Origin of the sequence: Peribacillus sp. R9-11 (assembly GCF_031345095.1) — a bacterium.
GTDB lineage: Bacteria > Bacillota > Bacilli > Bacillales > DSM-1321 > Peribacillus > Peribacillus butanolivorans.
The window spans coordinates 3607620-3665290 of sequence record NZ_CP133763.1 but is presented as its reverse complement, the minus strand read 5'-3'; the positions used below and the strand labels follow the sequence as shown (position 1 = coordinate 3665290).

Below are 57671 nucleotides of genomic sequence, written 5' to 3'. Positions count from 1 at the left end.
ATGGGAGGGGTCAGCATGGTCAATAATAGTGTCGCAACAGAGGAAATACTAAGGATGATAGCTGAGATCAGTACCAGTCTGGACTGTTTGGAAAATTCATATGGAGAAACTGTTAATACAGTAAGGTGTAAACTATGGGCAGAGCAGTATACATTAGTAAATGAAGCCCAGGAGGCCATTGAGAAAGCAGAAGATTATTGGATTAATACTGAAAAAGAAAACCATTCCTATTCCATTACACTAGATAAATCCAAAAGGACGCACAAGATTTTAGCTGAAGTGCAGTTTTAAGCCAACAGGATTTCATTTTATAAAGAACTAGATTATACTATTGGAAACAAATGTGCGGAGGAATTTATTGTGCAAAAAGAAAATCTTCAAAGATTAACTGAACAATTATTGAATTATGCGGTTAAAGCAGATGATATATATGAAAATGTACGTAGGGAAGGAAAAGAAAAGGATTTCTTTTCTGAGGTTAAGCCGTTTGCAGATCAAGTCAGAACCATTTGTATGGAATGGGAAAGCGGAATGAAGGAGTGGATGAAAGAAACGGAGTTTAAACATCTTTTCCCCGAGCAAATTGAACAAACAGCACATAACCTTTCCGATGTAGCCGTTCAGGCATTTTTTCCAAAAACCAGTTACAAGCGATTTAAAAGTCATGTCCAATCGGTTGTGTTTATTCTTAATAATGTAAAATCAGAAATCGATCGGATATTATCATAAAAACACCTACACTATATTTCCTCTTTTTTCATATATTATTGGAACCATGCCATGAATAATGAGGAGGGCTCATTGGAAATGATGAGATCCGGTTATAACCAAGTCTCCCCTAGTCAAGAACATTATCCTCAATCAATATCAGAATACTGGGGAGGATACCAGCAGCCAATGCCGTATCCTCAGCCCAGTAATCAAGAACCATATATGTATCCTTATCCTCCCCAGGAAAAAGGGGGCTATATGCCGACAAATCATGACCCATATCAACAGGCGGCCTATCATCCGTTTCAACAAATGCAACAACAGGTGATGCCTGTGGGAGCGTTTCCAGGCAACAGTGTAATGCAGCCAATGCAGTCGATGCATCCAATGCAGCAGCCAATGCAGTCGATGCAGCCAATGCAGCCAATGCAACTGCAGCCCTATCAGCAGCAACATCAGCAGCAACATCAGCCTCAAGCTTTTAGTCCGTTTGATAACCCGCTCCAGCCGGCTAAACGTCCCCCACATAATCAGCAGCAGGCTCACAATCCATATCCAAAGCAGCAATTCATGCAAAAACAGCAGCCATCGGGTATCAAGTCGGTTATGAATCAATTCAAAACACAAGATGGATCCATGGATATAACGAAAATGATGAACACAGCTGGACAAATGATGAATACAGTCTCTCAAGTTTCTTCAATGGTCAAAGGAGTAGGGGGCTTCTTCAAAGTTTAGATGTTGAATAAAGTAAAAGCAGACTTACAAGTGACCCAGCCACTTAATTAAGTCTGCTTTTTAATTGCTTAAAAAGATTAATCATTGATTTCAATTCGATTTCCCTTAACCTTGGGTAAATGTAGAGTGAGAATGCCATCGCGATGTCTTGCTGTTACTTTTCTTTCATTAATTGGTTTTGGAAAGGAAATGGTTCTAGATAATCGGCTTGCTGACAGATCTTTCTGAAACATTCCTTGAGTTTTATGTTGCGTAGCAAGGCTATCTACATGATTTGCCGAGATGGTTACCGCCTGGGTCAACAAATCAATGGAAATTTGGCTGCGTGCAATTCCGGGCAAGCTAGCAGTGAGGATATATTCGGAATTCGTCTCATGAAGGTCGACCGGAAAGCTTCGTTCTTTTGCTGAACTAAAGAAATCATCAAGTGATTGCAGCATGCCTTTGGGTCTCTCGGAAAACAATCGATCCATCTTGTGAATAAAATGGGTAAAAGGCTCATTTCTGCCCTTGTGGTTATTATTTTTTTCAGAAGAGGTCATCACAGTGCTCCTTTCTAAAAATTCCTTTGCATATAGGCTATGTAGAGACTTAATATGTGTGAATCAAAGAAGGGTTTAGATATAGGGAGGAAGGGAATAACGTTACTAAATGATTATTTTTAGAAAAGAGGGATAGAGATGAATAAAAGGAACAAGCTTTCTTACATAGATAGCGGGGAAGGTAAAAAAACGTTGCTATTTATCCATGGATTTTGCGGAAGTCATGGGTATTGGCAGGACATCATTAGTGGTTTAAAAGATAAATATCGAGTTATTGCCATTGATTTACCAGGTCATGGTGCAAGTGAGCCACTAGGGACATCTTTCACGATTGAAGAGATGGCAGTGAATATTGCTGCATTCTTAGATGAACAGCAAATCAATCAGGTTTACATGTTCGGTCATTCGCTCGGAGGTTATATCACATTGTCATTTGCTGAGCAGTTTGCTGAAAAATTGAGTGGTTTCTCCCTCATTCATTCCACCGCATTGCCTGACGATGAGGCTGGGAAGGAAGGGCGGTTAAAATCTGTTGAAAAAATTGAAATTGACGGGATCCCTGCCTTTATTGACGGACTTGTACCGAAGCTTTTTGCTAAATCTGATGATCCTAACATTGAAAATGCAAAAGAAATAGGTTATAAAACAAGTGAAAGTGGAGCAATCGGTTCTTTGCATGCTATGAGGAAAAGAAGAGACCGAAATCATGTACTGAAAGATACAAAGCTACCTGTCCTTTTGGTTGCAGGTGAACAAGATAAGGTTATTCCTGCTAAAAAAACCTTTACTGTAAAAGGGGATCATATTAAAGAAGTTATACTCAAAGGAAGCGGGCATATGGGGATGTTGGAAGCCCCAGGCAAACTTGCCGAAGAAATTATACGTTTTGTCGAAGGAAAATAAGTGAAGAAATAACAAGTAGGAACACGGAATTTTACCGTTTCCTGCTTTTTTTTTGTAAAAGGAAATAGTTTCCCTTTTGTACAGAACGTTCATTCGGTAGAATAGGAGTATGAGGTGGGTTATATGAAACTGCGAAAAAATTTACAAGAAGTTATCACTGGTTTAAAAACAAATGAGGAATTTAAAAATAATATTGTTCACTGGCAAGTTATTGACGCGAAAGAGGCAAAAATCGTCTCTTTCCCAGATCAAATAGATGATAAAATCAAGCAGGCTCTTAATAAACGAGGGATAAATGGGTTGTATACCCATCAGGCGACTGCTTTTGAGACTGCTGTGAGTGGTAAAAGCCTTGTGGCTGTCACACCGACAGCTTCTGGTAAAACGTTATGCTATAATTTGCCAGTTCTTCAAAAAGTACTTGAAGATGAAAAAACAAGAGCACTTTATATTTTTCCGACAAAAGCATTAAGTTATGATCAAAAAAGTGAATTGAACGAAATGATTAATGAGATGGAAGCTGATATAAATAGTTATACGTACGATGGAGACACACCATCCAATATAAGGCAAAAAATACGTCAGGCAGGGCATATTGTGATTACCAACCCTGATATGCTCCATTCGGGAATCCTGCCGCATCACACGAAATGGGTTTCTTTATTTGAGAATTTAAAGTATGTGATCATCGATGAACTTCATATATACCGAGGCGTTTTTGGAAGTCATACGGCAAACGTCATTAGAAGACTAAAACGAATCTGCCAGTTTTATGGAAGTGATCCTGTATTCATCTGTACATCTGCGACAATCAATAATCCAAAAGAGTTGGCTGAGGAACTTACGGAAAAAGAGATGGTTCTGGTCAATAACAATGGAGCACCGAGCGGAAAAAAACATTTTGTGTTTTATAATCCGCCAGTAATTAATAAACCGCTTAATATTCGAAGAAGTGCGGTGTTGGAAGTCAGGAAACTCGCAAATGAGTTTTTGAAAAATAAGATTCAAACAATTGTTTTCGCTCGAAGCAGGGTCCGTGTGGAGATTTTACTAACCTATTTACAGGAACTAGTGTCCAAACAGTTGGGTCCAAAATCGATCCGAGGTTATCGTGGAGGTTATTTGCCAACACAGCGTAGAGAAATTGAAAAGGGGCTGCGGGATGGTTCAATTTATGGTGTGATCTCTACGAATGCTCTTGAGTTAGGGGTTGATATCGGTCAGCTTCAGGTTTGCATCATGACTGGCTACCCTGGATCAATATCGAGCGCCTGGCAGCAGGCAGGACGTGCAGGTAGAAGGCATGGAGAAGCTTTAATCATCATGGTCGGCAGCTCTAGTGCTCTTGATCAGTATATCGTGAAGCATCCTGACTATTTCTTTACGAGAAATCCGGAAACCGCAAGAATTAATCCAGATAATCTCGTAATCTTGGTTGATCATATCAAATGTGCAGCATATGAGCTTCCTTTTAAAAAAGGAGATGCCTTTGGCAAAGCGGAGATTATTGACGTTCTTGAATTTCTGACAGAAGAAAGAGTTTTACACCAAAATGGCGATAAATGGCATTGGATGAATGACGCATTTCCGGCGAGCAATATCAGTCTTCGTTCTGCAGCACAGGAAAATGTCGTCATCGTCGATCAAACGAATGCCCCAGACAATAGGGTTATCGGAGAAATGGATACGTTCAGTGCGATGACCCTTCTTCACGATGAAGCAATTTATTTGCATCAAGGAATACAATTCCAAGTGGAAGAATTAGATTGGGAAGAAAAGAAAGCGTATGTACGTGAAGTCAATGTGGACTATTACACCGATGCTAACCTTGCTGTTCAGTTATCTGTATTGGAAGTGGATAAACAGCAAACATTCTCTTCAACTACAGCAGCTTTTGGAGATGTCTCTATCCGGGCGATGCCTACGATATTCAAAAAAATTAAATTTGAGACTCATGAAAATATTGGATCAGGGCCAATCAGCCTCCCGGAAGTGGAACTTCATACGAGCTCTGCCATGCTTTCCATGGAACCTGATATTTTTGAATGGGATGAAAATCGAATCGAGCAAGGAATGATAGGTGCCTCACACGCGCTGAATTACATGATTCCGCTTTATGTAATGTGTGATCCCCATGATATACATGTGTATCCACAAGTTAAAGCAGCACATAATGAAAAACCTACCATTTTTATTTATGACAGTTATCCAGGTGGAATAGGACTAAGTGATAAAGTGTTTGAAAATGCTGCGGTCATTTTGTTGGAAACAAAATCAATGATTGAAAATTGTTCTTGTGAAAACGGCTGTCCTTCCTGTATCGGAACGGAATCTGCTTCGAAGACAGCCAAAAGTGATGCTAAGCGGTTATTGGATCTGTTTTGTAAGGAAAACCATGCATCAAATGCAGGGGTATGTGAATAGAGGTGCAGTATTTTGTCATTAAAAAATAAATTGAATCGTATGAAAACACATATGAACTTAGAACCAATGAACAATCCTTCTCCTATAGAGGAAGATAGCACGTCAGTAAATACAGATATTCCTTTTCATGATAAGTGGCTGGAGAACGATACCGTTTCCTTTCATTTCGATGATGACTATTGTTTCATCCGTGAAGTCCGCTATCCCCTTAATCATAAGCATGGGTTGTATTCATTTTCTGAGTTGAAAAAGATTGTGAAAGAATGGAATCAAACTTCATTAGTGCATCCCCTTTCCGCTAAAGGTGTAAAAAGCGAAGAACTCTTTTTCTTCGATACCGAAACAACAGGGCTTGGCGGTGGTGCCGGAAATACAATTTTTTTACTAGGTTATGCCTATTTAGAAGATGAAGAAGTGGTCGTTAAACAGCATATCTTGCCACAGCCTGGTAGTGAAATACCGCTTTACCAAAGCTTTCTGGAAAACATCAATTATGAAACCCTTGTCACATATAATGGTAAGTCATTTGATTGGCCGCAGTTAAAAACCAGACATACCTTGATAAAGGAACATGTTCCAAAACTGCCTGAATTCGGACATTTTGATTTGTATCATGCTTCAAGACGCCTTTGGAAAAACAAATTAGAACGTGTAAAATTATCCGTTGTCGAAACAGAAATTTTAGGTGTACATAGAGAGGATGATATTCCTGGATATTTGGCGCCGATGATTTACTTTGATTTCGTTGAAAGAAAGAACCCGGAAATTTTGTTTGGAATCATGAAGCATAATGAAGTGGATATTTTATCACTAATCACTCTGTATATTCACTTGTCCCGGAAAATTCTCCAAATAGATGGATATACGGAAGAGTCGATGGAAATTGCACGCTGGCTCGATTATCTAGGAAAAAAAGAGGAATCGGTTGAGACCTATCAAAGAATATTGGAAGTAGGAAGTGAGGAAGATCGGATTATAGCTGGTAATGCTTTAGCCTTTCAGAAAAAGAAGCAAAAGCAATTCAATGAAGCGTTGGAGATTTGGAAGGAAGTTGCTTTAAAAGGGGATGTTCACTTAAGGATACAGGCTCAGATTGAATGTGCAAAATTATTTGAACATCAATTTAAGGACATCGCTTCAGCAATAAATTGTGCTAGAAATGCGCATCAAGAGATGATGAGGACAGAGAATGGCAACCATCTACCAAAAAAAATCTTGGATCTGAAAAAAAGGATTCAAAGACTCGAAAGGAAAAAAGGTTCTAAGGGTAGACTTGTATAATATAGATAGTCTTAAATAGGAATCTACATAGTCAATAAATACGTGATTATGAAATTTAAAAAAATGGTTACAAATATTGTAGCATTCAGTCATTATGTGTAAAATGGTAATGGTTGAGGGTGAAATTCTGAAACATTCATTTCATGCCTTACATCATTTAAATTCAAGGTGAAAGCGGAGCGGAGAAATGTATAAAACGACTTTATTTCTATTTTTTGTTGTCCTTTGTTTAACGATTGTTTTATTTACATCATTAAAAGACAGTTTCTACTCCTTTTTATAAGAAATTCACTCTGCAAGCACTTTTGTAGGGCTATCACATATAACGATGTGTACTTTTAGGTTGTCGCATAGAGTTTTATACTTATTACGTATAAATAGGTCTTTTCATCAGTACACGTAGCCCCTTTTTTTCATAGTCTATAATGGTAAGACCAAAATTATTATGACGAAAGGGGACGTAATATAAATGAATTTTCGTAATTGTGGAGGACATAAATCCAATGTTATGGGAACATCCAATGTAATGGGTGCATCGAATGTAATGGGAGCATCAAATGTAATGGGTGCTTCAACTGGAAAAAAACCTTCCCATGTAATGGGAGCTTATACTAGTCCGATGGCTGGCGGTTATCCGATGGCTGGCGGTTATCCGACTGCGGTATCTCCAGCGCAATATGGTCCAACACAAGCACTTCCATCTCAAGTAGCCCCAGCACAAGTATCTCCAACGCAGCAATATGTTAATACAAACGTTTCGAACACAGTGATACCTGTCGTTCACCCATCACATACTACAACCGTTAATAAACATGTAAACACGTATAAACATTACTTTCCGCATACTCAATCTGTAGTGAATGAGTGTTACACTCAAAACTTTATTTGTGGAAGGCCGCATCACCACCATCATTGCTGCCCACCTGGGCATTTCGGATATTAAAATTTAAGGGCTTATTTTAAGCCCTTATCTTCTTACATAATCATGTGAAAAGGGAGATTGGCCAAGTAATGAAGGTTTTGTACATAACTGGCTACAAAGCTTTTGAAATGGGAATATTTAAAAATGATCATGAAGCAGTAAAATATATAAAAAAAGCAATTAAGCAACGTCTTTTACCATTGGTGGAAGAGGGGTTAGAATGGGTAATTATTTCAGGCCAGTTAGGCACAGAACTATGGAGTGCAGAAGTAGTATTCGAGATACAGGAAGAATATACCCAGCTTAAATTAGGGGTACTTACTCCCTTCCTGAAACAGGAAGAGTCATGGAACGAGACGAATCAAGACTATTACCGTTCCATTTTAGCACGTGCTGATTTTATAGAATCCATCTTCAAAAAACCGTATGAAGGACCACAACAGCTGAAAACTAAAAATCGTTATATGGTCCATAAAAGTGATGCCATGCTAATCATTTTTGATCCCGAAAAAGAAGGATCCGCCCAATATCCTTATTACGAAGCAATGAAAAAAGCGGAAACTCAACTATACCCTATTTTACAGATAAGCTTTGATGATCTGCAACTGGCTGCAGAAGAAGACAGTTGGGCCGAAGATTAGCACAGTAAAAATAATTATGGACTAAAAGTTGTTTCAAAAGCATATTCATATTATGATGAAAATTAGATACAGATTTATGGGAGTACATATCGGGCACTAAAAAAGTATGACGTATAAAAAAAGTGTTTCGTTGACAAACCCAAGTAGATTTGAAAAAATAATAAAAAGTCGATTGTATTGGCGAAAGTATTGAGGTGAAGTCTTATGCTATCCGATAAGATAAAATTAACGGCTAAAGATATTCTTGAAAAAGATTTTAAAACAGCCATAAAGGGTTATAAACCTGAGGATGTGGATCAATTTCTGGATCTAATCATTAAAGATTATGAAGTGTTTCATCAGGAAATTGATGATCTTAAACAAGAAAATCTTAAATTAAAAAAACAGGCCGAAGAGAGTACAAAACGTCCGAGCCAACCTGCACCTGGTGCCACTCCTGGGACCACTAACTTTGATATCCTTAAACGGTTATCCAACTTGGAAAAGCACGTATTTGGAAACAAGCTTTTTGATTAATGTTTTTAAAAGGTAAAATAATTTGTATTGTGTTTTCTTGAATAATGTATTATAATCAATAATGTTATGTTAACGTTTGGGTAATTGCTGCTGCATTTTTTTGCAGTAGAGGAAAGTCCATGCTCGCACGGACTGAGATGTCCGTAGTGTTCGTGCCTGGCGAAAAAATAAGCTTGGGCAGCAGTCTTGGATTGCTGACGGCTGGGAAAATGCCTAAGTCCTTTTGGATATGGCATGAATACCTATAAAAGTGCCACAGTGACGGAGCCTTTACAGAAATGTAAAGGGTGGAACGAGGTAAACCCCACGAGCGAGAAACCCAAATTAATGGTAGGGGCGCTTTCTTCCTTGGAATTGAACGAGGAGAAGGACAGAAGCTATGCTTCTGTAGATAGATGATTACCGCCGAAGTACGAGACGTGAGTCGCTTGCAGTACTGAGGAACAAAACATGGCTTACAGAACGTTACCATATAACACTTAAAGCACAACTCTCCTTTTTAAAAGGAGAGTTTTTGTTTGTGAAAAAATTGTCCATTTTAAAATTTCCCTCAATATCTTAACACTAGAGGTGCAAAATACCTTATCATAGAAGTGAAAATGACTTTGTAAAAGTATTCGAAGATTATGTGAGTGACATAAATGAACAGGTCAGTATTCTAGAGTTTTTTTAATTTACTAATACTTTTATACAGCAATATGATATGTATAGTGATTCACCAGTGATTATCCATAAAGGGGGAGTTCTTTACCTTATAGTTAAGATTCCCCCATTTCCGAAGAGTCGAATCGGGATGTATTACGTTGCTCTATTTTTGGACATTACCAATCGAGAAAAAAGATCAGTTTCAAAAGTGGGTCAGTAAGACGTATTGTTGGGTACGGCAATGTTAACTCTAAATCATGAGTATAATAATAATAACTTTCATAAGGGTATAATCAATACCTTTCTGTGTTAAACTTGGATTTTGACTGCAATTGAAAGAAATGAGTTGCAGGTACATTATCTTCCGCAAGTTCACTTGGAAACAGGAGATGTGATTGGACCGGAATACATATCACCTTGGAGAGTTCATTTCTTTTCCAAAAGAGACAGACCTTGTTAACCTAAATCAGCCAGTTGGTTATAAAATGAACATGTGAGTATGTTAAGTAATTCCATATTTCTGGGTATCCTAATTGCAAGGTTAGCATTAACATTTCTAGTTTGTATTTTAACAGGAATAATGTTAGAAAAAGGTATTGTCCTTATTGAAAATAAGAACATTTCCCCTATTGCGCAAGGATTGAAACTGTTGGATAGCAGAATTATGGCAAATGCAGAGGGTTCTGTTGAATAATTGGTTATTCTTAAAAAACAGGGGGTCATTTTGTCTATCAATGATCTTGGTACTGGTTATTCTTCCTTAAGTTATATTAAATGGTTTCCGATTGATACAATGAAAATTTATCAAAGTTTTAATGAAAAGTTGGTCAATTATAAAGGTGACTTGCTCATTGTAAAAGCTACCATCACGATGTCGAAGACACTTAATCTGGAAATCATTGCTGAAGTCGTTGAACATAAAAAGCATGTAGACTTTTTGAAAAAGCAAAAGTGTGATATCATTCAAGAGTTTTACTTGTCAAAACCGCTACCTGTTTCTGAATTAAAAAAAATTTGGAAATGCGGGAACCGATTTTGATTAATGGAAAGTAGGTGCATGAAGAAATGAAACAATTCGATATTATTGCAACATCAGCAATGGGATTGGAATCAATTGTTGCCAAGGAAGTTCGGGATCTTGGCTACGATTGTCAAGTGGAAAACGGGAAAATTATGTACAAAGGGGACCAATCAGCCATTGCTCGCTCTAATTTGTGGCTGCGCAGTGCAGACCGTGTGAAAATTAAAGTCGCTGAATTTAAAGCTTATTCTTTTGATGAGCTGTTTGAAAAAACAAAAGCCTTGAACTGGGAAGATTACTTATCTGCAGACGTTGAGTTCCCTGTAAGTGGTAAATCAGTTAAATCGCAGCTTTACAGTGTCCCTGATTGTCAGGCTATCGTTAAAAAGGCGATTGTTGATAGATTGAAAAGTAAATATAAACAAGTATCTTGGTTTGAAGAAACAGGTCCTTTGTTTAAAATTGAAGTTTCTATCTTAAAAGATGTAGTGACACTTACTATGGACACATCAGGTGCAGGACTTCATAAGCGCGGATATCGCACAGGGCAAGGGGAAGCGCCCCTTAAAGAAACTTTGGCGGCTGCATTGATCATGCTGACTAATTGGAAACCGGATAAACCTTTCATTGACCCATTTTGTGGATCTGGAACTATTCCTATTGAAGCTGCATTGATTGGGCAGAACATCGCTCCTGGTTTTAACCGGGAATTTGTTTCTGAAAGCTGGGCTTGGATGGACAGTAAGGTTTGGGATGAAGCGAGAATTGAAGCTGAAGATTTAGCGAATTATGATCAGTATTTAGACATAACAGGTTGTGATATTGATCATCGCATGGTTGAAATTTCAAAAGCCAATAGTTTTGAAGCAGGACTTGGTGATCTTGTTGAATTCAAACAAATGCAAGTGAGAGATATCTCGACCAGGAAAGAATATGGTGTTATTGTGGGGAACCCACCCTATGGTGAACGTCTAGGGGAGAAAAAAGCTGTTGAACAGATGTATAAAGAAATGGGGCAGGCCTTCAAGAAGCTTGATACTTGGTCAGTGTACATGATTACCTCGAACCCTGACTTTGAACAGTTTTATGGTAAGCCTGCAACTAAAAAAAGGAAGTTGTTCAATGGATTCATCCGAGCGGACCTTTATCAGTATTGGGGAAAACGGCCGCCAAAACAACCGAGAAATGAATAAATAGGTATAATATAATGGAAAATTTAGAATAGTCAGGACATTTTATTCATAATAGGTTCCAGTCTTGCTTATCATTTCCTTTTCTGTTATTCTAATAATGAATTATTTTTGTTCAGATTTAAGGAATACCTTAATATTCAATGAGCAAGGATAGTAATATAATGTGTGGCGAACACACTAGGAGGCAACAAAAATGGAACAAGGTAAAGTAAAATGGTTTAACGCAGAAAAAGGTTTTGGATTCATCGAACGTGAAGGTGGAGACGATGTATTCGTACATTTCTCAGCTATCCAAGGCGAAGGTTTCAAAACACTTGAAGAAGGCCAAGATGTTACATTTGATGTAGAACAAGGTCAACGTGGACCACAAGCATCAAACGTAAACAAAGCTTAATTCAACTAAATAGTACTTACAGACAGGCTCTCATGAAGAGCCTGTCTTTTATTTTACGAGTAGGGAGCCGCTTTGCTTACATACATAGAAGATGCAGTTTATACGGGAAAATTCATTTCTTGTAGAAAGGTAAATAACTTGACTATCAATGTAGAATAAAGGATAATATACTTTTGCCTAGATAAGTTATTTTACGAAATTTTATATACTGATGATAGATAAAAGGGGAGACCATGATGCTTAAAACACTGCCTTTTTCGGTTACAAAGGAAGATTCTTTTTACGATAAGCTTTCAGAATGGATCGGTGATGTTTTTTACGATATTCTTCCCGAAAAAGGATTTGAGCTGCGTGACGAACAAATCTTCATGGCTTTTCAATTAGAAAAAGCCTTTAAAGAAAAGAATGTAAGTTTTGCGGAGGCTGGTGTAGGGACTGGTAAGACATTGGTCTATTTACTATATGCCATTTGTTATGCCCGATATACTAATAAACCGGCAATTATTTCGTGTGCAGACGAAACATTGATTGAACAGCTTGTCAAAGAAGAAGGCGACATTCAAAAAATTAAGAACGCATTAGGTATTGAAGTGGATGTACGTCTTGCCAAATATCATGATCAATATGTATGCCTTAAGAAATTGGAGTATGCAGTGAATCATGAAGATTCAGAGGGAATAGATCAGCTATATGATGAACTTCCCAAGTTTGTCCATGATAACTCATCCATGAATGCTTATACTGCTTACGGGGACCGTAAACAATATCCATATTTGAATGATGAAGACTGGTCAAAAGTAGGCTGGGATCAGCTTCAAAACTGTTTTACGTGTGATAAACGCCATCGTTGTGGACAAACCCTTTCACGAGACCACTACCGAAAATCAAGTGATTTGATCATTTGTTCACATGACTTCTTTATGGAGCATGTTTGGACAAAAGAAAAACGTAAGCGTGAAGGACAGTTACCGTTATTGCCAGAACATAGCTGTGTAGTCTTTGATGAAGGCCATTTATTGGAGTTTTCTGCTCAAAAGGCACTAACGTATAAAGTTGGTGAACAAACTCTTGCTTCGGTTTTAGAATTGCTAACAGCCAACCAGGTGCGTGAAGAAACGCTTTACATCATTGAAGACTTAATTGACATTAATGAAGAGTTCTTCGATTTGCTTGATGAAAAGGCCATTCATGTTAGTGGTTCTAATCGGTATGAAATTCCGATGTCCAAAGAAATTACAAACTTTGCACAAAAGCTTCATAAAAAGGTTGAAGAGTTAGAAGAAAACCTTGTTTTTGAAGCGGAAATGTACACCATTAATGACTATGATTTAAAAGTGACAGAAGAATACTTAGAACAGCTAGGATACTCACTTTCTCTATTTGTGAAGGATGAACAGGCGGTATCATGGTTTGAAGAAAATGAAATGACAAAAACATTGGTCATTATGCCAAGGCTTGTACAAGATATTTTGTCTGAACAAGTTTTTTCTAAAAAAATCCCTTACATTTTTTCTTCGGCAACATTATCTGATAATAAATCGTTCCAATACATTGCAGATAGCTTAGGGATAGATAAGTATGATAGCTTCTCTGTTGAATCGCCTTTTGATTATGATGAAGTCATGAAAATGAATATGCCGGTCTTTGAAAATGGAGACAAATTGGCTAAACTTAATTATACAATGAAGACGATTGAGGAAAATGAAGGTAGAACGCTAGTATTATTCCAATCAAAAGAAGAATTGCAATGGTTCAAGGAAAACAGCCAGAAAACAGCATATCCCTTTTATTTTGAAGGTGAAGCGGAGATTAGCGATCTTGTTAAAAGGTTTCAAGAAGAAGAGCAATCTGTTCTGTTCTCATATCATTTATGGGAAGGGCTCGATGTTCCGGGGGCTTCATTACAAAATGTAGTGATTCACTCACTTCCATTCCCGCCACATGATCCAGTATTCGAGGCAAAACGAAACTCGGTTACTAATGCATTTGAAGAAGTGGATCTTCCATATATGCTTCTTCGCTTGCGTCAGGGAATTGGACGTTTGATCCGTACCAGCAATGACTCGGGGACCGTACAGATTTTGATTGAGAAGGATCTTTCGGAACAGGTGAAAGAGAAAATTATTTCTGTTCTTCCTGTATCGCTTTAATTAAACTATTTTGAGAGTCAAGGGGCAAAGCCAGCCCTTGGCTCTTATTTTATTTTTAAGCTGCTGGTAGTTCTGATATGAAAACTTTTTGTATAATATGGTAAAGTGTAGATGGAAGGGGCAGTGAATATGAAAAAGGGTACTAATGTGATAGAAAAAGAATTTCAAGAATATGTGAAGAAAATTTCAGCCTATAATGAAGCCCTCGCATTAATTAATTGGGATTTACGTACAGGTGCACCCAAAAAGGGAGTAGAGCAGCGTTCTGAAGTTATTGGGGTACTTTCCTCTGAAGTTTTCAATATGATCACAAGTAAAGAGATGGAGTGCTTCATCGACGACCTTACAACAGAGGAAGCTTCTCTTAGTGAAACGACGAATAAAATGGTACAAGAATGTAAAAAAGAGTTTGAAAGGAATAAGAAAATCCCAGCAGACGAATTTAAAGAATTCGTTATTTTACAATCCCGATCTGAAAGCGCTTGGGAAGAGGCAAGGGAAAAGGCGGATTTTTCGTTATTTCAACCTTATCTGGAACAAATTGTTGCCTATACTCGTAAATTCGTTGAATATTGGGGTTATGAGGGTCAGAAATATAATACCCTATTAGATATGTATGAACCAGGTATGACCGTTGACATTCTTGATAAGGTATTTAGTCAACTGCGAGCAAGTATAGTTCCTCTAGTAAAACAAATAGCGGAGAGTAAGCATCAACCTGAAACTGCTTTCCTTTATAAAGAATTCCCGAAAGAACAACAGCATCAACTCAATCTTCGAGTTTTAAAACAGCTTGGATACGATTTCAAGGCTGGAAGGTTGGATGAAACAGTCCACCCTTTTGCGACTGGAATCAACAGAGGTGATGTAAGGGTGACGACCCGCTATGATGAATATGATTTTAGAGGGGCGATTTTTGGTACGATTCATGAATGTGGACATGCTATTTATGAGCAGAATATCGCTGAAGAGTTAACGGGGACACTGCTAGATGATGGGACGTCAATGGGAATCCACGAATCACAATCATTGTTTTTTGAAAATTTTATTGGACGAAACTATAGTTTCTGGAAAAATAAATACCCTCTTTTAAAAGAGTATGCACCAGAACAATTTGCTGATGTGAAACTTGATGACTTTTACCGTGGCATTAACGAATCAAAACCGTCCTTCATCCGTATTGAAGCTGATGAACTGACATATCCTTTACATATTATGATTCGTTATGAACTGGAGAAAGCACTTTTTAATGGAGAGCTTGAAGTGAAGGATTTACCGGAGGTTTGGAATAAAAAATACAAGGAATACTTAGGGATTGTACCTGAAGATGATGCCATGGGCGTTCTACAAGATGTACACTGGTCAGACGGCAGCTTTGGTTACTTCCCATCCTATGCATTAGGGTATATGTATGCGGCCCAAATCAAGCAGGCTATGCTTAAAGATTTGCCTGATTTTGATGATTTGTTGGCATCCGGTGATATTGCTCCAATTAGAACATGGCTTAATGAAAAGATACATAAATACGGAAAAACAAAAAAGCCGCTTGAGATTTTGAAAGAAACAACAGGTGAAGGCTTAAACGTGCAGTATTTAATAGATTATCTTGAAAGTAAGTATAAGGAAGTTTATAAAATTAAATAAAATCTTCAAATAAAAAAACCTTGGCAAATCTGCCAAGGTTTTTTTATGGTGTAGGATCACCATAATTTAAATCCTTTTGATCCCGGTGGTGCATTTTGGAGAATATCAATAAACGGAATTGTATACGCAAAGAGAATGAGTGCTGCAGTTATTCCAAGCCATAATTTCCAATTTTCAAAAACGAGAGGCGTTTTTTCGGCTTTATCAGTAACTTCACCAACAGGGAACTCTTCGTTGCCTTTTGGAGCAATGAAGGATAACTGTATAAAAATAATGATATATAAAATAATCCCGATAAAGAGTATGGTTCCACCTACAGCTTGGGCGATTTGATAAGGAATCCAATCAAGTGCCTGTGTGGAATCTCCATAAGTGGAGTACGAAGAGCGGCGAGGTGCTCCCAGCAATCCAGCGATATGCATGGCCCCAGACATAAAGGACATCCCAATTGCCCAAAAGACCCCTTGAATAATCGCTAATTTATTTAATTTTTTTGTTAAGGTGCGTCCAGTTAAATGGGGAACGAGCCAATATGAAATCCCAAAGAAAGTTAGGATTACGGAAGTCGCCAACGTTAAATGAAAATGTCCTGTAACCCAAATAGTATTATGGACAACCTGGTTTAATTGGTTTGAGGCATTGACTAAGCCTCCGGCACCTGCTGGTATGAAAGCCGCCATTCCGATAAAAGGAACGGTAAAACGCGCATCTCCCCAAGGTAGCATCTTAAACCAACCGAATATCCCTTGGGCACCCTGAGAACGTCCGTATTGTTCAAAAGATCCGAATAAAGAAAAGGCCCGTCATTAAAGATGGAACAACGACCAAGAAGGTTAAAATCACTTGTAAAAACTTCCAGGCAGGATCGATACCGGGTTCTAGCAATTGGTGATGAAGTCCAACAGGGATAGAGAAAAGCAGGAAAAGAATAAAAGACATTCGAGCCAATGAATCTGAAAAAATTTTCCCGCCAATGACTTTAGGAATCACTACATACCAGCACATATAAGCTGGTAGCAACCAAAAATATACGAGCGGATGCCCGAAATACCAAAATAAAGTTCGGCTTGCTAAAACGTTAATAGAATCCACCCAGCCTAATGACCATGGGAGAATTTGAAATAACACGGTAGCTGCCACTCCGATAGTAGCAACAATCCAAAGTAGAGTATTTACAACAGCCATAAAACTTAATAAGGGGCTTGCTTGGCCGCGATTGTTTTTCTTCCACTTGCGGTATGCCGCTATAAGGGCTCCACCACTAATCCAGCTGCCAACGATCACAAGTGTTAAGCCACCATAGAAAATAGGATGCGCTTGAAGAGGTGCATAAAAAGTATAAAGGACAGATGCTTCATTTAATAAAACCATAACAGCGGCCATAACAGTGCCGAGTGTCATTATCCAAAAACCAATCCAGCCTGCAATTCTGGAAGGGGTGGACAATGGACCGATTGTTTTACTAACTGCTGATAGCTGAAATCCTATGATAAAGAAAGTTGTTAGCACCAGAGCAAGTAAAACTCCGTGAACCGTAAGTAATTGATAATACGTTATACCGGCAGGTAATTCCATTCTGCCTGAGCGAACCAAAGTTTGAAGTAATCCTGCAAATCCTCCAAGTGCTAAAGCAATAATGGCTACATAGAAATGAGCCATGGATAGTTTTGCATCCAGTGGGTGAACTTTTTCATTTTCAGCCGTTTTTTTCATTTTGAAACCACCTCGATACGGGAGCTCATCATGTGGTGACCAACCCCGCAATATTCATTGCAAATAATCAAATTTTCTCCTTCATTATTAAATCTAGTGGTATATTCACTGACGAATCCAGGTTCAAGCATCATATTAACGTTAGTCCCAGCTATCTCAAAGCCATGGATAACATCTTTTGATGTTGCGATAACCTTGACAGTTGAACCTTTAGGGATTTCCACTTTTGCAGGACTATACGAAAAGGCAGAAGCTACAAACACTAATTCATAGTCCCAATCTTTTCCTGTGACCTCATGTAAGCCAGGGGCATTAAATGGAGCAGTGACCTCCACTTTTTCAGGATCAATTGTAACTAAACAGCTGGGAGGTTGATTCCCTAGATAGAAAGCACTAACCCCAAGCACTGTCAAGAAAACTAGCAGGGCTACTGTACCGAAAATCAACCAAACCTTTTCAAACTTGTGCATGTGCATTATTTCTCCTCCTCAATTAACCTAAACGATTTACAAAAATAAAATAGATGCTGACCCATACAATAATTAGAATAATTCCTAGTATTAAAACAGAAGCAAGTGTACCTTTTAAATTAGAAGTCTCTTTTATTTGTGATTTGTTCTTAAGTTTAGGTGCGGCCATCGTTTTCACTCCTTTCTAATTCCCAAAAATACATGAGTACATGTTCATCATACAAAAGTAGTGGTAAGTTAGAATCCACTTTTTCTCTTTTCACAAATTGTTCAATCGTTACTTTTATAAGTTCGATATAGTGTAAAGTTGAAGTAAGTATAAAAATTTGCTTTTGATGTGTATCAAGTTGTGAAAAAATTGTGAAGATTATATAGTCTGGATTTTTTCACACAAAGATGGTAGGAAAAAATCCTATGAAACGATCAGTCAATTTCTAAATTTTCTAAAAATACGAATGATCATTTGTTATTTAAAGTGAAAGTTCGGTTTTTGTTAAAAATACCTTTTCAAATAGAGAAAGCGTTGTTATAATTCATATATTACAAAAATATAAAGTTTCACTCGTATAATAGCAGGGATATGGCCTGCAAGTTTCTACCGAATTACCGTAAATAATTCGACTATGGGTGAGTAATAGATCTTGTCGCACAATAAAAGGGTTTTGTTGAGTCCTTTTTCATTTATGCCCAAGAAATATTGCCTCACTCTAAAAAAAGTGCTGCAATGTTTCTTGGGCTTTTTATTTGTCGGGAAACATCTGCATGACTATGGGTTAAATAAACATCCAAGATTGGGAGGAACCTTCATGCAACTTTTAAAGGAAAAAATCTTGTCCGAGGGTCAAGCTTTATCAGAAGATATTTTAAAAGTAGATTCATTCTTAAACCACCAAATGGATCCTATCCTGATGAAAGAAATCGGTAAGGAATTTGTGAAACGTTTTGAACATAAGGAAATAACAAAAGTACTAACGATTGAATCTTCAGGGATTGGACCTGGACTGATGGCGGCCTTAGAATTAGAAGTTCCGCTAATTTTTGCACGTAAACGTAAATCACTGACTTTGACTGAAGGTTTAGTGACAGCATCTGTTCATTCCTTTACTAAGCAAGAAACGAATACAATCACGGTGTCCAATAAATATATTGAAGCAGGTGATAAGGTATTGATCATCGATGACTTTCTTGCAGTTGGTCAAGCAGCCCGAGGTTTGGCGGATATTTGTGACCAAGTTGGAGCAGAAGTGGCCGGAATCGGGATTGTAATTGAGAAAGCTTTCCAAAGTGGTGGAAAGGATCTCAGAGAACAAGGCTTCCAAGTGGAATCTCTAGCTCGAATCGCAAAGTTGAAATTCGGCGAGATAACATTCGCTGAGGAACAGGAAGGGGCAACAGTAAATGTCTAACCAATCACCAATAAAAGTTGCTTCTTTAGGATTACAACATGTACTTGCGATGTATGCAGGTGCGATTGTTGTTCCCCTGATAGTCGGTGGGGCGTTGGGTTTAACGGCAGCGCAGTTAACTTATTTAGTATCGATTGATATTTTAATGTGTGGTATAGCAACCTTATTACAAGTGTGGAAAAATAAATTCTTTGGAATTGGGCTGCCAGTCGTTCTTGGCTGCACATTCACAGCAGTTAGCCCAATGATTGCGGTTGGTACCCAATATGGAGTCACTACCATTTATGGAGCCATTTTGGTCTCAGGATTGATTGTGGTTATAATAAGTAAGTTTTTTGGTAAGTTGGCAAGATTTTTCCCTCCTGTTGTTACAGGATCAGTAGTTATGATTATCGGAATCACGCTTATTCCAGTTGCGATTAACAATCTGGGGGGCGGCCAAGGTGCAGCTGATTTCGGTGCCTTGAATAATGTGGGTCTTGGTTTTGGAACATTGCTATTTATCATTTTTATGTATAAATTCTCAACGGGATTTGTGCGTTCTATTTCTATTTTATTAGGTTTACTAGTCGGAACATTTGTAGCTTTCTTCCTGGGGAAAGTGGATTTTAGCTCAGTAGCAAGTGCATCTTGGTTGCATTTACCTCATTTTTTCTACTTTGGAACTCCGACATTTAACATTACAGCTATTATTACAATGACATTGGTGGCAATAGTTAGCTTAGTGGAATCAACAGGTGTTTATTATGCATTAGGGGAAATTACAGATAAAGAGATTTCAGAAGATGATCTAGCACGTGGATATCGTTCTGAGGGGATTGCGATCATGTTGGGTGGGTTGTTTAATGCATTTCCTTATACGGCATTTTCACAGAATGTCGGTCTGATACAATTGTCCGGTATTAAGACAAGAAATGTTATTTATACAGCAGCAGGTATGCTTATTTTGATCGGATTTGTTCCTAAAATAGGTGCGTTCACGACCATTATTCCTTCATCCGTTTTAGGCGGAGCGATGGTAGCCATGTTCGGAATGGTTATTGCAGCAGGAATTAAAATGTTAAGCAAAGTAGACTTTGCTTCCCAAGAAAATTTATTGATTATCGCCTGTTCAGTAGGTATGGGACTTGGGGTAACGGTTGTTCCTGAGCTATTTGCTCAAATTCCAGAAAGTATCCAAATTTTAACGGATAACGGAATTGTGGCAGGAAGTTTGACCGCTATTTTCTTGAATATTGTTTTCAATATCGTCCCTGCAAACGGGAAAGTGAAAGAAGCACGTATCGAAGGACGGAAAGTAGCCTAAATAGTTTCGAAAAAGCTGATAGGTTTATACCTTAGAGTAAACTGCCTCAAACGCACAGATATTTTTGCGTTTGAGGCAGTATTTTTTTATTCTGATTGGTTATTAAATCATTACCGGATTGAAAGAAAGCCCTCCAGAGAATTCTAATTATAATGAAAAAAAGATTTAACAGATAAAAGGAAACTCTCTTCACTTTTTGAATATATTGATAGTATCTATACAAGAAAGTAAGTGATAGAGATGGAAAAAAAATATTGTATTCATTGTCGAACTATATTAAATCAGGAATTTAGATGCCGTGTGTGCGGAAAAGAGGAATTTCAAAATATCATTATACAAGTACAAAACCAATCCTCAATAAAGAAGGAAGAATGAAGGCCCCCCTTACCGCTTGTGAAGGTAAGGGGGGTTTTATGATTTAAAAACTACAATTCAATCATCAAGATAATATGAATCTTATGGGCCCATTCAGTATAATCAGGAAAATGATTACTTGATTAAAGCCGTATATTTGACCGACAAAAACAGTTGGAGGGGTAATATCCATAATGGTCTCATCCACTGTTAAGGATGTTGCTATAATAACAGCTAGCATATTGCCAAGTTCTGCGCAAATGAGTCAAGCATTTCTCCTTCTAGAGGGATACCAAACATGGCTCGACTATTTTCCTCATGCACCCACTAGTTCCTCAATGAAAAATCTTCCTCGGAAATCAACTGTCATGCCAATTAGCACGCTGATGGTTTCCTGTTCGAAGACTGATTAGAAAAAAGAGAAGGCTTTTGAATATCTTATCAAAGATATAGGTTTTTTTACCTACTTAATAAAATGAAAAAAACAAAATATTTATAAAAAACATATATATATCACTATTTATCGTTAAAGCATTAAATGGGTTATTGTGGGTATATTAACCATATCATGTATATTAAGGGGTGGGTTCATGCCATATTTATTATCCGCATCTCATATAAAACTTCCTTATTTACTTTCACAGGAAAAGATCATGGAATTTTCCAGGGAAATCTTTGGTTCCTCTTTTAAGAATATTGAACGATTATTGCGGGCATTTAAAAATGGCCAAGTCGAAAATCGTTATTTTTCAAATGATCTTGATTGGTTCAAAGAGGAACATACGTTTGCGGAAAGGAATGATATATATATTAAACAAGCAGTCGAGTTTGGTAAAGAAGCAATTGAAAAATGTTTAGCTAACACTGAATTTTTAAAAGATAAACTGCAGCCAAGTGAGCTTGATGCCTTCTTTTATATATCAAGTACAGGGATGGCTACTCCTACCATTGATGCAAGAATAATGAATGAACTACCTTTTAACCCACATACAAAAAGAATTCCCATATGGGGGCTAGGATGTGCGGGGGGAGCGAGTGGGCTATCGCGTGCTTTTGAATATTGTAAAGCATATCCGAAAGCAAAGGTCATAGTATTAAGTGTGGAATTGTGTAGCTTAACCTTTCAAAGAAACGATATTTCCAAGAGCAATTTAATTGGAACATCCTTATTTTCTGATGGAATTAGCTGCGTTTTAATTTGTGGTGATGAAGTGTCAGCTGAAAAGTTCTCGAAAAAAGATCAGCATTTAAAATTTTTAGATTCACAATCAACGCTTATGCCAAATTCGTTGGATGTAATGGGGTGGGAAGTTAAAGATCAGGGGTTGTACGTGGTTTTTTCAAAAGATATTCCAACCATTATCAAAGATTGGCTTAAACCTAACGTGGAATCTTTTTTAGTGGAGAATGGATTGATGCTGGGGGATGTGAAAGATTTTATAGCGCATCCAGGCGGAAAAAAAGTAATCGATGCCTATCACGAAGCTCTGGGATTTAATGAAAGCATGACAGCAGAGTCAATGGGTATATTGAGGGAGTTTGGAAATATGTCTTCGGCTACGATTTTGTATGTACTAGAAAGATTCATGATTCGTGGCGGGAATATAGGTGAATATGGCTTGGCAGCTGCATTGGGGCCAGGGTTTTCTTCAGAACTAGTGTTAATGAGGTGGAATTGATGATTTTCACCATTTTTATTGCGCTGATTGCTATTCAGCGTCTTGTTGAATTATATATTGCAAAACAAAACGAAAAGCAGTTGAAAATGGAGGGGGCTGTTGAGTTCGGTGAGTCCCATTATCGGTGGATGGTTCTGATGCACCTGAGTTTTTTTATTGTACTCACTATCGAGGTAATGGTCTATGAAAGGAAAATTGCTACGCTTTGGCCGATCTGGCTGACTCTTTTTCTCATTGCTCAGTCAGGCAGGGTTTGGGTAATCAGTTCACTAGGAAAACATTGGAATACGAAAATCATTGTGGTGCCAAATGCCGAAGTTGTAGTTAAAGGCCCTTATAAATACTTCAAACATCCTAACTATCTCATTGTTGCAACGGAGATTATCGTCATTTCCTTATTATTCAATGCTTATTATACAGCTATTATTTTTAGTTTGTTGAACGCTTGGATGATGGCGGTGAGAATCCCCTTGGAAGAGAAGGCTTTAAAAACACACACAGAATATTCTACAGTTTTTAAGCAAAAATAATAAAAGTTTCATTTTTCTTATTGAAAATGATTATCGTTCGTGATAAGATTCTAATTGAAGATGAAAATTATTCTCATTCACTTACTGATAAATATTTTTGAAACTTAAAAGCTACCCAATATAAAAGAGGATGGTGTTCGTAATGGTCTGGTTATTCATTTTATTGACAATCGCTACATATAGTTTTGTGATGAAACATGTATTAAGTAATATTCAAAAACCGGCAAAGGCAGTAAAAGCTTATACGGAGTCAACAATTGAAAACCGAGCTACATATAACCCATCTCCTACAACCAGGTAAATTACCTGGTTTTTTTATGCAATTAGAAAGTAATTACGAAGATGTAACAAACAAAGTGGAAGCCACCAATCGGTGGATTTTTTTGTTTTCTGAACACGTTTTGTAAGAATTCATATAGTAAAACTAAAAGCTTTCGGTATGAATAACAATCGAAATCGTTTACAATAAGATTATTAAAATGAAGATAGATTAAGGGGTATGGATTCATGATTCAAGAAACATTAAAGCAACAGTCTAAATTGGGGATTTTGACTGCCATGTATGAGAAATTTCAATCAGCAGGAGATACAAGCAATGCTGATAAACTGAAACAGCTAATCATGAAAGTGAAAAATGAGGAATTTATCATTGCTTTTTGCGGGCATTTTTCAGCAGGGAAATCAAGCATGATTAACTTCTTCCTAGATGATCAAGTATTGCCTTCAAGTCCGATTCCAACGAGTGCCAATACGGTTAAGGTTCAAAAAGGGGAGGACTATGCCAAAGTCTTTTATCATCATCAGGCACCGGTCGTATTTCCCGCCCCTTATGATTTTAAAGAGGTAAAGAAATTTGCTAAAGATGGTGATTCAGTATCGGCAATAACAATAAGCTCCAATCAGTTTTCACTGCCAGAGTCATGTGCAATCATGGATACGCCAGGGATTGATTCGACAGATGATGCACATAGAGTTTCTACTGAATCGGCCTTGCATCTTGCTGATGTAGTCTTCTATGTAATGGATTATAATCATGTTCAATCAGAAGTGAACTTTCTTTTTACTAAAGAATTGTTAGAAGCGGAAAAACCAACATATTTAATTATCAATATGATTGATAAACATGATGAAAATGAGCTCAGCTTCCAAGACTTTAAATTATCTGTTTCTGAAGCATTTGCAAACTGGAATGTATACCCTGATGGAATATTTTATACATCAGTCAGAGACTTGAACAATAGTGAGAATGAAATCGAAACCGTTCGTCAATTTATATATGAAATGGCAGAGAAAGGTCAAAATGATGGGAAAGATGCCATAATGCAATCGGCAAAGGCCCTAATCGAAAGACACCTTATTTGGCTGAAGGAACAGTATGAAGAGGATCATGCCAGTGAATTTGAAGTTTTATCAGAACTTCCATATGAAGAGCGAATCGACCTAACGAATAAAGTGGACAGCCTTATAAAGGGAAAAAAATCATTAACAGAACGTTTAGAGAATGTGAAAGTGCAATTTGCCAAAGATTTAGAAACCATTTTGAAAAGTGCTTACATCATGCCGGCGGCTACACGGGACCTAGGTAAATCATTCTTGGAATCAGCACAACCCGATTTTAAAATGGGGCTATTATTTGCCAAGAAAAAAACGGAGGCCGAGCGCGAGGAGCGTCTAAACGTATTCTTGGCAGATTTACAAGAGAAGGTCAAAACCCAGCTTGAATGGCATCTTAAAGAGTTAGCGGTTAAAACCCTTACTGAAGCTGAAGTCCATGACTCAACGCTTGAAAGTAAGGCTCAGGCCCTGCACATCGAGGTGACAGAAGCTTACATAAAAAATTCTTTAAAGCCCCAAGTCAATATTACAGGTGAATACGTTTTAAACTATACAAATGATTTGGCCTCTGCTATCAAAAAAAAGTCACGTGATGAAGCTGAAGAATTTTTGCACAGCATGATTGCTGTCATGCAGGGTATAGTGGAGCAACAGACGATATCCATCGATAATGAACTTGAAGGTTTTGCTGAATTTGCGGAAGCCCTCAAAGTTACCGCAGCGATGAATGCAGAAATCGAGTCCCAAACAGAACAATTAGAGGGTATTGCTAATCAAACGGTATCGCTAATGGATGAGCGTTATGTCGAGACACTTTTGACTGAATGGGATGAAGAAGAAAAAAATATTACAGTCAAAATTATGAACACGAATGATGACAATAGGGTTAAGCAGGCTAACGAACTACATGTGGCGGATCTTGAAATCGAAACTAAGGCAGCAGAATCAACTGTAGGCGTTCCATTATCTAATACGATAGATTTACGTGGGAAGGAAAAGTTAATGGAGACTGCATCAAATTTACAGCAGGCAGCCAAACTAATTCAACCTTTGAAAGGTTTTCAATCACTTTATAAAGAATTAACAGATAAGGCAAACCGACTAGAAAAGCAGACTTTCACGGTTGCGCTATTCGGTGCATTTAGTGCAGGCAAATCTTCATTTGCAAATGCGTTAATGGGAGAAAGCGTTCTTCCTGTTTCGCCAAATCCTACTACTGCTGCCATTAACAAAATCATGTCATCTGACGCTGAGCATCCACATGGTACGGCAACAGTTAAATTAAAAACCGAAGCTATGCTGCTAGAAGATGTAACCTTAGCTTTAGTTGCTTTTGGTAAGACAGCAAAATCACTCGATGAGGCTCACCATCTTGCTGGACAGATCATTGAAACCGCAGGGGAAGTGGATAAAGGGAAAACGCATCTATCTTTCCTAAGGGCTTTTTATCAAGGATTGCCTCCTCACAAAAGTGATTTAGGAAATGTCATTACAGTGGACCTTGAAGGGTTTAAACGTTTTGCTGCTGAAGAGTCCAAATCGTGTCTCGTTGATTTGATTGAATTGCGTTATGACTGTGAAATGACAAAGCAGGGAATGGTACTTGTTGACACTCCTGGAGCGGATTCAATAAATGCTCGGCATACTGGTGCTGCTTTCGAATATATTAAGAATTCTGATGCCATTCTTTTTGTGACCTATTATAATCACCCATTCTCTCGGGCAGATCGGGAGTTCCTAATCCAACTTGGGCGAGTGAAAGATTCCTTTGCTATGGATAAGATGTTCTTTATTGTCAATGCGGTCGATCTTGCTCAAACTACTGACGAACTGGACGAAGTTATGGATTATGTGAAAGATCAATTAAATGGATTCGGAATCCGTTTTCCAAAGCTGTTCCCGCTAACAAGTAAGGGAGCATTAATAGAAAAACAAATTCCAGGTTCATTTATACACTCTTTCCTTCCTAATAGTGGAATTTCGGAATTCCAATTACAATTTGATTCTTTCATCGAGAACGACTTAACAGGACTGGCAATTGAATCAGCGCAAGCTGCTGTAAAAAGAACAGAAGAACTGCTTCGAGATGTTATAACAGCGTCCAAGCAGGATGAAAAAGCGAAACAAAAAGCGCTCGAGACTCTCGCTCTTGAGGCACAGTCTATTTCTGGTCTTCTGGAAGTCATTAAAGGGGACGCCGAAAAACAACGTTTGAAAAAAGAGATTGATGAATTGACTTTCTATAGTAAACAACGCGTATTTTTCCGGTTTAATGATTTCTTCAAGGAATCTTTTAATCCGGCTGTCATTAAAGACGATGGGCAGGATTTGAAGCTGGTCCTTAAACAAGCATTAAAAAATTTATTAGAAGCACTAGGCTTTGACCTTGCACAGGAAATGCGTGCTACGGCGTTAAGGACTGAAATGTTCGTTAATAAATTATTGAATGAGAAACAAGTCGGATTGCTTCAGCAGATACAGAAAGTAAGAAAGACTCTTTCGTTACAGCCATATGAACCAAATGAGAGGGATTCCCTTGAATTTTCGGGTGCTTTTGTCCAATTAGTCACGAGTGAATTCAAAAAAGAATTGGCGTTGTTTAAAAATCCAAAGGCTTTCTTTGAAAAAAATGAGAAAGTGAAAATGAGCGAGGGACTTCAGCAGCGTTTGGATGAACCTGCCCTTATATATGTAAAAGAGCAAGGTGGGAGAATATTCGAAATGTATACGAAAATTCTTGATCAAGAGTTACTTTCCATTCAAAAAGAATATAAAACGGAAATATCGGATATTTTCGCAGGCTTACGTGCAGCCTTAGAAGAAAAGGTTGATTTACCGTATTATGAAAAGGCTGTAATTGAATTGGAAAAAATGCATTTGTAATAGAAACGAGGTTCGTTTATGAAAGAAAACCTTATTTCAATTTTGAGAAACCTAGAAAAGAAAAAGAATATCACAATATTAATGGCTGCTGTAACTGGCAGCCATTCTTTTGGTTTATCATCAGCCAATTCAGATAGTGATGTCCGGTTTATATATGTTCATAATGATAGGCGGTCCTATCTCTCACTTAGTCAACCCGACGAAGTGATTCAATTGAATGAAGGCTTTTGTGACGTGGAAGGCTGGGATCTATTTAAAACATCACGGCTAACGTTAAAGAGCAACCCCGCACTATTTGAATTATTTCAGTCGCCCATCCAACTGATTGCTCAACCGGATTATTATCGCGTGATGAAGGGGTTAATCGAAGAATGCTATTCCAAAAAGGCTCTAGGACATCATTACTACCGGATGATGACAGGCAATCTTCAGCAATTGACAAAAACAAGTAGTTCCGAAAAAAAAGTGCTGAAAACATGGGTACAGGTTTATCGTTCCTATTTAGTACTGCAATATTTAATCCTGTTTAGAGCTCTTCCACCTTTATGCGTTTGGGAATTACTCGATTCTGTATTAATTGATAAGGAAATGAAAAGCAGAATGACGCGAATATTTACAGCAAAACAAAAAGAAGAATTTTCAAAACATGAAAGTATAAAAAGTCTTGAGTTTTTGGAGGGGAAATTACCTTCCATAAAGAATGAAATAACTAAGCTTCCTATGGGGAAGCACATGGAAGAGGAGCTTAATCAATTAATTTGGTCCATTTTGAAATAGGGAGATGTGTAGATGGGTTATATAATGGAAAAAGAAGAGCTGTTGTCGCTGTTGAATTCTAGAGATATTAGAATCTGTGACTGTCGTTTTCAGTTAGGAGCCCCTGATGTGGGTTATATTGAATACGAGAAAGAACATATTACGGGTGCTGTCTATTTTGATCTTGAAAAAGATTTATCCGGCCAGGTTGAAAAACACGGCGGGAGACATCCGCTTCCTGACCTTAATACATTAAAAGAGAGGCTTGAATCAAAGGGTATTACCAATGAAACGGTACTTATTGCTTATGACGGAGGGGAAGGTTCCTTTGCTTCTAGGTTTGTCTGGCTGCTGAGCTATCTTGGTCATCAGAAAGTGTTTGTACTTAACGGCGGCTTTAGGGCATGGAAGGATGCGGGCTATCCGCTCGAAACGAATCAGTCGAAATATGCTTCAGCCGATTATAATATAGTTTTAAATGAATCTGTTTTGGCTTCTTATCAAAAAGTGAAGGAATATACAGTAAAAAGACCCACTGATGTTGTTTTAATTGATTCAAGGGAGTCTAAACGGTACCAAGGGATTGAAGAGCCGATTGATAAAAAAGCGGGACATATACCTGGGGCAGTCAACAAGGTATGGACAAAGGTTCTTGAAAATGGATTTTATAAAAAATCGGAAGAACTTCAATTAAGAGATAAGGAGATTATCGTTTACTGTGGATCAGGTGTGACGGCTTCTCCCAATTATATAGCCTTAAAAGAAGCTGGTTTTAAAGATGTGAAGGTATATGTCGGTAGTTTTAGTGACTGGATTTCCTATTCTGATAATCCTATTGAATGATTAGTTTTTCCAATTAACGATCCTCAAAAAGGTGGACAGCTATGTTAAAATAGATATACATCATGATAGAGGTGATAAATGTGTTAATGAAAGAAAACGAACAGCATCCTTCCTTTATGCTTGTCGACGGGATGGCGCTTTTATTTAGAGCTTTTTATGCAACAGCCGTTACAGGTCAATTTATGATTAACTCAAAAGGTATTCCAACAAATGCCGTACAGGGTTTCTTAAAGCATATGCTGACAGCGGTGAATCATTTTTCTCCTAGTCATGTAGCAGTATGTTGGGATATGGGAAGCAAAACTTTCCGCAATGAACTATTTGATGGATACAAGGCTAATCGTTCAGAAGCACCAGTTGAAATGATTCCTCAATTCGATTTAGCGAAAAAAGCTGTTGAAGCCTTTGATATCCCGAACATTGGGCTTTCCGGATACGAAGCTGATGATTGTATTGGGACAATAGCAAAAGCATCTGCTGAACATAGTCGAGTAGGCATATTGACAGGAGATCAAGATATGCTTCAGTTAATTGAAGAAAACATTTCTGTACTTTTATTGAGAAAAGGGTATGGTAATTATGAAGTGCATAATCCCGATAGCTTTTTTGAATGGAAAGGGATTACACCAAGACAAATGATTGATTTAAAAGCTTTAATGGGAGATACAGCTGATAACTACCCCGGCGTCAAAGGAATTGGGGAAAAGACAGCTTTGAAATTGTTGATTCAGTATCAAAATATAGAGGGTATTCTTGAAAATGTTGCTTCATTAACCAAGGGGCAGCGATCTAAGATTGAATCGGCTGTCGATATGCTTCACCTATCGAGAAAACTTGCCGAAATCAAGTGTGACGTACCTGTTTCATGCTCCTTAGATGAAGCGGTGTATCAGTATGACCGTGAAAAAGTGAAAAATCTGGCTAGAGACCATGAATTTAGGACTTTACTGCGAATGCTGTAAAATAAATGAAGCGGGGTTCCCTGAACTGTGCCCCATTTTACGGACAGTATAAAAAAGTGCCTAAGCGGCTAATAAGTGGTCCCGGTATTGTACCGGGGCCATTTTCTTTAGCCCCCATTGATAACGATGTTCATTATATTCTTCAATAACTCGATCAATTTCTTCCTTCACATCCGTTAAATTAGTACATGTTTTATATTCTGCCAAATCCTTAAAGTGGCCAAAGAAACTTTCCATTGGCGCATTATCCCAACAGTTTCCCTTGCGGGACATGGATTGGGTTATCCCAAGTTCCTTCACTTTGCGTTGAAATAGCGGATGGGTGTAATGGAACCCCTGGTCAGAATGAAGGATTGCACTCGGGTGGAACTCGTGACACACAGCCTGCTTTAGCTTATTTAAAGTCTCGTAAGCGATATCCATTTCTAATGAAGTAGATAAATGGTACGTAACGATTTCTTTTGTGGCGGCATCTTTTACGCAGGATAAATACGCTTTTTGGCCTTTCCCATAATAAAGATAGGTAATGTCAGTAAGCAGGACCTTCCCTGGCACCTCCTGATTGAATTCACGATTAAGGAGGTTTGGACAAGTAAGGTGCTCCTTGGTTGCCTTGGCCATCTTCCGATACGGGTTGGCCCTTCTGATTTTCGCTAGGAGATTATATTTTGTCATCAACCGTCTGATTTTCTTATGATTCATTACGGCCGAGTAGTCATTCTCCATAATCATTTTGATTTGGAGGGCGCCTACTTTTTCCTTTTTACTGATGAAGATATTTCTGATCAATTTTATGTCCAATTCATCCTGTTCTTCACGAAGCTCACGGTAAGGAGCTGCCTTTAACCAATCATAGTAGCCACTTCGACTTACACCAGCCAATTTGCATAGATAAGAAACAGCCTTCTTTAATTGGTGTATTCTGATCGTCCTTTCAATCAGATAGAACTTCTCAGCAGCAGTTAGAATCATTTCTTTTTCAGAGCCTGCCTTTCTAGCTCTTCCAGCTTTTTTAGGAAGTCATTTTCTGCTTCAAGGAATTTGATTCTCGCCTCGGCCTTCCTAAGTTGATCCTCTACAGACTGTGGCTTGGAAGTGGGGCGTCCTGTACTTCCTTTTCCACGGCGTTCCGTAAGGAAGCCTTCCTCACCAAACCTTTCAAAGGTACTACGCCAGCGCTGTAGACAACGTTTGGGTTGTTTCTTTCCAATTATTTCGAGATTAATTCCCTGGTCAATGAAAATTTGAGAGGGGGCTTTCCCCTTTTTATATTCCTTAACAGCTTTTGTCTTAAATTCAGGACTATAGGAAATAGATCGCTCGGAAGCACTAATGATATTTGGATTCTTTTCAAGTTCTTTAATCTGAAATTCAGTATATATATTCTTACTCATAGAAACCCTCCGTCCATACTCATTACATCTATTGAAACATAAAAAAACCCGGATAAGGGACACTTTTTTATGTGTGTCCGTTATACGGGGTATAGTTCACCCTTGGGAGCTCCGTTTATTTTTATAGGAAGTATTTTGTCGAAAAATGGATAGGCAAAATCTTATATTTACGGTAAGATGAAATTAAGGCAAGTATTATGGAGTGGATGCAGAAGTGGGGCAATCAACTGAAGAGTATGTGAGTTTTTTAGAAGGAAAGGGATTCACTTTTGGGAATGACGCTATTGGTTTTATTTATTTTGGCAAACGCTATACAAACGCAAGTGATATTTTAGTCAATGTAGCAATCGAATTGACATTGAAAGTTCAAAAGAATTTTGATGGTAGCTTTTATATTTCCTTTTTAGAAAACTTAAAACAAAATGGCATTGAAACTCGCAGTGCTGCGTTATCATTTGCAAAAAAGCAGGGACTGCTAAAATAAATCGGACTTCGTAAATTAGAAGTCCGATTTATTTTTATTTAATCTTTTAAGAAAAATCTTGAGTTGCTATCGATTTCTTTTTCTTCGATGGCAACTCAGCGAGAATCATGCCAAGGAAAATGAATACGCAGCCGATGATTGAAGCAGAAGTCAATTTTTCCCCAATCAATATGAATGAGGAAAACGCCGCAAAAACCGGTTCCATTGAAAAGATTAATGCGACCCTTGTAGGTGTCGTATAAGCCTGGAAGAAGGTTTGTGCGAAAAAGGCAAATGCCGTTGCAAGAGCAGCCGTAACCAATAAGGCGGTCCAGACCTCTGGCTGTAACATGACTTCCGACTTAAAGATTACAGAATAATCTTCATTAAATAATATGGCTGAACCTAAGGATAAAAAAGAAACCGTGAAAATTTGAATCAGAGTTAACGGTAAGGCAGGAAGGGTTTTAGCATACCTGGCAGTCGTAATAATCTGCATGGCAAAACTGATCGCACATAAAAATACTAGAAAATCACCAACATTCAAGTTAGAGCGGTCGGCGAAAGTCATTAAATAAAGCCCAATCGTTGCGGCAACGACACCCAATACTGTATTACGTGATAGCCTCAGTTTTAATAGCAACAAAGAAAAAACTGGTACCATGACAACACTTAAGCCTGTTATGAAGCCAGTTTTGGCAGGGGTAGTATAATTCAAGCCTATTGTTTGAAAGCCATAACCCAAGAAAAGCCATACCCCGATATGAAGTCCTGCAATTAACAATTTCTTGTTCCAGGTTTTTCCCCTTTTATGTAAGGTTAATAAGTAAGGTATAAACAAGAAAACAAAGGCCATAAAAAACCGGATAGCATTAAATGTGAAAGGTTCAAGAAAAGAAAGGGCATTCTGCACCATAACAAATGTGACACCCCAAATGAATACAACAAACAATAATGAAACATCAGCTGTCTTTTTCATTATTTTCCTCAACTTTGTTTAAACGAATGGCCCGTCGTGCTAGCTCATCAGCTCTCTTATTTTCGAGATTTGGAATCCATTTCACAAAAAATAACTCAAGCTGGTCTGATAACTTAAGTGCTTGATCAAGCAAGGTGGCGTATTTTTTTTTAGCAAACCTTTTTTCAATGGCCTGGTTGATGGCCTGGGAATCGGTCCGAAAAGAAACGACTTGATAATGACTGGATATACATATCTCCAATGCCTTGATTAAAGCATGGTATTCCGCCTCATGATTTTCCATATTTCCAAGTGGGATGGAATGACGCTCGACTACACCGTTATTATTAATGAAAATTCCTGCGCCGCTCGGCCCCGGATTGCCCGCACTGGCTCCATCAATATACACTTCAATCATGATGTTCCTCCTCGAGTTTACACTGTTCATATGCTATGATTAGTAGTTGTTTCATATAATAATTAAAGACTGATAGATGTGAATCATGAAATTAAAAAGATTCTAATTCAACAAGAGAATTTCAGGCTGTTATGGGAACTATAAAGAAATAATTAAAAGAATATTTGATTGTTTAAATTATATTATAAATGGTATTCCGAAAAATAGGTATGAAAATTGACAAACTTTATCATGGAATAGATGACAAGGAGCTGGAAATCATTGAAGGTAATTATGCAATGGACATATCATGCTTCAAAAAAACCAACTGCCGATTTTGTTTCCGATTGGTTGGATGCTGGTACTGCCTTAGTCATTACAGAAGATCTTGAAAAGGCGGGACGTTTGAAGGAAGTGGAATTCAAGGATGAATTCGATACAATTTGGACAAAAAAAGAGTTAAAGAAACTCTTAACAGAGGTAGAGGAGGAACCTCAGGATGTGACGGTTTTTTTTGATGGTGGTTTTCAAAAAGAGCAAAGAGTAGCCGGAATTGGTGCAGCTATATATTATCGACAAGGGAAAAAACACTGGCGTATACGGACTAACCTAAGGCTTGAGCAATTTGAATCCAATAATGAAGCAGAGTATGCTGCCTTTTATGAAGCAGTGAGGCAGATGGAGGAACTTGGAGTCCACCACCAAAGCTGTTTATTTAAAGGTGATTCTCTTGTTGTATTAAACCAACTTTCTGGAGAATGGCCCTGTATGGAGGAAAACTTAAATAAATGGCTGGACCGTATAGAAGCGAAGTTAGAAAAATTAAAGATTATCCCGGTCTATAAGCCAATTTCACGGAAAGAGAACCAGGAAGCCGATCGTCTGGCAACACTTGCTCTTCAGGGAGAAGTCATATTTAGCAAATCGGAAATTGCTGAGTTAAAGGAGTCGTAACAAAAATGAACAGGAAAAAAATATATGAAGAAGTAGAAGATGTAATTTCCTCATTTTGCCATGAATGTTTTTTACAAAAACATTTTCGAAAAGAATATGGTCGTTCATATGCTCACCAATTCTGCATTTCTCAGTGTACAGTTGGTGAGAAATTAAAACAGCTCGGCAATGAACTTAACGACCGTTCTTAGGCAAAGAAAATAGCATTCATTTTCACACAAAACCAATGAATAATATGGTATTATAGGTAAAAAATAGAGAAAAGTGTGAGAGAAATGAAATATAGAAAAGGGAAGCTAAATAATGAGATTTCCCCTCTTACAATTCCTGAAATTGATTTCATAATGGAAGAAATGAATAAAGGGAAAGAAAGCGAATCAGTTAAACAACATGTACAACCCAACGTAAGAATTCATGAAAAAATTAACGGCGCTTCTGAGCAAATTAAAAATTTATTTGAAGACATCCGTAAAGAAGAAAATATTCAGCTTGAAACTGTTGAAGGAATTAAAGCTGAAATTGTTCCTATCATCGAGGAGGCTGCAAAGAACCCTGATATTTATTACCTGTTCGAAGAGATGCAGGCAAAAAATGAATATACGTATAAGCATAATATTGGTGTAGGAATCATTGCCACTTATTTGGGAACAAAGCTTGGTTTATCGAAGGAAAGTCTTTCAGATCTGACATTGGCAGCTATTCTGCATGACGTAGGTAAAACGAGGATTCCTGAGAGATTATTAGAAAAACCGGGGAAACTGACTGCGGCAGAGTATGATGAAATAAAACGCCATACAATTTATGGATACGAGCTCCTTAAAAGTATCCCGGGCATTCCACCCTCGATTGCTTTAACGGCTCTTCAGCACCATGAAAGGGAAGATGGGCAAGGCTATCCCCATAAATTGAAAGGAAGTAATATTTACTATCTTTCGAAGATCGTGGCAATAGCTGATGTATTTCATGCTATGTCATCAGATCGTGTTTATCATCAGGCTATGCCATTTTATAAGGTGATTGAGCAAATGAACCGCGATGTTTTTGGGAAATTCAATCCGAAAATGTTGCTAGTATTCATTAACCAATTGATGGGTACCTTAGTTGGGAAAGAAGTCATGCTTACTAATCAACAAATCGGAACAATTATCATGATAAATCCTTACGAGCCTCTTAAAGTTTTAATGAAAACTAATTCAGGTATCTTAGATTTAAGGTTAGAAAAAGAATTGCAGATTGAACGGATTATAGGTAAATGAGGAAAGAGCCCGATTATTATAAATCGGGCTCTTTCTCACTATGCTTTACTGAATCGAAATAGGCTTTGAGCATTGCTTTATTTTCGCTGAAGTCAGCAATAGTATATTGGTCAAGGACCTTTAGAAAAGCATCTAAGGCATTATTAAGTACGAATTTTAATGAACAAACGGGAGAAATCACACAGTTATCGTGATCTTTAAAACATTCCACTAAATAAAAATCCTCTTCAGTTTTCCGAACTAATTCCCCTACATTTATTTCAGCAGGAGGTTTTGCGAGCCGGAAACCGCCATTTCGTCCGCGTATTGTCTCAATATAACCTAATTTACCGAGATTATAAACAATCTTCATGAGATGATTTTTTGATAGTTGATAAACCTCAGAAATCTCTTTAATATTTGACAATTTGCTTTGATCTTGGGAAGCCAGGTAAATCAACACTCTTAGTGAGTAATCGGAATAACTCGTTAACCTCATGTTTATCGCCTCACATTCTATCCCTATTTGACTATATCATAAATGTGAACATTTTTTAAACATTAATACTAATAGTATAAAAAGATGTATTTTATATATTGCTTTTCAAGTCATTAAGTTCTAAGATAAACATGTATTTAAAATACTTGTTTAAGAAGAGGGGTTTACACATGCTATCCCAAAAAACTATCGACATCATCAAATCCACTGTACCTGTTTTAGAAGTACATGGTACAACTATTACAACTGTATTTTATGAAAATCTTTTCGAAGCGCATCCTGAACTATTGAATGTTTTCAATCACGCCAATCAGAAAAAAGGACGCCAACAAAATGCACTTGCTAACACAGTATTAGCCGCAGCTAAATATATAGATCAACTTGAAACGATTTTACCAGCTGTGAAACAAATAGCACAAAAACATAGAAGTCTGGCTGTTAAACCGGAACATTACCCTATTGTAGGAGAATTCTTATTAGGAGCAATTAAAGAAGTATTAAAAGATGCGGCTACCGAGGAAATCATCCATGCGTGGGGAGAAGCATATGGAGTCATTGCCGGTGTATTTATTAGCATAGAAAAGGAAATGTACGATCAAGCTTCCAATCAGGACGGAGGATGGTCTGATTTCAAACCATTCACTGTAGTGGAAAAAGTACAGGAAAGCGATGTAATTACTTCCTTTTATTTAAAGCCAGCAAATGGTGATGCGGTTCCATCTTTTTTACCTGGACAATATGTGACCATACGTATGGAGATACAGGGTGAACGTTACTTATTCAACCGTCAGTATAGTTTATCAGCTTCACCTGGAAAAGATTACTTCCGGATTTCTGTCAAAAAAGAAAAGCCGGGAATCTCTCCAGATGGTAGAGTCTCAAACTATCTGCATGAAGTTATTCAGGTGGGAGACATGATAGACGTAACCGCTCCTGCTGGAGATTTCACTATCAACATGGAAAAACAAACACCTCTAGTATTTCTTAGCGGCGGCGTTGGAATAACTCCTTTCATGAGCATGGTACATGCGGTTGCTGATCAAAAGCCCGAACGTGATGTACAATTCATTCATGCATCTGAAAATGGTGCATTGCAGCCGTTTAGAAGTGAGTTGACAGAACTTTCTCGAAAATTGACTAATTATCAATTATCCTTTGTTTATAAAAATCCGAGCGAAGAAGATAAGAACTTACCGAATTTTGAGAAGCAAGGTTATATGGATGCGGAACTATTAAGCAGACATGTAAAACCTGAAGCAGATTATTATGTATGTGGTCCGGTCCCGTTTATGAAAGCTATTATTACTTGTCTGAAAGAGCTTGGGATAGATCCAGAAAAAATCCACTATGAATTCTTCGGCCCAGCGATAGCGCTTTAAGATTTAATAAAGGTTTTTGAATGGTGTTGACATCAAGAAGATAATTTTGCATACTATATTAAAACCATGAACGTTGAAGGAAGATTAGTATGCGAAAATTTACTGTGACAGAGAGCGGTGTTAATTGCTGGAAGACCCGCGACAGGAAAGCGCAGAACCTGCTTCTTGAGTCCTATGCGAAACATAGGCGCAAATCCTGGCGTTATCAGGCAAAGTGGGATGCATAAATTTGCATTCAATGAAGGTGGTACCACGGAGAGAAGCCCTTTTCGTCCTTGTTTAGAGGACGAAAAGGGCTTTTTTTCATGTCTAAGATATTAATTGGAGGAAAAAATCGATGGAAAAGAAGCGCATCGTTGTAAAGATAGGAAGTAGTTCTTTAACCAACACACAAGGTGAAATCGACCAAAAGAAATTTTCCGATCATATCCAGGCAGTGGCAGCATTAAGGAAGGCTGGACATGAAGTTGTTCTTGTTTCATCAGGGGCTGTAGCAACCGGTTTTCGCAAGCTTGGATACCCTTCAAGACCTGTTACTCTAAAAGGAAAACAGGCAGCTGCAGCCGTCGGGCAAAGCCTGTTGATCCAGTCTTATATGGAACAATTGGGGCACTTTGGAATTGTTCCAGCACAAATTTTACTTACAAGAAAAGATTTCTCAAAAAAAGATCGGTATAAAAATGCCTATGCCACATTAATGGAATTGCTTGAGCGGGGCATTCTCCCGATAATAAATGAAAACGACACCGTATCGGTAGAAGAGTTGACTTTCGGTGATAATGATATGCTATCTGCTCTTGTAAGCGGGCTTGTCCATGCCAACAACCTGATTATTTTAACTGATATTAATGGGCTCTATGATTCCAATCCCCAAACAAATCCAGAGGCTAACAGATTTGATAAGCTTTCCGAAGTTACCGAAGAGTTATTACAAATGGCTGAAGGAGCGGGTTCAAGTGTTGGTACGGGGGGAATGAAATCCAAGCTGATTGCAGCGCAAACAGCACTGTCTCTTGGAGTCAAAGTATTTATCGGTTCAGGAGAGGGTAGTGAAAAACTTCTTACAATACTTTCAGGAAATGGTGATGGCACGTATATTGGCAATGATGTCTTAACAACTGTTACAAAAAACAAACAGTGGATTTCCCTTCATTCAAAAGTATCCGGGAAAATCTATGTCGATGCAGGTGCAGAAAAGGCACTAGTTTCAAATGGCAGCAGTCTATTACCGGCTGGGATTTATGATATTAAAGGAGTTTTCAATAAGGGAGATGTCGTCGAGGTCTTCGGGGCAAATGGATTATTAGGACGTGGAGAGGTTCTATATTCCGAAGCGGAGTTAAAACAGGCGATGGGCAAACGAACAACGGAGCTTGTACTAACTTCCATTGAAGTAATCCATCGTGATAAATGGGTGAAGGCATAGTTGTATATCAATTTTATCGAAGGTAAAGGGGGCTTATAAAATGAGTGAAGTGATTGCGAAAGGAAAGGCAGCGAAAATAGCAAGTTATCAGCTAATCGGACTGTCTACCGAACAGAAAAATGAGGCGCTTGAGAAAATCGCCATGCAACTAGTTATTGATAGAGAAAGTTTGTTAATAGAAAACCAAAAGGATCTCGAACAAGGCCGGCTAAAAGGTTTTAGTGAGTCTACGTTAGACCGAATTATGTTAAACCCTAAACGTATTGATGACATTGCCGCGGCGATACGGCTATTGATTGAATTAAAAGATCCAATAGGTGAAAAATTGGAAATGATAGAAAAAGAAAACGGTTTATTAATTAAAAAATTACGTGTCCCAATCGGTGTTATTGGAATGATCTATGAAGCAAGACCGAATGTGACTATTGATGCAGCTACATTATCTTTAAAAACAGGGAATGCGGTCATATTACGGGGAAGCTCTTCAGCAAAGTATTCCAATATGGCGCTAGTCTCTTCTATTCACGAAGCATTGAAGAATACGAAAATTCCTGTAGATGCTGTTCAATTAATTGAAGATACAAGTCGTGAGACAGCTAAGGAACTTTTTCACCTTAAAGATTATTTAGATGTTTTGATTCCGCGCGGTGGAAAGAATTTAATTGAAACAGTAATTAGGGAGTCTACCGTCCCCGTCCTTGAAACGGGGGCAGGTAATTGTCATATCTTCATCGATGAGACGGCAGATTTAACCATGGTAGAGAATATTGTCTTAAACGGTAAAACACAGCGTCCTTCCGTTTGTAACGCAATTGAAAGCCTGCTTATTCATGAAAAATGGTTCGAAGAAAATGGGAAGAGTCTTTTGGCAGTCCTGAACGAAAAGGGCATTGAAATATACGGTGATGAAGCGGTTTGTAACGCTTTTCCTGAAGCCAAAACTGCTACGGAAGAAGATTGGTCAACAGAGTATTTAGCATTGAAAATCAGCGTGAAAACCGTCAGTTGTGTTTCAGATGCTATTGAACATATTAATCGATATGGTACAAATCATTCCGAAGCAATCCTGACAAAAGATGAACAAAATGCGGCTGTCTTCTTGAATAAAGTAGATGCAGCAGCAGTTTATCATAATGCTTCCACACGTTTTACTGACGGATTTGAATTCGGTTATGGCGCTGAAATAGGCATTTCTACACAAAAGCTTCATGCGCGTGGACCAATGGGCTTGCCGGCATTAACTTCAAGCAAATATTTTATTTATGGCGAGGGGCAAATCCGGGAGTAATTCCATTTTTTAATAGATGGTTATCAAAACTCACTTAAGGGTATTGTACAGTACATTACTTTTAAAGGAGAAGATACCATGGACAATAGATTTATAGCAATTTATGATAATGAAAATGAAGCAACCTTAGCAGTTGAAAATTTAAAGAAAAAAGGATATTCATCCGATCAAATATCATTAGTTGCTAAAAATATTGATAAATTACCAAATGAAGCCGAAGAAGTGAGTCCTACAAAGACTGATGGATTCGTAGCCGGTGCAGCAGCAGGTGGCGCTCTTGGTTTAACTGGTTTAGTTATTGGGATGAGTGCATTGGCTGTACCTGGAATCGGCCCGATATTAGCTGCAGGCCCTATTTTCACCACATTTGGAGGAGCGGCAGCTGGGGCAGCATCAGGTGCCGGAGGATTGAAGAAGCCATTATTGGATATTGGTCTAGATGAAGCAGAAATCGATCGGTATGTGGAGGATATCAAGGCTGGGAAAATTCTTGTCATAGCAGATCCTATTTTAAGTAAGTCGTAAGTAAAACCTCCTTGAATTGAACAGATCTACGATGATGGACAACTGAGCTCCCTGGTCTCAAATGCTCAATATGAAACAGGTAGTGTTTATAGAAAAACCCCGTTCAGAATTTCTTGAACGGGGTTTTTGTGTTTGTACATCAATTTTATTGTCAGTAACTTTAAAATCAAAAGGAATTCCACATTTGTATGAAGAATATAAGGGATATTGTCCTATTAGTGTGAAAGGAATGAAAATTTCGAAAAATAAAATAGGTATTAAATGAAATGTCCTTACCAAGTAATTGGTTATATGAAGAGCAGGGGGGATCACCCATTTTTAGTTCAGTTTTTGATTTCATTGAATCACTAAATAATGAATACTTTAAGAAATTAAGGTGAAAATTTTACTCATAATGATTTTACGCCTATAAGAAGTTAATGTTAAAAGCGTATTCTAGTGATGAAAAGCAGGAGAACATAAACATTCGAAAAAGAAAAAGGTTAGTGGCGTAATGTAAGTAAAGAGACTTTAAAAAGTTTTATGAGATACTTTGAATGTGATACCCATCCCCCTTTAAGAAGGTGAATAACGTATTGGATGATAATCAAAACCAATCTTAATACTAGGGTTTAGAATTAAAAGTGAAAAGGCTGTGTATTGAAAAAACCCACGATAACAGGGTTTTTTATTTTTCAAAGGTGATTTTTAAAAATAAAATATCTAATTTCTAAATAAATTCTTTTGCGGTTTTGAACGAAAATTTTTGTTTGGCATTCTTAGCTATCTCGATTATATCAAGTCCTGGTTTGACTAGAGCTTTAATAAGAGGTTGCTGAGTTATAATATTCAATAAACCAAAATGAATTTTACGCTGGAGGTGTGTGTGTTGATAAAAATTAAACTCGTTGTTCCTCGAAAAGGGTATATTACGGATGCGTTTGAAAGATTTGAGGAATTCAACCAGTTGGAAGAGTTGGAAAATAAAGATAATGGTTCAGTGAAGTTTGTGTTAGAGGAGGTAGTTGTGGATGCTGATCAGATTGTGAAGTTGAAGCTTGATGCTGATGTAGTCATCTCAAGGGGATTAATCACGAAACTTTTAAAAGAAAGCAATGAATTTATTCCTATCATTGATATACCTGTACAAGGTATTGATCTCATTCGTTGTCTGTATGATTGCAAGGCACGTTTTGGCAGTAAAAAAGTGGCCGTTATAGGAGCGCTAAATATGATTTATGGAGTGGAAAACCTTTCGGATATAGTTGATTTGCCAATTCAGTCCTATATATTAAATGATATCGAGTCCTCAGCCAGTTTAGTAGATTTAGCTGCCAGTGATGGCTGTGAGGTGGTGCTAAGTGGTTTAAGTACCTGTAAATATGCTGAAGAGATAGGATTGGGAGCCATTCTAGTTGACACTGGAAAGGAATCATTTCGGCAGGCGTTGATTGAGGCGAAAAGAGTAGCTCTAGTCAGTAGAAGGGAACAGGAGAAGACCAAGCGTTACCAAACGATTCTTAATTATGCCTATGAAGGAGTTATTGCTGTAGATTTAAAAGGACAAATATCTGTATTTAATACTGCCGCTCAGGAGATATTATCCATTTACAAGGGGAGCTTAATTGGAAATTCTATATACGATATAATAAAACAGGGAAAATTTCGTAATATGCTGTTAAGTGACGATGAATACGAAAAAGATATTGTTGCTTACCAATCTATTCAATTATCGGTAAAAAAAGTTGGGATATTTTTAAAAGGTAAAAAAGTAGGAGATATGGTCGCCTTTCAAGATGTTACACGCATTCAGGAGATGGAAGGGAAGTTCTATAGGAAGATTCATTTACGCGGACATGTGGCTAAGTACACATTTGATGATATATTGTTTCAGAGTTCCGAAATTAAGAGGACGATTGAAACAGCTCAACGTTATAGTGAAGTAGATTCAAATATTCTTATAATTGGAGAAACCGGAACGGGCAAGGAAATATTCGCCCAAAGTATACATAATCATAGCAACCGGAAAAATAACCCGTTTGTAGCCATTAATTGCGCTGCGCTTCCCGAAAATTTATTGGAAAGTGAGCTATTTGGGTATGCAGAAGGAGCTTTCACAGGGGCAATGAAAGGCGGAAAGCAAGGATTTTTTGAACTGGCACATAGAGGTACGATCTTTTTAGATGAAATAGGAGAAATCTCTCCAAAAATGCAGAGCCGGCTGCTACGAGTCCTGCAAGAGCGAGAAATCATGCGCATCGGTGATGATAAAGTAATTCCGGTTGATGTGAGAATTTTGTCGGCAACGAACAAAGACCTCATGCAAATGGTTAAAAGTAATGACTTTCGGGAGGATCTGTATTATCGCTTGAGTGTACTGGACCTTGTATTGCCTCCACTTCGGGAACGAAGAGAAGATATTCCGTTATTGGTGAATGCTTTTATTCAGAAAGGTCTTTCGGATCAAAAACAAATTAAGATTACGGATGCTGCAAAGAAAAAGCTGAGTGAAGGAAATTGGGAAGGGAACATTCGTCAATTGCAAAATTTTTGTGAGCGATTAAGCGTTCTTTATAAAGACAAGTTAATTGATGTGTACGATATCGAAATGTACTTTCCGAATAAGAGTAAAAAGAAAATACTGTCGAATCAAGAGGAAGAAAGGGATATGTCACCAGGGATACATTTATCCGAGCGTGAAAGAATTGTTCAAACGTTAAAAAAGGTTAACTATAATAAAGGAAAAGCTGCCTCTGAGTTAGGGATGAGTCGCACGACTTTATGGAGAAAGTTGAAAAATTTGAATATTGAAACAAATTGAAACGAAATGAAACTATTTAATTCAATTTGAAACAATTTGTTAACTTTATTTATTTATTAATTAGAGAACTAATTGGCTTCTTTCTTGGATAAACTGATGTTTTTTATGTTGGCACGATTATTGTATATATACAATGGAGTAGGAAAGATACTTCTTTCCAGGTTAACATGAAAGGGTGTGGGCATATGAGTCATTTAGTGTATATTCCTCAAGATATTGAGAAAGAGGGGAAAAGTTATTTAGTAGAGAAAGGCTATAAGATTAAAGTAGGGTCTGATCTGGCGCAAGAAATTCTTATGGAAGAAATCAAGGATTGTGATGCAGTATTAACGAGATCAACGGCTGTAATAAATAAAGAAGTTATTCAAGCAGCTGAAAATCTCAAAGTAATTGCTAAGTATGGAGTGGGCTTGGACAATATTGATATCGAGGCCGCTACTGAGCGTGGCATTTATGTAACAAATACGCCAGAGGCAAATGCGAATGCTGTAGCTGAACATGTAATGGCATTAATTTTATCTTTGTCCAAAAACTTAAGCTTGGCGGATAAAGAGCTACGCAATGGGAATTTTGCTATCCGTAATCAACTTTTTGGCATGGACTTGGAAGGCAAGACTTTGGGGATTATTGGACTAGGGAGAATCGGTAGAATTCTGGCAAAAAAGGCTTCTAAAGGCTTCGATATGAAAGTAATTGGCTACGACCCATATGTTACAGCTAGCACGAACTTGGAGTTAGAGATAGCAACAGATTTAGAATGGGTATTCAGAAACTCTGATGTTATCAGTCTGCATCTGCCGTTAACGAACACAACAAAAGGTATAATAGGAAGCCGTGAGTTTTCCTGGATGAAACCTTCATCCTATTTTGTAAACGCTTCCAGGGGAGGTGTAGTGAAGGAAAGTGATTTAGTAAATGCTTTGCAAGCGGGCGAAATTGCCGGCGCTGGAATAGACGTATTTGAAGTTGAGCCTCCTGATAAATGGAATCCTCTTTTTAAATTGGATAATGTGATTGTCAGTCCTCATAATGCGGCATTGACGAAGGAAGGTTCGATACGCATGGCTGTACATGCAGCAATGCAAGTGGATCAAGTTCTGACTGGCGTGAATCCTAAGTGGGCTGTAAATGAGCCCTTAACTAAAGGGTTGTCAATGTAATAATACAAGTTTAATTATTTGTTTTTTATAGAATAGTAATATATGAAAAGATCGAGTTTGGCATTAGTTGATAAGGATGGTGAATAAATGAAGAAAAAAATAATCTTTGCGATAAGTGTGGTACCAGCACTTGGTTCACTTGTTGTTATCAATCGAATTGAACCTTATGTTTTAGGAATGCCATTTGTTCTTTTTTGGGCCATATTATGGGTTTGTCTTACATCATTGTTTTTGATAATTGCTAATAAACTTGATCCTTCAACCAAGGAGGAAGAAGAGTAATGAATGCAGCCCTTCTTGTTATCCTTTTCTTTCTAGTTCTGTGTATTTGGTTAGGGCTACAAGCACGAAAAGGTAAAAATATGAGTTTGGAACAATGGGCTATAGGTGGACGAGGTTTCGGCAGTTTTTTACTCTTCTTTTTGATTGCCGGTGAAATGTTTACGACATATACGTTTTTGGGGGCAAGCGGCGGCGCTTATAGATCTGGTATGCCTCCTGCCTTATACGCTTTCAATTGCTTCTATTTCGTAATCGCCTATTGGCTGTTGCCGCCAATTTGGAAATATGCCAAAAAAAACAATGTCATATCTCAATCTGATTTTTATGACAAAAAGTACAATAGTCCGGCTTTAGGTGTGCTTGTGGCGGTAATTAGCGTTATTTCAATTATTCCTTATCTGATCATGCAATTAAAAGGGTTAGGAATTATCGTATCGGAAGCCTCCTATGGGTCCATCTCTCCTAATGTGGCCATAGTTGTAAGTGTAATTGCGATCACAATTTATGTAACTGCTTCAGGGATGCATGGAGTAGCGTGGACGGCGGTTATTAAAGATATCATGATTTTGGCAGTTGTCGTCTTTATGGGGATTTATTTTCCACTTCATTATTACGGTGGTTTGCAGCCGATGTTTGAAGCAATCGATACAGCAAAACAAGGATTATTGATATTCCCTGAACAAGGATTGAGTATCTCTTGGTTTATTTCAGCTACGATTATGACAGCACTGGCATTCTATATGTTTCCTCATATGTTAGCGGGAGTGTTTTCTGCAAAAAGTCCAAAATCACTTCGTTGGAATGCTGGAGTTATGCCAATTTATCAAGTAATCATCATTTTTTCGCTTTTTATTGGTTTTTCTGCGATTCTTCAAGTTCCGAATTTACAAGGAGCAGAAGCAGACTTAGCTTTATTTAAAATGGCGAAGATGTCATTTGATCCCTGGTTTGTTGGAGTTATTGGAGCATCAGGGGCGATGGCCGCCCTTATACCTAGTTCACTCGTGTTGACGGCTACGGCCACGATTCTTTCAAAAAATGTATATAAGGTGTGGAAACCGAATACATCAGATGACCAACTTCGGAGATTGAGTAGGATGTTAGTACCTGTCATTGCTTTAGTGACACTATACTTTACGTTCAATGGCGGGGAGTCGATTTTTACTTTGTATCTTATGGCATATAGCTTTATGGCACAGTTGTTCCCAGCACTATTTTTCAGTCTGTGGAAAAAAAATCCTGTTACCGTTCAAGGAGCTTTTTTCGGAATGATCGTTGGAATTCTAATTGTCATATACTCGACTACTTCAGGTACGACACTTGCCACATTATTTCCATCTCTACCACAAGCAATACAGGATCTTGATGTGGGGTTAGCTGTACTATTTATCAACATTGCAGTGACTTTAGGAGTAAGTGCTATTACAAGAAAAACTTCAATTGAGATGGAAGAAGATAATAAACAAGTTTCCGGTATAGGAAAACTTGTAAAATAATATTAAAAATGAGTTCAAGATTAATTTAAACATAAATTACTAGAACGAAAACACGTTCTTGAAAGCGGGAGGCTTATTTATGAAAGTCAGTGGAGGTAGGGCAGTCGTAGAAGTAATGGCTAAAGAAGGGGTAAAAAAAGCTTTTTGTGTACCAGGTGAAAGTTATCTTAGTGTAATGGATGCATTATATCAACATCCTGAAATAGAACTTATTTCCGCCAGGCATGAAGGAGGTGCCTCTTTTATGGCGGAAGGGTATGCGAAGGCATCAGGTGAGGTAGGAGTTTGTATGGCAACGCGTGGAGTGGGTGCTACAAACTTAGCTATCGGTATTCATACTGCTGCTCAAGATTCAACCCCAATGGTTGCGCTTATTGGCCAAGTTGAACGCCCTTTTAAAGAAAAGGAAGCATTTCAGGAGGTAAATTTGACGGGTTTTTTCAGTCATTTATGTAAATGGACGGTAGAGATTGATCGTGTGGAAAGAATCCCAGAATTATTGCAACGGGCGTTTCATATGGCGAGATCGGGACGTCCTGGCCCTGTATTAGTGGCTTTGCCGCATGACATGTTAGAAGATGAGGCAGAGTTGAACATCTATCCTTCTTATCGCTCGCTTCCTCCTCAGCCACATATGGAAGTGGTGAAGCAGGTGATAGAGACGATACAAAACGCGGAGCGCCCCGTATTGATTGCCGGTGGCGGTGTGATTCATGGTAAGTCTAACAGGCTGCTTGTACAGTTTGTCGAGGCGATGAAACTTCCTGTTGTTACCGCTTTCCGTCGATTCGACGCGTTTCCGAACTCACACCCTTGCTATGCAGGATGGCTTGGGTTTGGGACACCTCAATATTTACTTGATGCAATTCGAGATGCAGATGTAGTTTTGGCGTTAGGGACGCGATTCTCTCAAGTAGGAACACAAGATTACACCTTGCTTTCTGAAAATACAAAACTGATCCATGTGGATATTTGTCCCGATATTTTTGGTAAAGTGTATGCTCCTTCTCTAGCCATAGAAGCAGATGTCAAGAGTTTCTTAGAACAAGCGCTGCAAGCGTCAGGATCAGATTCTTCTATTTCAAGCGAAGATAATATGAAAGAATTGCACGATAAATATATGAAATTTTCTGAACCAAAGGCCGACTACACAGAAGATTTCGTGGATATGGACGGATTAATGCATGACATTACTGTCTGTCTTCCGAAAGATACCATTATTACAAATGATGCCGGCAACTTTTTTGGATGGCTATCCAGATATTATCGTTTTGAACATGAAAACACATACGTGGGGCCAACGTCGGGAGCCATGGGATATGGACTGCCTGCGGCAATTGGGGCAAAGCTGGCGCAGCCTCACAAACATGTTGTTTCTTTTTCAGGAGATGGCGGCTTTATGATGACTCTCCAAGAGATTGAAACGGCTGTACGATATAAAATTCCGACTATATCAATTGTGGTGAACAACAATATTTACGGAACAATCCGTGTACATCAAGAAAGGCATTTTCCAAATCGGGTCGTTGGAACTGACTTGTCCAATCCTAATTTTGCCGAATTGGCCCGCTTATTTGGAGCGCATGGTGAAAAGGTTGAAAAAAATAGTGATTTTGCGCCAGCACTGCAAAGGGCGATTGCTTCAGGGCTTCCGGCTGTAATTGAAGTTGCAGTCAATCCAAAGATTCTATCTGTTGCCCAAAACAAGAAGGAAGTACACCAAAAGCTATTGTCCAACAAATAGTTGCGGGGCATATATGCTGTGGCATTGTTTTTGCATTAGAAGTTAGTGGGAATAATAAAAGATTTTGGGGAGGTTTCACAGATGTTCAAACCATATTTAGTTGTGGAATGGAATGATACGGAAACAGATGCAAAAGGTTGGCTGGTCGTGCATAACTTTGTCAAAGGCTACGCAGGCGGCGGTACAAGAATGCATCCAACGGTCACAAAAGAAGAGGTTCAAAGGTTAGCTGAGGCGATGGCTTATAAGTATGTAGCCGGTGAATCTGAGACGACTGGCGGATGTAAAGCGGGCATTGCCTATGACTATAAAGCGCCAGACGCGTATGCAGTATTAAGAAGATTTCTAATTGCGATGATGCCTTATATAGACATCGGGGTATCTTTAGGCAGTGATTTAGGTACCAAATATGAAGATGTGCTCAAAATATTTAATGAATTTGGTATTGATATCCCTCTTACGAAATCAATGAAGCAGAATCCGAATGTTCTACAAGGGATAAAGGACTTTGATGAATTGTTGAAAACAAAAATTGACGGTTGTATTTAAACGATGTCGTAACAGGCTATGGTGTAGCATTTTCGGCAGATGAGGCCTGGAAATTTAAAAGCGGAAAAGATGGAGCGAGAGTTGTCATTCAGGGATTCGGCTGTGTAGGAGCAAGCTGCGCATTGAAAATGTCCCAGTTAGGTTATAAAGTTGTTGGAATTTCTGATGCAACCCTTTTAGTAACGTGTGAAGAAGGATTAGATGTCCAAAAGCTTATTGATCATAAGAATTTGTACGGAGAAATGGATAAAGACTTTTTTGAACCGCATTATAATGTAAGGTCAAACACGGAATGGCTCGATATAGATTGCGATATTTTAATTCCGTGCGCACTAGAGGATGTCATCCACAAATCTAATGCTAAAAGTGTAAAAGCAAGCTTAATTGTGGAAGCGGCAAACATTCCCCTTTCTTCTGAGGGAGACGAAATCATAAAACAAAGAGGAATTGATGTTGTCAATGATTTCGTTGCCAACCTGGGGGCGATAAGATTTTATGAAGTGGTTATTTTCGGACTAGTTAAACCAAATCCGCAAGCTGTAGTTGATGATATTGAAAAACTTTGTAGGAAAAATACGTATCAGTTGTTTACAGAAGCAAAAAACCAAAATAAATATCAAAGAGAAGTAGCTTATGAAATATTTAAACCGACAATCAGCGACTTGCTAGAATATGCAGAACCCTCCGAAGCGTTACCTGCACAATAATGTGGTTTAATTTCAGAATAATGGGAACTCTCGTTATCTTGTGTTAATCATAAAAGTGTATAGAGCAGTTTATCGATTAGAAACGGGGGGGAATTAATGCAAACAGGACATGAAAATCAGCCAAAAGAATTACAGCGTTCGATGAAGAGCAGACATTTATTTATGCTCTCCTTAGGTGGGGTTATTGGAACAGGTCTTTTCCTGGGATCAGGTTATGCGATCGGTGAAGCCGGACCCGCAGGAGCGATTATTGCCTATTTGTTCGGTGGTTTATTAATGTACTTGGCGATGATTTGTCTCGGTGAATTATCGGTAGTGATGCCGGTGTCCGGTTCCTTTCAGGTCCATGCAACGAAATTTATTGGACCCGCTACTGGATTTGTCATTGGATGGATTTACTGGCTGAGTTGGGCTCTTTACGTAGGCTTAGAATTTGTAGCAGCTGGTTTGCTTATGACTAGATGGTTTCCTGATATACCAGTATGGGTATGGTGTATGATATTTACCGTACTTTTGTTCACTATAAATGCCTTAACAACGAGAAGTTTTGCTGAGACTGAGTATTGGTTCTCAGGGATTAAAGTACTTGCTGTTATTCTGTTCATAATTATCGGTGCGGCAGCGATGTTTGGATTGATTCGTATGGATGCACAACCTGCTCCGTTTTTTTCTAATTTTATGGGTGATGGACTATTTCCTACAGGATTCACGGGTGTGTTTATATCGATGATGACGGTCGTATACGCATTTCAGGGATCAGAAATCATGGGGGTTGCAGCAGGCGAGACGGAAAACCCCCAACAAAGTATTCCGAGAGCGATTCGAAACATCGTAATACGTGTGCTGCTTTTCTATGTTCTAGCAATCTTTATCTTGTCGGCTATCGTTCCGTGGCAAGAAGTTGGGGTGCTGGAAAGCCCATTTGTTACCGTGTTTGAAATGGTAGGTATTCCTTATGCCGCTGACATTATGAATTTCGTAATTTTGACGGCGGTCCTCTCTGTAGGGAACACGGGTCTGTTTGCTTGTACAAGGGTCCTTTTCTCCCTTTCTCAAAACGGAATGGCGCATCCTTCATTTGGAAAGCTAAATCGGCGCGGTGTACCTATTAATGCCTTACTCGTCACCTTGGTCTTTGCCTTGCTGTCGTTACTTACAAGTGTAGTAGCAGAAGAAACGCTATTTGTGGTGTTACTTTCTATAAGCGGGGTTGGAGGTGTACTTACTTGGATGGCGATTGCGTTCGCACAGTACAGATTCCGTAAGCAGTATATCAGAGAAGGAGGAAAGGTTGAAGATCTGAAGTATAGAGTACCTTTCTTCCCGTTTGCCCCGATTCTCTGCATCCTTATGTGTCTAGGTATTTTCGTGTTCACCGCTTATGATTCGACACAGCGCACTTCGTTGTATTGGGGATTAGGTTTCGTCGCTGCTTGCTATATATTTTACTATTTTAGGTATACGAGAAGGAAGGTAGATGTGCCTACCTTTACAAATGAACAGCCTAATGATTTCGTTCAATAGAAATTATTCTTAATATGCCGACAAATGAAAACGTGCAACCATTCGAGTATACACGAATGGTGGAAGAATCTATTTTAGAAGTTTCCAGTAATAAGCAAATCTATCATCTAGAAGTAGAAAAATAGAATACGGGAGGAAATCATATGCGTTACTTAAATTATATTAATGGAAAATGGAAAGAACCAACTACAGGGGAGTATAGGGAAAATCTTAGTCCCCATAATGGAGAAAATTTAGGGGAATTTCCATCTAGTGCTGCGGCTGATTTACATGATGCAGTGGCAGCCGCAAAAAATTCATTTCCTGCTTGGAAAAAACTTTCGTTTCAGCAACGGGCTTCATATTTGCAGAAAGCAGCTGATATTTTGAAAATGAATGTGCAGGAAGTAGGTCAGGATTTGATAAAGGAAGAAGGGAAAACATTCTTGGAAGGGATGGGGGAAGCCAATCGTGCTGCTAGCATACTTGAATATTATGCTGCTGAAGCTCGGCAGCCACTTGGAGAAGTAATTCCTTCAGCGAATGCAAATACATTTTTGTACACTACTCGTACTCCGCTCGGTCCGGTGGGGTTGATTACACCATGGAACTTTCCAATTGCTATCCCTGTGTGGAAATTGGCGCCAGCCCTTATTTATGGAAATACAGTCGTGATTAAACCGGCTGATCTTACACCTAAGTCGGTCTATCATGTGATAAAAGCATTAGATGAAGCGGGTCTTCCGGCTGGTGTCATTAATTGTGTATTCGGAAGGGGTTCTGTCATTGGTGCTGAATTAGTGGAACATCCGGATGTGAAGGCTATATCTTTTACAGGTTCGAATCAAGTAGGTCAGCAAATTCAAAAACAAGCCATTGAACATGGGAAGAAAGTGCAAGTGGAAATGGGAGGGAAAAACCCGCTCGTCGTTCTCGCAGATGCTGATCTTGAAAAAGCAGTGGAAATCGCTGTAGGCGGAGCTTTTAAATCCACAGGGCAAAAATGCACAGCCACTAGCAGGGTGATTGTCGAAGAAGGAATTTACGAAGCATTCCGTGAACGTCTTGTCGCGCGTACGAAAGAATTAAAAGTGGGCGACCCGCTTAACGAAGAAACATATATCGGTCCCGCTGTATCTAGATCACAACGCGATGGCGTGCTTGAAATGATTGATGCAGGGAAATCAGAAGCAACGCTTTTGTGTGGAGGAGAGATTCCGACTGAAGAGGAATTGGCGAATGGTTTTTATGTCCAACCGGCTATCTTTGAAAATGTTCCTCAACATGCCCGCATTGCACGTGAAGAAATCTTTGGACCAGTCATCGCCCTTTTTAAGGCCGGAAATTATGAGGAAGCAGTTAAGATGGCGAATGATACAGATTATGGATTGAGCGCAGCAATTTGCACGAATAATTTAACGGCGGCTCAACGGTTTATTGAAGATGTCGAAGTGGGTCTTGTCCATGTCAATTCGGAAACAGCAGGAACCGAACCGCAAATGCCATTTGGCGGATGTAAAAATTCAAGTGCAGGCAGCCGTGAACAAGGGAAGAGTGCTGTTGAATTTTATACTGAAATCAAGACAGTATATATGGATCGGGTATAACTAGAAAATAAAAATTGTACTAAGCTGTTTTTTGAACTTTAAAATTAGATGATTATCAGGAGGGATTTTCAATATGAGTACGAAAGAAAATGTACAGTTTAGCCCAACACTACCTTATTCACGGTATGTCGATCCAGAGGTATTTAATGAAGAAAGAAATAAGATTTTTAGAAAAAGTTGGATATTGGTGGGGCATGCCAGCCAAGTCGAAAAAGTAGGCGATTTCTTGACATTAGATGTCGCTGGGGAGCCTATTATCGTTTCTCACGGTACTGATGGTGAACTGCGTGCTTTTTACAATATTTGTCCGCATCGCGGAATGAAAGTAGAACAATCTGATAAAGGAAATAAAAAAGTTTTACAATGTGGATACCATGGATGGACATTTAAATTAGATGGAAATGTTAATAGAGCTCCTAATTTTAAAACGAATGAACTGGGAGCACACAGCTGTATGAAATCCATTCGCTTAGAAGTTCAGAATGCTATGATTTTTGTCAATCTAGACAAAAATGCTCCTTCTCTGGCAGAAGCATATCAGGAATTTTTAGAGGAAATGAAAGAGTATCCCTTCTTTGATTCTCTAAAACTAGTTAGGGAAACTCGTCGAGTAGTTAAAGCTAATTGGAAAGCTGTTGTTGACAACTACCTTGAATGTGATCATTGTTCCATTGCTCATCCTGGCTTTGCAAAATCTTTTGATATATCGAACTTTTGCACAACGACACACGACAAATTTACCTATCAATATATGTCAGCAAGTAAGAATGCTGAAGGTGACCAAGCACGTTTTTATTGGATTTGGCCCAATATGATGATTAACGTTTATCCAGGAGACGGGAATGTGAATACCATTCAAGTAATTCCTGTTGATGCAGAGACGTCGCTAGGTATTTATCGTGATTACTCCCTCAATGAAAAAACAACAATAGAAAAAGAAGACTATTTTAAATTTGTTGATCAAGTACGGCAGGAAGATTTTGAACTGGTGGAAAAATTGCAAAAAGGATTAAATTCCCAGGCGTTTACAAATGGTATCTTTTCTCCAACAGAACATGCAGCAGTCTATTTTCATGAACTAATTGATAAGGCCCTCCATGACTAATTACTTTTCTGCTAATAGAAATACACAGCATTAAAAAGAAACGAGAATACAAAGAATTTGTGAATGCCAAGAAATTTTATTCAACCTTTTTTGGAATAGATCTATCGTAAAGTGGTCTTACCTTGTTAAGTAGACAGTTTAAAAGCCTAAGCAAACAACCAGTATGAATCGGTAGTCTACCGGAGCATACTGGTTGAGTTGTTTTTTTAAACCTTATATTTTTTAAAAGCGCTAATCGTTTGTTGACTTATTTCAACGACCGATAAAGTTATAAAAATTTGCGAACTTCCATTTTATATTTATTCATTTTGGAAGGGTTGGTTCTTCCTTTGTTCCTCTTCTGCGAGAAACTCCAAAAAGACATTCATTGCAGATAGCGGCTGCTCATTTACCTTTTTATAGTAATTACTTTTCCTGGCATCGGTTAAATAGTTGCTTTCTTTCATTCTCTCCAGCATATATTTTTGGCTCATTTTCACTATTTCTTTTTGGTTGTGTTTGTTTTCCTTTAAAAGGGCAAATCCTATAGCACCCACTAATGCATATATTGCAAGTGCAATTTTAGAGATTGGATATGAGTCATTTTTAAATAGAAGAAAAAATAGATTTATGATGGAAAACCCTATCATCACGGTTGAAAAAAAACCGTATTTCATATTTTTCTTCAATAATGGAGACAGTTTTGATTGAAGTTTTTCGATTTCGGCCTGCATGAAACGCGGTATATTATTTATCTTAATAATCATTGTGTCCTCCTTAATATGCATACTATGCGATTTGTATTGGTTACCTTTTGTTTAATTTCATGGTCTTTATCTTTACACCAACCTATTTAAGAAATCAGGAAAAGGAACCTAATTGTCTATATCTTATCGCTTAGTTCCTTATTTGTCATTTATTATACTTTAATAGTAAGTAATCAATATGGGTAATAAAGCAAAAAGAGATGATAGAAAGATATGATGTTCCTAAACTTTAAAAAAGAAGTCTTGTTATTATAAAAAAAATTTGTTAATATCATAAAATAACTTAATGACCGATTTGTTCAAACGGTCAGTTCGAGGTGATATATGTCAATTGACAGGAAAAAGTTAATATTAGAGGCTGCGACAAAGTCTTTTTCACTCTTTGGTTATAAAGCTACAACTATGGAACAAGTAGCGAAAATAGCAAATGTCGGCAAGGGGACCATCTATACTTTTTATGCGAATAAAGAGCAATTGTTTAAAGAAATTGTGTTACGAATGATTGAAGAAATGAAATATGAGGCTGAGCAGTCAATTAAACCAAACTTAACCTTTTATGAAAACCTGCATAGTGCACTATATCGAATCTTAGAATTCAGAAAGGAGCATCAATTATCACTGAAGCTATTTCAGGAAGAAAAAGAAATGGGAACGCCAGCAGTTTTACAAATGTTAAATGAATTAGAAATAGAAATCATTTCCTATATTAAGGGGAAAATTAAAATAGCTATCGAAAAGAAAGATATTTCTCCATGTAATCCTGAAATAACAGCTTTTATCATGTTGAAGATTTATTTAGCACTTATATTCGATTGGGAAAGAAATCATAAACCACTTGAAAAAGAAGAAATAGCAGAACTATTTCAGTTATATTTGTTTAACGGATTGGCTGTCACTCCTGATAGTCCTTATTATTTACAAAAAATGACCAAATGAATTAATCGGTCAATTATTCTTAGGGGGAAATTCTTTGAAATCTAGTTTAATAAAACAGGAGTTACTTGGCCTGTTTAAAAATAAAAAACTGCTTATCCCAATTATCGCAATTCTATTTATTCCTATCTTGTATAGTGGTATGTTTTTATGGGCTTTTTGGGATCCGTATGATCGCCTAGAAGATTTACCAGTTGCCATTGTAAATAACGACACTGGTGCTAAGTTAGAGGGAGAAGAATTAAAACTCGGTGATGAATTTGTAGAAAAACTGAAGAAAAGTAAGGATTTTAATTTTCAGTTTGTTGATCGTAAAACGGGCTACAAAAACTTAGAGGATCAGAAATATTACTTACTAGTAGAAGTTCCAGAGAATTTTTCGAAAAACGCGACGACGTTAATGGATGATAAGCCGCAAAAACTTGAATTAAAGTATGTTCCAAATGAAAGCTTTAACTTCTTATCAGCTCAAATAGGAGAAACAGCTGTTCAAAAAATCCAAATGGCTCTAGCAGAAAAAGTAACTGAGACATATGCAGAAACGATGTTTGACATCATAACAGAAATGGGCGAAGGGTTTCAGTCAACGGATGAAGCAGCTGGGAAACTGAAAGATGGAATCCTGGACGTTGATAATGGTGTAAAAACTTTAGAAGAAAAATTAACATCATTAGCTGAGAAACAAGTTGAATTTACAGGTGGAACTAAGAAAGTTCAGGACGGTACCGTTGAGTTACAAAAAGGAGCACAATCACTTGCTGATGGTTTAGGGCAGTTATCTAACGCTCAAAATCAATTGATTGACGGAGCGAAAAAGGCAGAAGATGGGGCAGGAAGCCTTCAAGCAGGTATAGAAAAAGCTCATTCTGGCATTGGTACAGTTGAAGCGAAGATGAATGAGGTTGTTTCGGGTACTGAAAAAATCCATGATGGAAGTAAGCAGCTTACTGGTTACTTACAAAAGCTTGAAACAGGTGCAAATAGCGCAGCTAATGGGGCATCAGGATTGAAAGAAGGAGTTTCTACCCTTCAATCGCAATTAGAACCGTATATGGGAGCTTTACCTGAAGAACAGCAAGCAGCTTTGAAGCAAGCATTTGCACAACTGTCAGAAGGTGCAACAAAGCTTGAAGCTGGGAATAAAGAGCTTGCAAGTTCTGCAGGTCAAATTGAAGCAGGTTCAGCTAGTCTTTCTGAAAATATTGCCACACTGAATAATGGGCAAAAAGCTCTTCAAACAGGTGTTTCTCAATTAAATGAAGGAGCAGTTCAATTAGCAACAGGGGCAGCTCAATTAAAAGAAGGTCAATCTCAATTAAGAGTAGGACTAGTAACTTTCGGTGAGAAATTATCAGAAGCAAAAACTGGTAGCCAAAACCTCGCTGCAGGTTCAACGACACTTGCAGATGGAGTCAATCAACTTACAGCAGGATCGGCAGCATTAGCTGATGGATCTAGTCAATTAGCTGATGGATCTAGTAAAATTGTAAGTGGAACAAGTAAGTTGGCAGAAGGGTCGACAGAGTTTAAGGATAAAATTAATAAAGCTGCAAAAGATTCTGCAGATATTAATGCTGGTGAAGAAACGTATAACATGGTTGCAGAACCTGTTAAGGTTGAAAAAGAGAGTATCAATAAAGTTCCAAATTACGGAACTGGTTTTGCCCCTTACTTCCTATCATTAGGTTTGTTCGTTGGTGCCCTATTACTTTCAATTGTCTTTCCATTAAGAGATCCGATTGGAATTCCGAAAAACGGGTTCACTTGGTTCTTAAGTAAATTTGGCATTATTGCTTCAGTAGGTATTATCCAAGCAATTATTGCCTCAGGATTAACTTTAGTACTGCTTGATATGGAAGTGAAAAGTGTACCGTTATTCGTAATATTCTCGATTATAACGAGTTTGGTATTCATTACATTGATTCAGTTGCTTGTAACAACAATGGGAGATCCAGGTCGTTTCATCGCGATAGTTATCTTGATCTTGCAGTTAACGACAAGTGCTGGAACATTCCCACTTGAATTGATACCAGAACCATTACAAATATTCAATAATTGGTTACCGATGACTTTCTCAGTAAGAGGATTTAAAGAAGTAATATCAAGTGGTAACTTTGGTTTAATGTGGCAAAACGTCTATGTTTTACTTGGCTTTACAATTGGTTTTATGATATTGACACTGCTTTACTTTGTCGTGAAGCATAAGAAAAGCTATTCAGGAGTAAGCGAAACTACTGAAAATTAAACACAAAAAAAAGAACGATTCCTTTTAAAGGAATCGTTCTTTTTTGCTTGCAGTAGAAGAATAAAATCCATATTTAAATCTAGTACATAAATGAGATTCGTGCCCTCTAATCTCGATTAATTAGTAAATTTTCTTTTTATATATAGCTCCAAAGCTTTACCTATCTTTTACTCTGGTTTATTTCTGCATCCCAATTCCACCAGGGACAATACGCTAAAATGTAACGCAATCTAAAATAGTAGAAGGCGTTACATTTTTTTTCAATTGAATAGGAAAACTCTTTCGTCCATATACCTCACTTTTCTCGATTGCAT

52 protein-coding genes, 1 other RNA gene, 1 pseudogene and 1 riboswitch are annotated in these 57671 nt (G+C 38.0%); of the genes and pseudogenes, 45 read left to right on the top strand and 9 right to left on the bottom strand.

The features are described 5' to 3' along the window. Nucleotides 1–15: 15 nt before the first annotated feature. The 3 genes from RE409_RS17735 to RE409_RS17725 all read left to right on the top strand — a co-directional run bounded on the left by RE409_RS17735 (nucleotide 16) and on the right by RE409_RS17725 (nucleotide 1449). A complete protein-coding gene (locus RE409_RS17735; RefSeq protein WP_053346742.1) occupies nucleotides 16–291 on the top strand; it encodes a hypothetical protein in 276 nt (91 codons plus the stop codon). 69 nt (nucleotides 292–360) lie between these two features. After that, entirely contained in the window at nucleotides 361–729 is a 369-nt protein-coding gene (locus RE409_RS17730; RefSeq protein WP_162878644.1) for a YppE family protein, read from the top strand. 78 nt (nucleotides 730–807) lie between these two features. Next, entirely contained in the window at nucleotides 808–1449 is a 642-nt protein-coding gene (locus RE409_RS17725; protein WP_309559288.1) for a YppG family protein, read from the top strand. Nucleotides 1450–1526: 77 nt separating this feature from the next. Here the strand turns inward: RE409_RS17725 and RE409_RS17720 are convergent, their stop codons facing one another. After that, a complete protein-coding gene (locus tag RE409_RS17720; protein WP_162878643.1) occupies nucleotides 1527–1922 on the bottom strand; it encodes an Hsp20/alpha crystallin family protein in 396 nt (131 codons plus the stop codon). A 207-nt stretch (nucleotides 1923–2129) separates the two neighbouring features. Between RE409_RS17720 and RE409_RS17715 the strand changes: the two genes are divergently transcribed. From RE409_RS17715 to RE409_RS17660, 12 genes are all read left to right on the top strand, one after another. Next, nucleotides 2130–2894 carry an alpha/beta fold hydrolase gene (locus tag RE409_RS17715; protein ID WP_201223802.1) on the top strand — a complete coding sequence of 255 codons (765 nt, stop codon included), beginning with the start codon at nucleotides 2130–2132 and terminating at the stop codon, nucleotides 2892–2894. A gap of 123 nt (nucleotides 2895–3017) precedes the next feature. Further along, entirely contained in the window at nucleotides 3018–5318 is a 2301-nt protein-coding gene (locus RE409_RS17710; RefSeq protein ID WP_309557861.1) for a DEAD/DEAH box helicase, read from the top strand. 12 nt (nucleotides 5319–5330) lie between these two features. After that, on the top strand, nucleotides 5331–6599 hold the full coding sequence (locus RE409_RS17705; RefSeq protein ID WP_309557860.1) for a ribonuclease H-like domain-containing protein: 1269 nt from the start codon (nucleotides 5331–5333) through the stop codon (nucleotides 6597–6599). 469 nt (nucleotides 6600–7068) lie between these two features. Next, a complete protein-coding gene (locus RE409_RS17700; RefSeq protein WP_242485397.1) occupies nucleotides 7069–7542 on the top strand; it encodes a CotD family spore coat protein in 474 nt (157 codons plus the stop codon). Nucleotides 7543–7610: 68 nt separating this feature from the next. Continuing rightward, nucleotides 7611–8162: an SLOG family protein gene (locus RE409_RS17695; protein WP_201185606.1), complete on the top strand. Its 552-nt coding sequence runs from the start codon at nucleotides 7611–7613 to the stop codon at nucleotides 8160–8162. Between the two features lie 204 nt (nucleotides 8163–8366). Further along, nucleotides 8367–8678, top strand: a complete 312-nt coding sequence (gene gpsB / locus RE409_RS17690; RefSeq protein WP_053346734.1) for a cell division regulator GpsB — start codon at nucleotides 8367–8369, stop codon at nucleotides 8676–8678. A gap of 72 nt (nucleotides 8679–8750) precedes the next feature. Further along, nucleotides 8751–9141: RNase P RNA component class B (gene rnpB, locus RE409_RS17685), an RNA gene on the top strand. 876 nt (nucleotides 9142–10017) lie between these two features. Continuing rightward, nucleotides 10018–10362, top strand: a complete 345-nt coding sequence (locus tag RE409_RS17680; RefSeq protein ID WP_309557859.1) for an EAL domain-containing protein — start codon at nucleotides 10018–10020, stop codon at nucleotides 10360–10362. Between the two features lie 26 nt (nucleotides 10363–10388). After that, nucleotides 10389–11537 carry a THUMP domain-containing class I SAM-dependent RNA methyltransferase gene (locus tag RE409_RS17675; protein ID WP_056524964.1) on the top strand — a complete coding sequence of 383 codons (1149 nt, stop codon included), beginning with the start codon at nucleotides 10389–10391 and terminating at the stop codon, nucleotides 11535–11537. Nucleotides 11538–11730: 193 nt separating this feature from the next. Beyond that, on the top strand, nucleotides 11731–11931 hold the full coding sequence (locus RE409_RS17670; protein WP_034307871.1) for a cold-shock protein: 201 nt from the start codon (nucleotides 11731–11733) through the stop codon (nucleotides 11929–11931). Nucleotides 11932–12164: 233 nt separating this feature from the next. Further along, nucleotides 12165–14081: an ATP-dependent DNA helicase gene (locus tag RE409_RS17665; protein WP_397443364.1), complete on the top strand. Its 1917-nt coding sequence runs from the start codon at nucleotides 12165–12167 to the stop codon at nucleotides 14079–14081. 129 nt (nucleotides 14082–14210) lie between these two features. After that, nucleotides 14211–15725 (top strand): carboxypeptidase M32, encoded by a 1515-nt coding sequence (locus tag RE409_RS17660; RefSeq protein ID WP_201250714.1) that lies wholly within the window; start codon nucleotides 14211–14213, stop codon nucleotides 15723–15725. A gap of 56 nt (nucleotides 15726–15781) precedes the next feature. On the opposite strand, the pseudogene RE409_RS17655 reads toward RE409_RS17660, so the two are convergent. The 3 genes and pseudogenes from RE409_RS17655 to RE409_RS17645 all read right to left on the bottom strand — a co-directional run bounded on the left by RE409_RS17655 (nucleotide 15782) and on the right by RE409_RS17645 (nucleotide 18077). Then, nucleotides 15782–17438 (bottom strand): annotated as a pseudogene (locus RE409_RS17655) (b(o/a)3-type cytochrome-c oxidase subunit 1). Further along, nucleotides 17435–17914, bottom strand: a complete 480-nt coding sequence (locus RE409_RS17650; RefSeq protein WP_056524952.1) for a cytochrome c oxidase subunit II — start codon at nucleotides 17912–17914, stop codon at nucleotides 17435–17437. The pseudogene RE409_RS17655 and the gene RE409_RS17650 overlap by 4 nt, the downstream one beginning before the upstream one ends. Before the next feature lie 16 nt (nucleotides 17915–17930). Then, nucleotides 17931–18077 carry a hypothetical protein gene (locus tag RE409_RS17645; RefSeq protein WP_056524949.1) on the bottom strand — a complete coding sequence of 49 codons (147 nt, stop codon included), beginning with the start codon at nucleotides 18075–18077 and terminating at the stop codon, nucleotides 17931–17933. A 373-nt stretch (nucleotides 18078–18450) separates the two neighbouring features. Then, nucleotides 18451–18552: riboswitch (purine riboswitch) on the top strand. A gap of 162 nt (nucleotides 18553–18714) precedes the next feature. Between RE409_RS17645 and RE409_RS17640 the strand changes: the two genes are divergently transcribed. The 10 genes from RE409_RS17640 to RE409_RS17595 all read left to right on the top strand — a co-directional run bounded on the left by RE409_RS17640 (nucleotide 18715) and on the right by RE409_RS17595 (nucleotide 29962). Then, nucleotides 18715–19314, top strand: a complete 600-nt coding sequence (locus RE409_RS17640) for a xanthine phosphoribosyltransferase (RefSeq protein ID WP_201185600.1) — start codon at nucleotides 18715–18717, stop codon at nucleotides 19312–19314. Then, nucleotides 19307–20620: a nucleobase:cation symporter-2 family protein gene (locus tag RE409_RS17635; RefSeq protein WP_201185598.1), complete on the top strand. Its 1314-nt coding sequence runs from the start codon at nucleotides 19307–19309 to the stop codon at nucleotides 20618–20620. Before RE409_RS17640 ends, RE409_RS17635 begins: the two co-directional genes overlap by 8 nt. A gap of 548 nt (nucleotides 20621–21168) precedes the next feature. Then, entirely contained in the window at nucleotides 21169–21387 is a 219-nt protein-coding gene (locus RE409_RS17630) for a hypothetical protein (protein ID WP_309557858.1), read from the top strand. A 177-nt stretch (nucleotides 21388–21564) separates the two neighbouring features. Then, the gene (locus tag RE409_RS17625) at nucleotides 21565–22653 is read left to right on the top strand and encodes a type III polyketide synthase (RefSeq protein WP_201250716.1); all 1089 of its coding nucleotides are present in this window, start codon (nucleotides 21565–21567) and stop codon (nucleotides 22651–22653) included. After that, complete coding sequence (locus RE409_RS17620) at nucleotides 22653–23183, top strand: isoprenylcysteine carboxyl methyltransferase family protein (RefSeq protein ID WP_098176868.1); 531 nt, start codon at nucleotides 22653–22655, stop codon at nucleotides 23181–23183. Before RE409_RS17625 ends, RE409_RS17620 begins: the two co-directional genes overlap by 1 nt. Before the next feature lie 142 nt (nucleotides 23184–23325). Then, nucleotides 23326–23484: a hypothetical protein gene (locus RE409_RS17615; RefSeq protein WP_157443918.1), complete on the top strand. Its 159-nt coding sequence runs from the start codon at nucleotides 23326–23328 to the stop codon at nucleotides 23482–23484. A 206-nt stretch (nucleotides 23485–23690) separates the two neighbouring features. Further along, nucleotides 23691–27401: a dynamin family protein gene (locus RE409_RS17610; RefSeq protein ID WP_309557857.1), complete on the top strand. Its 3711-nt coding sequence runs from the start codon at nucleotides 23691–23693 to the stop codon at nucleotides 27399–27401. A gap of 18 nt (nucleotides 27402–27419) precedes the next feature. Next, nucleotides 27420–28178 (top strand): DNA polymerase beta superfamily protein, encoded by a 759-nt coding sequence (locus RE409_RS17605; protein ID WP_201223814.1) that lies wholly within the window; start codon nucleotides 27420–27422, stop codon nucleotides 28176–28178. A 12-nt stretch (nucleotides 28179–28190) separates the two neighbouring features. Further along, nucleotides 28191–29000: a sulfurtransferase gene (locus RE409_RS17600; protein WP_309557856.1), complete on the top strand. Its 810-nt coding sequence runs from the start codon at nucleotides 28191–28193 to the stop codon at nucleotides 28998–29000. Between the two features lie 86 nt (nucleotides 29001–29086). Next, nucleotides 29087–29962: a 5'-3' exonuclease gene (locus tag RE409_RS17595; protein ID WP_053346718.1), complete on the top strand. Its 876-nt coding sequence runs from the start codon at nucleotides 29087–29089 to the stop codon at nucleotides 29960–29962. 60 nt (nucleotides 29963–30022) lie between these two features. On the opposite strand, the gene RE409_RS17590 is transcribed toward RE409_RS17595, so the two are convergent. Beyond that, nucleotides 30023–31356 (bottom strand): IS3 family transposase gene (locus tag RE409_RS17590; protein ID WP_201221481.1). Its coding sequence is split into 2 segments (ribosomal slippage): nucleotides 30023–30984 and nucleotides 30984–31356, totalling 1335 coding nucleotides; the frame shifts between segments, so codons are not numbered across the junction. A gap of 202 nt (nucleotides 31357–31558) precedes the next feature. Between RE409_RS17590 and RE409_RS17585 the strand changes: the two genes are divergently transcribed. Next, nucleotides 31559–31840 (top strand): DUF6123 family protein, encoded by a 282-nt coding sequence (locus RE409_RS17585; RefSeq protein ID WP_201185585.1) that lies wholly within the window; start codon nucleotides 31559–31561, stop codon nucleotides 31838–31840. A 46-nt stretch (nucleotides 31841–31886) separates the two neighbouring features. Here RE409_RS17585 and RE409_RS17580 read toward each other — a convergent pair whose 3' ends face one another. Both RE409_RS17580 and RE409_RS17575 read right to left on the bottom strand, forming a co-directional pair. After that, nucleotides 31887–32798: a DMT family transporter gene (locus RE409_RS17580; protein ID WP_201185583.1), complete on the bottom strand. Its 912-nt coding sequence runs from the start codon at nucleotides 32796–32798 to the stop codon at nucleotides 31887–31889. Beyond that, complete coding sequence (locus RE409_RS17575; protein WP_053346715.1) at nucleotides 32782–33195, bottom strand: reverse transcriptase-like protein; 414 nt, start codon at nucleotides 33193–33195, stop codon at nucleotides 32782–32784. The genes RE409_RS17580 and RE409_RS17575 overlap by 17 nt, the downstream gene beginning before the upstream one ends. Before the next feature lie 261 nt (nucleotides 33196–33456). On the opposite strand from RE409_RS17575, the gene RE409_RS17570 reads away from it, so the two are divergent. The 3 genes from RE409_RS17570 (at nucleotide 33457) to RE409_RS17560 (ending at nucleotide 35384) form a co-directional block, all read left to right on the top strand. Next, nucleotides 33457–34128 (top strand): reverse transcriptase-like protein, encoded by a 672-nt coding sequence (locus tag RE409_RS17570; protein ID WP_309446286.1) that lies wholly within the window; start codon nucleotides 33457–33459, stop codon nucleotides 34126–34128. A 5-nt stretch (nucleotides 34129–34133) separates the two neighbouring features. Next, nucleotides 34134–34319, top strand: a complete 186-nt coding sequence (locus RE409_RS17565) for a zinc-finger domain-containing protein (RefSeq protein ID WP_201185582.1) — start codon at nucleotides 34134–34136, stop codon at nucleotides 34317–34319. An 84-nt stretch (nucleotides 34320–34403) separates the two neighbouring features. Further along, nucleotides 34404–35384 carry an HD-GYP domain-containing protein gene (locus tag RE409_RS17560; protein WP_201250718.1) on the top strand — a complete coding sequence of 327 codons (981 nt, stop codon included), beginning with the start codon at nucleotides 34404–34406 and terminating at the stop codon, nucleotides 35382–35384. A gap of 16 nt (nucleotides 35385–35400) precedes the next feature. Here the strand turns inward: RE409_RS17560 and RE409_RS17555 are convergent, their stop codons facing one another. Further along, on the bottom strand, nucleotides 35401–35862 hold the full coding sequence (locus RE409_RS17555; RefSeq protein ID WP_053346712.1) for an RrF2 family transcriptional regulator: 462 nt from the start codon (nucleotides 35860–35862) through the stop codon (nucleotides 35401–35403). Between the two features lie 170 nt (nucleotides 35863–36032). Between RE409_RS17555 and hmpA the strand changes: the two genes are divergently transcribed. The 14 genes from hmpA to RE409_RS17485 all read left to right on the top strand — a co-directional run bounded on the left by hmpA (nucleotide 36033) and on the right by RE409_RS17485 (nucleotide 53433). Next, nucleotides 36033–37241, top strand: coding sequence for an NO-inducible flavohemoprotein (gene hmpA, locus RE409_RS17550; protein ID WP_309557855.1), 1209 nt, complete (start codon nucleotides 36033–36035; stop codon nucleotides 37239–37241). Between the two features lie 337 nt (nucleotides 37242–37578). Beyond that, nucleotides 37579–38667 (top strand): glutamate 5-kinase, encoded by a 1089-nt coding sequence (gene proB / locus RE409_RS17545; RefSeq protein WP_201185579.1) that lies wholly within the window; start codon nucleotides 37579–37581, stop codon nucleotides 38665–38667. Between the two features lie 40 nt (nucleotides 38668–38707). Continuing rightward, nucleotides 38708–39955: a glutamate-5-semialdehyde dehydrogenase gene (locus tag RE409_RS17540; RefSeq protein WP_201185578.1), complete on the top strand. Its 1248-nt coding sequence runs from the start codon at nucleotides 38708–38710 to the stop codon at nucleotides 39953–39955. A 78-nt stretch (nucleotides 39956–40033) separates the two neighbouring features. Further along, nucleotides 40034–40480: a general stress protein gene (locus RE409_RS17535; RefSeq protein ID WP_201223822.1), complete on the top strand. Its 447-nt coding sequence runs from the start codon at nucleotides 40034–40036 to the stop codon at nucleotides 40478–40480. An 868-nt stretch (nucleotides 40481–41348) separates the two neighbouring features. Further along, a complete protein-coding gene (locus RE409_RS17530) occupies nucleotides 41349–43280 on the top strand; it encodes a sigma 54-interacting transcriptional regulator (RefSeq protein ID WP_201253684.1) in 1932 nt (643 codons plus the stop codon). Nucleotides 43281–43465: 185 nt separating this feature from the next. Next, nucleotides 43466–44440: a hydroxyacid dehydrogenase gene (locus RE409_RS17525; RefSeq protein ID WP_201223823.1), complete on the top strand. Its 975-nt coding sequence runs from the start codon at nucleotides 43466–43468 to the stop codon at nucleotides 44438–44440. 87 nt (nucleotides 44441–44527) lie between these two features. After that, nucleotides 44528–44722 (top strand): DUF3311 domain-containing protein, encoded by a 195-nt coding sequence (locus RE409_RS17520; RefSeq protein ID WP_309557854.1) that lies wholly within the window; start codon nucleotides 44528–44530, stop codon nucleotides 44720–44722. Next, complete coding sequence (locus RE409_RS17515; protein WP_201185567.1) at nucleotides 44722–46218, top strand: sodium:solute symporter family protein; 1497 nt, start codon at nucleotides 44722–44724, stop codon at nucleotides 46216–46218. The genes RE409_RS17520 and RE409_RS17515 overlap by 1 nt, the downstream gene beginning before the upstream one ends. Nucleotides 46219–46297: 79 nt before the next feature. After that, nucleotides 46298–47962: a thiamine pyrophosphate-dependent enzyme gene (locus RE409_RS17510; RefSeq protein WP_309557853.1), complete on the top strand. Its 1665-nt coding sequence runs from the start codon at nucleotides 46298–46300 to the stop codon at nucleotides 47960–47962. An 81-nt stretch (nucleotides 47963–48043) separates the two neighbouring features. Continuing rightward, the gene (locus RE409_RS17505; RefSeq protein ID WP_309557852.1) at nucleotides 48044–48511 is read left to right on the top strand and encodes a Glu/Leu/Phe/Val dehydrogenase dimerization domain-containing protein; all 468 of its coding nucleotides are present in this window, start codon (nucleotides 48044–48046) and stop codon (nucleotides 48509–48511) included. Then, a complete protein-coding gene (locus tag RE409_RS17500) occupies nucleotides 48502–49218 on the top strand; it encodes a Rossmann-fold NAD(P)-binding domain-containing protein (RefSeq protein ID WP_309557851.1) in 717 nt (238 codons plus the stop codon). Before RE409_RS17505 ends, RE409_RS17500 begins: the two co-directional genes overlap by 10 nt. A 96-nt stretch (nucleotides 49219–49314) precedes the next feature. After that, nucleotides 49315–50742, top strand: a complete 1428-nt coding sequence (locus RE409_RS17495) for an amino acid permease (protein ID WP_201185564.1) — start codon at nucleotides 49315–49317, stop codon at nucleotides 50740–50742. Nucleotides 50743–50885: 143 nt separating this feature from the next. Beyond that, nucleotides 50886–52328 carry an aldehyde dehydrogenase family protein gene (locus RE409_RS17490; protein ID WP_201223828.1) on the top strand — a complete coding sequence of 481 codons (1443 nt, stop codon included), beginning with the start codon at nucleotides 50886–50888 and terminating at the stop codon, nucleotides 52326–52328. Nucleotides 52329–52401: 73 nt separating this feature from the next. Next, the gene (locus tag RE409_RS17485) at nucleotides 52402–53433 is read left to right on the top strand and encodes an aromatic ring-hydroxylating oxygenase subunit alpha (protein ID WP_201185562.1); all 1032 of its coding nucleotides are present in this window, start codon (nucleotides 52402–52404) and stop codon (nucleotides 53431–53433) included. A gap of 299 nt (nucleotides 53434–53732) precedes the next feature. Here RE409_RS17485 and RE409_RS17480 read toward each other — a convergent pair whose 3' ends face one another. Next, the gene (locus tag RE409_RS17480; RefSeq protein ID WP_201185561.1) at nucleotides 53733–54179 is read right to left on the bottom strand and encodes a DUF5392 family protein; all 447 of its coding nucleotides are present in this window, start codon (nucleotides 54177–54179) and stop codon (nucleotides 53733–53735) included. Between the two features lie 324 nt (nucleotides 54180–54503). Here RE409_RS17480 and RE409_RS17475 point away from each other — a divergent pair, with 324 nt between their 5' ends. After that, nucleotides 54504–55115 carry a TetR/AcrR family transcriptional regulator gene (locus RE409_RS17475; protein ID WP_201253683.1) on the top strand — a complete coding sequence of 204 codons (612 nt, stop codon included), beginning with the start codon at nucleotides 54504–54506 and terminating at the stop codon, nucleotides 55113–55115. A gap of 34 nt (nucleotides 55116–55149) precedes the next feature. Continuing rightward, nucleotides 55150–57357, top strand: a complete 2208-nt coding sequence (locus tag RE409_RS17470; RefSeq protein ID WP_201250723.1) for a YhgE/Pip domain-containing protein — start codon at nucleotides 55150–55152, stop codon at nucleotides 57355–57357. Nucleotides 57358–57671: the final 314 nt, after the last annotated feature.

Bases quoted from the DNA above. Each gene is read 5' to 3' on its own strand.
- RE409_RS17735 (WP_053346742.1), top strand. From the start codon at position 16: ATGGTCAATAATAGTGTCGCAACAGAGGAAATACTAAGGATGATAGCT.
- RE409_RS17725 (WP_309559288.1), top strand. From the start codon at position 808: ATGATGAGATCCGGTTATAACCAAGTCTCCCCTAGTCAAGAACATTAT.
- RE409_RS17720 (WP_162878643.1), bottom strand. From the start codon at position 1,922: ATGGATCGATTGTTTTCCGAGAGACCCAAAGGCATGCTGCAATCACTT.
- RE409_RS17715 (WP_201223802.1), top strand. From the start codon at position 2,130: ATGAATAAAAGGAACAAGCTTTCTTACATAGATAGCGGGGAAGGTAAA.
- RE409_RS17710 (WP_309557861.1), top strand. From the start codon at position 3,018: ATGAAACTGCGAAAAAATTTACAAGAAGTTATCACTGGTTTAAAAACA.
- RE409_RS17700 (WP_242485397.1), top strand. From the start codon at position 7,069: ATGAATTTTCGTAATTGTGGAGGACATAAATCCAATGTTATGGGAACA.
- RE409_RS17695 (WP_201185606.1), top strand. From the start codon at position 7,611: ATGAAGGTTTTGTACATAACTGGCTACAAAGCTTTTGAAATGGGAATA.
- gpsB (WP_053346734.1), top strand. From the start codon at position 8,367: ATGCTATCCGATAAGATAAAATTAACGGCTAAAGATATTCTTGAAAAA.
- RE409_RS17675 (WP_056524964.1), top strand. From the start codon at position 10,389: ATGAAACAATTCGATATTATTGCAACATCAGCAATGGGATTGGAATCA.
- RE409_RS17670 (WP_034307871.1), top strand. From the start codon at position 11,731: ATGGAACAAGGTAAAGTAAAATGGTTTAACGCAGAAAAAGGTTTTGGA.
- RE409_RS17665 (WP_397443364.1), top strand. From the start codon at position 12,165: ATGATGCTTAAAACACTGCCTTTTTCGGTTACAAAGGAAGATTCTTTT.
- RE409_RS17660 (WP_201250714.1), top strand. From the start codon at position 14,211: ATGAAAAAGGGTACTAATGTGATAGAAAAAGAATTTCAAGAATATGTG.
- RE409_RS17650 (WP_056524952.1), bottom strand. From the start codon at position 17,914: ATGCACATGCACAAGTTTGAAAAGGTTTGGTTGATTTTCGGTACAGTA.
- RE409_RS17645 (WP_056524949.1), bottom strand. From the start codon at position 18,077: ATGGCCGCACCTAAACTTAAGAACAAATCACAAATAAAAGAGACTTCT.
- RE409_RS17640 (WP_201185600.1), top strand. From the start codon at position 18,715: ATGCAACTTTTAAAGGAAAAAATCTTGTCCGAGGGTCAAGCTTTATCA.
- RE409_RS17635 (WP_201185598.1), top strand. From the start codon at position 19,307: ATGTCTAACCAATCACCAATAAAAGTTGCTTCTTTAGGATTACAACAT.
- RE409_RS17630 (WP_309557858.1), top strand. From the start codon at position 21,169: ATGGTCTCATCCACTGTTAAGGATGTTGCTATAATAACAGCTAGCATA.
- RE409_RS17625 (WP_201250716.1), top strand. From the start codon at position 21,565: ATGCCATATTTATTATCCGCATCTCATATAAAACTTCCTTATTTACTT.
- RE409_RS17620 (WP_098176868.1), top strand. From the start codon at position 22,653: ATGATTTTCACCATTTTTATTGCGCTGATTGCTATTCAGCGTCTTGTT.
- RE409_RS17615 (WP_157443918.1), top strand. From the start codon at position 23,326: ATGGTCTGGTTATTCATTTTATTGACAATCGCTACATATAGTTTTGTG.
- RE409_RS17610 (WP_309557857.1), top strand. From the start codon at position 23,691: ATGATTCAAGAAACATTAAAGCAACAGTCTAAATTGGGGATTTTGACT.
- RE409_RS17605 (WP_201223814.1), top strand. From the start codon at position 27,420: ATGAAAGAAAACCTTATTTCAATTTTGAGAAACCTAGAAAAGAAAAAG.
- RE409_RS17600 (WP_309557856.1), top strand. From the start codon at position 28,191: ATGGGTTATATAATGGAAAAAGAAGAGCTGTTGTCGCTGTTGAATTCT.
- RE409_RS17595 (WP_053346718.1), top strand. From the start codon at position 29,087: ATGAAAGAAAACGAACAGCATCCTTCCTTTATGCTTGTCGACGGGATG.
- RE409_RS17580 (WP_201185583.1), bottom strand. From the start codon at position 32,798: ATGAAAAAGACAGCTGATGTTTCATTATTGTTTGTTGTATTCATTTGG.
- RE409_RS17575 (WP_053346715.1), bottom strand. From the start codon at position 33,195: ATGATTGAAGTGTATATTGATGGAGCCAGTGCGGGCAATCCGGGGCCG.
- RE409_RS17565 (WP_201185582.1), top strand. From the start codon at position 34,134: ATGAACAGGAAAAAAATATATGAAGAAGTAGAAGATGTAATTTCCTCA.
- RE409_RS17560 (WP_201250718.1), top strand. From the start codon at position 34,404: ATGAAATATAGAAAAGGGAAGCTAAATAATGAGATTTCCCCTCTTACA.
- RE409_RS17555 (WP_053346712.1), bottom strand. From the start codon at position 35,862: ATGAGGTTAACGAGTTATTCCGATTACTCACTAAGAGTGTTGATTTAC.
- hmpA (WP_309557855.1), top strand. From the start codon at position 36,033: ATGCTATCCCAAAAAACTATCGACATCATCAAATCCACTGTACCTGTT.
- proB (WP_201185579.1), top strand. From the start codon at position 37,579: ATGGAAAAGAAGCGCATCGTTGTAAAGATAGGAAGTAGTTCTTTAACC.
- RE409_RS17540 (WP_201185578.1), top strand. From the start codon at position 38,708: ATGAGTGAAGTGATTGCGAAAGGAAAGGCAGCGAAAATAGCAAGTTAT.
- RE409_RS17535 (WP_201223822.1), top strand. From the start codon at position 40,034: ATGGACAATAGATTTATAGCAATTTATGATAATGAAAATGAAGCAACC.
- RE409_RS17525 (WP_201223823.1), top strand. From the start codon at position 43,466: ATGAGTCATTTAGTGTATATTCCTCAAGATATTGAGAAAGAGGGGAAA.
- RE409_RS17520 (WP_309557854.1), top strand. From the start codon at position 44,528: ATGAAGAAAAAAATAATCTTTGCGATAAGTGTGGTACCAGCACTTGGT.
- RE409_RS17515 (WP_201185567.1), top strand. From the start codon at position 44,722: ATGAATGCAGCCCTTCTTGTTATCCTTTTCTTTCTAGTTCTGTGTATT.
- RE409_RS17510 (WP_309557853.1), top strand. From the start codon at position 46,298: ATGAAAGTCAGTGGAGGTAGGGCAGTCGTAGAAGTAATGGCTAAAGAA.
- RE409_RS17505 (WP_309557852.1), top strand. From the start codon at position 48,044: ATGTTCAAACCATATTTAGTTGTGGAATGGAATGATACGGAAACAGAT.
- RE409_RS17495 (WP_201185564.1), top strand. From the start codon at position 49,315: ATGCAAACAGGACATGAAAATCAGCCAAAAGAATTACAGCGTTCGATG.
- RE409_RS17490 (WP_201223828.1), top strand. From the start codon at position 50,886: ATGCGTTACTTAAATTATATTAATGGAAAATGGAAAGAACCAACTACA.
- RE409_RS17485 (WP_201185562.1), top strand. From the start codon at position 52,402: ATGAGTACGAAAGAAAATGTACAGTTTAGCCCAACACTACCTTATTCA.
- RE409_RS17480 (WP_201185561.1), bottom strand. From the start codon at position 54,179: ATGATTATTAAGATAAATAATATACCGCGTTTCATGCAGGCCGAAATC.
- RE409_RS17475 (WP_201253683.1), top strand. From the start codon at position 54,504: ATGTCAATTGACAGGAAAAAGTTAATATTAGAGGCTGCGACAAAGTCT.